The organism is Streptomyces cucumeris, assembly GCF_024295805.1.
GTDB classification, from domain to species: domain Bacteria; phylum Actinomycetota; class Actinomycetes; order Streptomycetales; family Streptomycetaceae; genus Streptomyces; species Streptomyces cucumeris.
Map to the genome: position 1 here is coordinate 1 of NZ_JANCLX010000045.1, position 57,671 is coordinate 57,671.

Annotated in this window: 48 protein-coding genes, 2 tRNA genes and 1 pseudogene (1 of these 51 running past the window's edge); 30 read left to right on the forward strand and 21 right to left on the reverse strand. The window is 69.1% G+C overall.

Annotation, left to right across the window (positions count from 1 at the left end; genetic code table 11):
• Positions 1-138 precede the first annotated feature (138 nt).
• Positions 139-1,635, reverse strand: coding sequence for a replicative DNA helicase (gene dnaB, locus NMK44_RS37760; RefSeq protein WP_254751993.1), 1,497 nt, complete (start codon positions 1,633-1,635; stop codon positions 139-141).
• A 459-nt stretch (positions 1,636-2,094) separates the two neighbouring features.
• Here dnaB and NMK44_RS37765 point away from each other — a divergent pair, with 459 nt between their 5' ends.
• Positions 2,095-3,456 (forward strand): MATE family efflux transporter, encoded by a 1,362-nt coding sequence (locus tag NMK44_RS37765; protein ID WP_254751995.1) that lies wholly within the window; start codon positions 2,095-2,097, stop codon positions 3,454-3,456.
• A gap of 158 nt (positions 3,457-3,614) precedes the next feature.
• Here the strand turns inward: NMK44_RS37765 and rplI are convergent, their stop codons facing one another.
• From rplI to rpsF, 4 genes are all read right to left on the reverse strand, one after another.
• Positions 3,615-4,061, reverse strand: coding sequence for a 50S ribosomal protein L9 (gene rplI / locus NMK44_RS37770; protein WP_254751997.1), 447 nt, complete (start codon positions 4,059-4,061; stop codon positions 3,615-3,617).
• A gap of 18 nt (positions 4,062-4,079) precedes the next feature.
• Positions 4,080-4,316 carry a 30S ribosomal protein S18 gene (rpsR, locus tag NMK44_RS37775; RefSeq protein WP_003978893.1) on the reverse strand — a complete coding sequence of 79 codons (237 nt, stop codon included), beginning with the start codon at positions 4,314-4,316 and terminating at the stop codon, positions 4,080-4,082.
• 96 nt (positions 4,317-4,412) lie between these two features.
• Positions 4,413-5,006 (reverse strand): single-stranded DNA-binding protein, encoded by a 594-nt coding sequence (locus tag NMK44_RS37780; protein WP_254751999.1) that lies wholly within the window; start codon positions 5,004-5,006, stop codon positions 4,413-4,415.
• 79 nt (positions 5,007-5,085) lie between these two features.
• A complete protein-coding gene (rpsF, locus tag NMK44_RS37785) occupies positions 5,086-5,376 on the reverse strand; it encodes a 30S ribosomal protein S6 (RefSeq protein ID WP_123106135.1) in 291 nt (96 codons plus the stop codon).
• Positions 5,377-5,605: 229 nt separating this feature from the next.
• Between rpsF and NMK44_RS37790 the strand changes: the two genes are divergently transcribed.
• The 3 genes from NMK44_RS37790 (at position 5,606) to NMK44_RS37800 (ending at position 8,270) form a co-directional block, all read left to right on the forward strand.
• Positions 5,606-5,923 (forward strand): hypothetical protein, encoded by a 318-nt coding sequence (locus NMK44_RS37790; protein WP_254752001.1) that lies wholly within the window; start codon positions 5,606-5,608, stop codon positions 5,921-5,923.
• Between the two features lie 118 nt (positions 5,924-6,041).
• Complete coding sequence (locus NMK44_RS37795; protein ID WP_254752003.1) at positions 6,042-7,160, forward strand: lipid II:glycine glycyltransferase FemX; 1,119 nt, start codon at positions 6,042-6,044, stop codon at positions 7,158-7,160.
• 78 nt (positions 7,161-7,238) lie between these two features.
• Positions 7,239-8,270 (forward strand): alanine racemase, encoded by a 1,032-nt coding sequence (locus tag NMK44_RS37800; protein ID WP_254752004.1) that lies wholly within the window; start codon positions 7,239-7,241, stop codon positions 8,268-8,270.
• Positions 8,271-8,383: 113 nt separating this feature from the next.
• Here the strand turns inward: NMK44_RS37800 and NMK44_RS37805 are convergent, their stop codons facing one another.
• Both NMK44_RS37805 and NMK44_RS37810 read right to left on the reverse strand, forming a co-directional pair.
• Positions 8,384-9,883 (reverse strand): glycosyltransferase family 87 protein, encoded by a 1,500-nt coding sequence (locus NMK44_RS37805; RefSeq protein WP_254752006.1) that lies wholly within the window; start codon positions 9,881-9,883, stop codon positions 8,384-8,386.
• A 331-nt stretch (positions 9,884-10,214) separates the two neighbouring features.
• Positions 10,215-12,860, reverse strand: coding sequence for a transglycosylase domain-containing protein (locus NMK44_RS37810; RefSeq protein WP_254752007.1), 2,646 nt, complete (start codon positions 12,858-12,860; stop codon positions 10,215-10,217).
• A gap of 356 nt (positions 12,861-13,216) precedes the next feature.
• On the opposite strand from NMK44_RS37810, the gene NMK44_RS37815 reads away from it, so the two are divergent.
• The 3 genes from NMK44_RS37815 (at position 13,217) to NMK44_RS37825 (ending at position 16,477) form a co-directional block, all read left to right on the forward strand.
• The gene (locus NMK44_RS37815) at positions 13,217-13,927 is read left to right on the forward strand and encodes a PadR family transcriptional regulator (protein WP_254752008.1); all 711 of its coding nucleotides are present in this window, start codon (positions 13,217-13,219) and stop codon (positions 13,925-13,927) included.
• A gap of 51 nt (positions 13,928-13,978) precedes the next feature.
• Positions 13,979-15,061: an inositol-3-phosphate synthase gene (locus NMK44_RS37820; protein WP_254752010.1), complete on the forward strand. Its 1,083-nt coding sequence runs from the start codon at positions 13,979-13,981 to the stop codon at positions 15,059-15,061.
• Between the two features lie 75 nt (positions 15,062-15,136).
• Positions 15,137-16,477 (forward strand): MFS transporter, encoded by a 1,341-nt coding sequence (locus NMK44_RS37825; protein ID WP_254752012.1) that lies wholly within the window; start codon positions 15,137-15,139, stop codon positions 16,475-16,477.
• A 20-nt stretch (positions 16,478-16,497) separates the two neighbouring features.
• Here NMK44_RS37825 and NMK44_RS37830 read toward each other — a convergent pair whose 3' ends face one another.
• Positions 16,498-17,982 (reverse strand): CCA tRNA nucleotidyltransferase, encoded by a 1,485-nt coding sequence (locus NMK44_RS37830; protein ID WP_254752014.1) that lies wholly within the window; start codon positions 17,980-17,982, stop codon positions 16,498-16,500.
• Between the two features lie 180 nt (positions 17,983-18,162).
• On the opposite strand from NMK44_RS37830, the gene NMK44_RS37835 reads away from it, so the two are divergent.
• From NMK44_RS37835 to trxA, 7 genes are all read left to right on the forward strand, one after another.
• On the forward strand, positions 18,163-20,589 hold the full coding sequence (locus NMK44_RS37835; RefSeq protein WP_254752016.1) for a DUF6049 family protein: 2,427 nt from the start codon (positions 18,163-18,165) through the stop codon (positions 20,587-20,589).
• Between the two features lie 48 nt (positions 20,590-20,637).
• Positions 20,638-22,998 carry a murein biosynthesis integral membrane protein MurJ gene (gene murJ / locus NMK44_RS37840; protein ID WP_254752018.1) on the forward strand — a complete coding sequence of 787 codons (2,361 nt, stop codon included), beginning with the start codon at positions 20,638-20,640 and terminating at the stop codon, positions 22,996-22,998.
• Positions 22,999-23,108: 110 nt separating this feature from the next.
• A complete protein-coding gene (locus NMK44_RS37845) occupies positions 23,109-24,815 on the forward strand; it encodes a protein kinase family protein (RefSeq protein WP_254752020.1) in 1,707 nt (568 codons plus the stop codon).
• A gap of 16 nt (positions 24,816-24,831) precedes the next feature.
• Positions 24,832-25,542: an RNA polymerase sigma factor SigM gene (sigM, locus tag NMK44_RS37850; protein ID WP_254752022.1), complete on the forward strand. Its 711-nt coding sequence runs from the start codon at positions 24,832-24,834 to the stop codon at positions 25,540-25,542.
• Positions 25,539-26,507, forward strand: a complete 969-nt coding sequence (locus NMK44_RS37855) for an RsmA family anti-sigma factor (protein WP_254752024.1) — start codon at positions 25,539-25,541, stop codon at positions 26,505-26,507. Before sigM ends, NMK44_RS37855 begins: the two co-directional genes overlap by 4 nt.
• Positions 26,508-26,652: 145 nt before the next feature.
• A complete protein-coding gene (gene trxB, locus NMK44_RS37860; RefSeq protein ID WP_254752026.1) occupies positions 26,653-27,603 on the forward strand; it encodes a thioredoxin-disulfide reductase in 951 nt (316 codons plus the stop codon).
• A gap of 43 nt (positions 27,604-27,646) precedes the next feature.
• Positions 27,647-27,976, forward strand: coding sequence for a thioredoxin (gene trxA / locus NMK44_RS37865; protein WP_254752028.1), 330 nt, complete (start codon positions 27,647-27,649; stop codon positions 27,974-27,976).
• 65 nt (positions 27,977-28,041) lie between these two features.
• Here trxA and NMK44_RS37870 read toward each other — a convergent pair whose 3' ends face one another.
• From NMK44_RS37870 to rpmH, 9 genes are all read right to left on the reverse strand, one after another.
• Positions 28,042-28,659: a GNAT family N-acetyltransferase gene (locus NMK44_RS37870; RefSeq protein WP_254752030.1), complete on the reverse strand. Its 618-nt coding sequence runs from the start codon at positions 28,657-28,659 to the stop codon at positions 28,042-28,044.
• A 325-nt stretch (positions 28,660-28,984) separates the two neighbouring features.
• Complete coding sequence (locus tag NMK44_RS37875; protein ID WP_254752032.1) at positions 28,985-30,115, reverse strand: ParB/RepB/Spo0J family partition protein; 1,131 nt, start codon at positions 30,113-30,115, stop codon at positions 28,985-28,987.
• The gene (locus NMK44_RS37880; RefSeq protein ID WP_302889096.1) at positions 30,112-31,197 is read right to left on the reverse strand and encodes a ParA family protein; all 1,086 of its coding nucleotides are present in this window, start codon (positions 31,195-31,197) and stop codon (positions 30,112-30,114) included. The genes NMK44_RS37875 and NMK44_RS37880 overlap by 4 nt, the downstream gene beginning before the upstream one ends.
• Positions 31,198-31,478: 281 nt before the next feature.
• Positions 31,479-32,192: a 16S rRNA (guanine(527)-N(7))-methyltransferase RsmG gene (gene rsmG / locus NMK44_RS37885; protein ID WP_254752034.1), complete on the reverse strand. Its 714-nt coding sequence runs from the start codon at positions 32,190-32,192 to the stop codon at positions 31,479-31,481.
• A 127-nt stretch (positions 32,193-32,319) separates the two neighbouring features.
• Positions 32,320-32,829 carry a Jag family protein gene (locus tag NMK44_RS37890; protein ID WP_254752036.1) on the reverse strand — a complete coding sequence of 170 codons (510 nt, stop codon included), beginning with the start codon at positions 32,827-32,829 and terminating at the stop codon, positions 32,320-32,322.
• 15 nt (positions 32,830-32,844) lie between these two features.
• A complete protein-coding gene (yidC, locus tag NMK44_RS37895; protein WP_254752038.1) occupies positions 32,845-33,978 on the reverse strand; it encodes a membrane protein insertase YidC in 1,134 nt (377 codons plus the stop codon).
• Between the two features lie 3 nt (positions 33,979-33,981).
• Positions 33,982-34,299, reverse strand: coding sequence for a membrane protein insertion efficiency factor YidD (gene yidD / locus NMK44_RS37900; protein ID WP_030827780.1), 318 nt, complete (start codon positions 34,297-34,299; stop codon positions 33,982-33,984).
• Positions 34,296-34,679, reverse strand: a complete 384-nt coding sequence (gene rnpA / locus NMK44_RS37905; RefSeq protein WP_254752040.1) for a ribonuclease P protein component — start codon at positions 34,677-34,679, stop codon at positions 34,296-34,298. The genes yidD and rnpA overlap by 4 nt, the downstream gene beginning before the upstream one ends.
• Positions 34,680-34,704: 25 nt before the next feature.
• Positions 34,705-34,842, reverse strand: a complete 138-nt coding sequence (gene rpmH, locus NMK44_RS37910) for a 50S ribosomal protein L34 (protein ID WP_003956500.1) — start codon at positions 34,840-34,842, stop codon at positions 34,705-34,707.
• Between the two features lie 439 nt (positions 34,843-35,281).
• Here rpmH and dnaA point away from each other — a divergent pair, with 439 nt between their 5' ends.
• The 11 genes from dnaA (at position 35,282) to NMK44_RS37965 (ending at position 49,776) form a co-directional block, all read left to right on the forward strand.
• Complete coding sequence (dnaA, locus tag NMK44_RS37915; protein ID WP_308358757.1) at positions 35,282-37,204, forward strand: chromosomal replication initiator protein DnaA; 1,923 nt, start codon at positions 35,282-35,284, stop codon at positions 37,202-37,204.
• Between the two features lie 828 nt (positions 37,205-38,032).
• Complete coding sequence (dnaN, locus tag NMK44_RS37920) at positions 38,033-39,163, forward strand: DNA polymerase III subunit beta (protein WP_254752042.1); 1,131 nt, start codon at positions 38,033-38,035, stop codon at positions 39,161-39,163.
• Positions 39,164-39,267: 104 nt separating this feature from the next.
• Positions 39,268-40,146, forward strand: coding sequence for a phosphogluconate dehydrogenase (NAD(+)-dependent, decarboxylating) (gnd, locus tag NMK44_RS37925; RefSeq protein ID WP_254752044.1), 879 nt, complete (start codon positions 39,268-39,270; stop codon positions 40,144-40,146).
• Between the two features lie 51 nt (positions 40,147-40,197).
• Positions 40,198-41,337 (forward strand): DNA replication/repair protein RecF, encoded by a 1,140-nt coding sequence (gene recF / locus NMK44_RS37930; RefSeq protein WP_254752046.1) that lies wholly within the window; start codon positions 40,198-40,200, stop codon positions 41,335-41,337.
• Positions 41,334-41,864: a DciA family protein gene (locus tag NMK44_RS37935; RefSeq protein ID WP_254752048.1), complete on the forward strand. Its 531-nt coding sequence runs from the start codon at positions 41,334-41,336 to the stop codon at positions 41,862-41,864. The genes recF and NMK44_RS37935 overlap by 4 nt, the downstream gene beginning before the upstream one ends.
• A gap of 296 nt (positions 41,865-42,160) precedes the next feature.
• On the forward strand, positions 42,161-44,188 hold the full coding sequence (gene gyrB / locus NMK44_RS37940) for a DNA topoisomerase (ATP-hydrolyzing) subunit B (RefSeq protein WP_308358759.1): 2,028 nt from the start codon (positions 42,161-42,163) through the stop codon (positions 44,186-44,188).
• Positions 44,189-44,229: 41 nt separating this feature from the next.
• Positions 44,230-46,842, forward strand: coding sequence for a DNA gyrase subunit A (gene gyrA, locus NMK44_RS37945; protein WP_254752050.1), 2,613 nt, complete (start codon positions 44,230-44,232; stop codon positions 46,840-46,842).
• Between the two features lie 3 nt (positions 46,843-46,845).
• Complete coding sequence (locus NMK44_RS37950; RefSeq protein ID WP_374215399.1) at positions 46,846-47,610, forward strand: DUF3566 domain-containing protein; 765 nt, start codon at positions 46,846-46,848, stop codon at positions 47,608-47,610.
• A gap of 61 nt (positions 47,611-47,671) precedes the next feature.
• Positions 47,672-47,745: transfer RNA gene (locus tag NMK44_RS37955), tRNA-Ile, on the forward strand.
• Positions 47,746-47,925: 180 nt separating this feature from the next.
• A complete protein-coding gene (locus tag NMK44_RS37960) occupies positions 47,926-48,060 on the forward strand; it encodes a DLW-39 family protein (protein ID WP_003958712.1) in 135 nt (44 codons plus the stop codon).
• 210 nt (positions 48,061-48,270) lie between these two features.
• The gene (locus tag NMK44_RS37965) at positions 48,271-49,776 is read left to right on the forward strand and encodes a hypothetical protein (RefSeq protein WP_254752052.1); all 1,506 of its coding nucleotides are present in this window, start codon (positions 48,271-48,273) and stop codon (positions 49,774-49,776) included.
• Between the two features lie 204 nt (positions 49,777-49,980).
• Here NMK44_RS37965 and NMK44_RS37970 read toward each other — a convergent pair whose 3' ends face one another.
• Complete coding sequence (locus NMK44_RS37970; protein WP_254752054.1) at positions 49,981-51,570, reverse strand: serine/threonine-protein kinase; 1,590 nt, start codon at positions 51,568-51,570, stop codon at positions 49,981-49,983.
• A 48-nt stretch (positions 51,571-51,618) separates the two neighbouring features.
• Positions 51,619-52,164 carry a helix-turn-helix domain-containing protein gene (locus NMK44_RS37975; RefSeq protein WP_176181801.1) on the reverse strand — a complete coding sequence of 182 codons (546 nt, stop codon included), beginning with the start codon at positions 52,162-52,164 and terminating at the stop codon, positions 51,619-51,621.
• 118 nt (positions 52,165-52,282) lie between these two features.
• Between NMK44_RS37975 and NMK44_RS37980 the strand changes: the two genes are divergently transcribed.
• Positions 52,283-52,355, forward strand: a tRNA-Ala gene (locus tag NMK44_RS37980).
• Positions 52,356-52,550: 195 nt separating this feature from the next.
• Positions 52,551-53,698 (forward strand): annotated as a pseudogene (locus NMK44_RS37985) (response regulator).
• Positions 53,699-53,805: 107 nt separating this feature from the next.
• Here NMK44_RS37985 and NMK44_RS37995 read toward each other — a convergent pair.
• Positions 53,806-54,531 carry a DUF5324 family protein gene (locus NMK44_RS37995; RefSeq protein WP_254752060.1) on the reverse strand — a complete coding sequence of 242 codons (726 nt, stop codon included), beginning with the start codon at positions 54,529-54,531 and terminating at the stop codon, positions 53,806-53,808.
• 285 nt (positions 54,532-54,816) lie between these two features.
• Here NMK44_RS37995 and NMK44_RS38000 point away from each other — a divergent pair, with 285 nt between their 5' ends.
• A complete protein-coding gene (locus tag NMK44_RS38000) occupies positions 54,817-55,350 on the forward strand; it encodes a peptidylprolyl isomerase (protein WP_254752062.1) in 534 nt (177 codons plus the stop codon).
• 95 nt (positions 55,351-55,445) lie between these two features.
• Positions 55,446-56,330 carry a rhomboid family intramembrane serine protease gene (locus tag NMK44_RS38005; RefSeq protein WP_254752080.1) on the forward strand — a complete coding sequence of 295 codons (885 nt, stop codon included), beginning with the start codon at positions 55,446-55,448 and terminating at the stop codon, positions 56,328-56,330.
• Between the two features lie 382 nt (positions 56,331-56,712).
• On the opposite strand, the gene crgA is transcribed toward NMK44_RS38005, so the two are convergent.
• The gene (gene crgA, locus NMK44_RS38010) at positions 56,713-56,970 is read right to left on the reverse strand and encodes a cell division protein CrgA (RefSeq protein WP_254752064.1); all 258 of its coding nucleotides are present in this window, start codon (positions 56,968-56,970) and stop codon (positions 56,713-56,715) included.
• Between the two features lie 145 nt (positions 56,971-57,115).
• Between crgA and NMK44_RS38015 the strand changes: the two genes are divergently transcribed.
• Positions 57,116-57,671, forward strand: partial view of a DUF881 domain-containing protein gene (locus NMK44_RS38015; RefSeq protein ID WP_254752066.1) — the 5' portion only. Its footprint extends 215 nt past the window's final position; only the first 556 of its 771 coding nucleotides appear in the window; it begins with the start codon at positions 57,116-57,118; its stop codon lies off the right edge, out of view.

The window sequence follows — 57,671 nt, forward strand, 5'->3', positions numbered from 1 at the left end:
GGAGCGGGCGGAATCCCCGTCACCCAAAAGGGTGAACGCTCCGACCAGCGAGTCTCACGAAGACGGCATAAGTGTCGCCGATGTGCCATCGGAGATGAGATTGTGCCGCGAAATTTGAGACCCTACACGAGCGTCGCGTCAGGTCTGGGCCATGTCGACGAAGCGGGAGTAGTGGCCCTGGAAGGCGACGGTGATGGTGGCCGTCGGACCGTTACGGTGCTTGGCCACGATCAGGTCGGCCTCGCCCGCGCGCGGGGACTCCTTCTCATAGGCGTCCTCACGGTGCAGCAGGATGACCATGTCGGCGTCCTGCTCGATGGATCCACTCTCACGGAGGTCCGAGACCATCGGCTTCTTGTCGGTGCGCTGTTCGGGGCCACGGTTCAGCTGGGAGAGCGCGATGACCGGCACTTCCAGCTCCTTGGCCAGCAGCTTCAGGTTTCGCGACATGTCCGAGACCTCTTGCTGACGGCTCTCGGGGCGGCGGGCACCGCCGGACTGCATGAGCTGGAGGTAGTCGATGACCACCAGTTGGAGGTCACTGCGCTGCTTCAGCCGACGGCACTTGGCGCGGATCTCCATCATCGACAGGTTCGGGGAGTCGTCGATGTAGAGCGGCGCCTGGGAGACATCGGGCATCCGGCGGGCCAGCCGCGTCCAGTCCTCGTCGGTCATGCTGCCGGAGCGCATATGGTGCAGGGCCACCCGGGCCTCGGCGGACAGCAGACGCATCGCGATCTCGTTGCGCCCCATCTCCAGCGAGAAGATGACGCTGGGCATGTTGTTCTTGATGGAGCAGGCGCGCGCGAAGTCCAGGGCCAGGGTGGACTTACCCATGGCGGGACGGGCGGCGATGACGATCATCTGGCCCGGGTGCAGACCGTTGGTCAGCGAGTCGAGATCGGTGAACCCGGTGGGCACTCCGGACATCTGACCGCTGCGCGAACCGATCGCCTCGATCTCGTCGAGCGCGCCCTCCATGATGTCGCCGAGCGGCAGGTAGTCCTCGCTGGTGCGCTGCTCGGTGACGGCGTAGATCTCCGCCTGGGCGTTGTTGACGATCTCGTCGACGTCGCCGTCGGCCGCGTATCCCATCTGGGTGATGCGGGTGCCGGCCTCGACCAGACGGCGCAGCACGGCGCGTTCGTGGACGATCTCCGCGTAGTACTCGGCGTTGGCGGCGGTGGGGACCGACTGGACGAGGGTGTGGAGATAGGAGGCGCCGCCCACGCGGGTGATCTCACCGCGCTTGGTGAGCTCCGCCGCGACCGTGATGGGGTCGGCCGGTTCGCCCTTCGCGTACAGATCCAGGATCGCCTGGTAGACGGTCTCGTGGGCGGGGCGGTAGAAGTCATGGCCCTTGAGGACCTCCACCACGTCGGCGATGGCGTCCTTGGAGAGCAGCATGCCGCCGAGCACGGACTGTTCGGCGTCGAGGTCCTGCGGCGGGACGCGCTCGAAGCCGGCGCCCTCCCAGGCACCTCCCCCGTCTCCGTCCCGTCCGTCACGTCCGCGCTCGTGCTGGTCGTCACGGCCCCGGCCGCCGCCTTCACCGCGGCGGAACCGGGGGGAGGGGAACCGCTCGGCCGGACCGGACTCCGCCCACGGGTCGTCCATGGGCTCGGGCACGCTCACCCCGCCACCTCCTCCCGTCCGCGGTAAGGAACCTCGCCATGGCTCTTTCATAGAGCACGGCTACGACATAACTGAGCGGCCGGCTTCCGGTCACGACGCGTCGAGTTCCGGTGGATTCGAGGGACGGATGCGGTGGCGGGCGCCGGACCACGGTAGGCCCGTGGGGGCCGCCAGCCAACTTGGTTATCCACAGGCCATGTGGATGATGTGAGCCATCCTGTGGAGAACTCCCGCGAACCTGTGCACGGGCCGGGGGACAGTGCTGTGGACAAACACACAATCACCCTGAGGTCACCCGCCTGACCTGGCGTTTCTCTATCCAGGGGCTGTGCAGAAGAAAAACTTCCACCCCCGGGGCAAGATCACGACAAAGGGCGCAGAGAAGATCGCCGCGCGCGCCGTCATGTAAGGACTCCTTGCGTCTTGCATCTCTTACCTGTGGAAGATTACATTGCCGTCATGACACAGGCCCCCGCGAGCTCCTCGCGCACCCCGCGCACCTCGCGGAGCGATGTCCGGCGCCATGACCGCGAGATCCTCGCGCTCGCCGTACCCGCCTTCGGCGCGCTCGTGGCGGAGCCCCTCTTCCTCATGGTGGACAGCGCCGTGATCGGCCATCTGGGCACGGCCCAGCTCGCCGGGTTCGGGGTGGCCGCCGCCCTGCTGTCCACCGCGGTCAACGTCTTCGTCTTCCTCGCCTATGCCACCACCGCCGCCGTGGCCCGCCGGATCGGCGCGGGCGACCCGGCCGGAGCGATCCGCCAGGGTATGGACGGCATCTGGCTCGCCCTGCTGCTGGGCGCCCTGGTGGTCGCCGTCGCGATCCCGGCCGCTCCCGCGCTGGCGGATCTCTTCGGCGCCTCGGAGACCGCCGCCCCGCACGCCACCACCTATCTGCGGATCAGCACACTCGGCATACCCGCGATGCTGGTGGTGCTCGCGGCCACCGGGGTGCTCCGCGGCCTGCAGAACACCCGCACCCCGCTCTACGTGGCCGTCGGAGGCTTCGCCGCCAACGCCGCGCTGAACGCCACCCTGGTCTATGTCGCCGGACTCGGTATCGCGGGCTCCGCCTGGGGCACCGTGATCGCCCAGAACGCCATGGCCGGCGTCTACCTCCTGGTGGTCGTCCGGGGCGCCCGGCGGCACGGCGCCTCGCTGCGGCCCGACGCCGCCGGGATCAGGGCCTGTGCCCACGCCGGGACGCCGCTGCTGATCCGCACCCTCTCGCTGCGTGCCGTGATGCTCATCGCCACGGCGGTGGCCGCGCGCCTCGGTGACACCGATATCGCCGCCCACCAGATCGTGCTCGGCCTCTGGAGCCTGCTGGCCTTCGCGCTCGACGCGATCGCCATCGCGGGCCAGGCGATCATCGGACGCTATCTGGGTGCGAGCGACGCCGAGGGAGCCCGCGCCGCCTGCCGCCGGATGGTGCTGTGGGGCGTGGTCTGCGGCGTGGTCCTCGGACTTCTGGTGATCGTCTCCCGGCCGCTGTTCATCCCGCTGTTCACCACCGATCCCGCGGTACGGGACGCCCTGCTGCCCGCCCTGCTGGTCGCGGCCGTCACCCAGCCGATCTCGGGCGTGGTGATGGTGCTCGACGGGGTGCTGATGGGTGCGGGCGACGGAACGTATCTGGCCGGGGCGATGCTGATCACGCTCGCGGTCTTCGCCCCGGTGGCGCTGCTGGTCCCCCCGCTCGGCGGCGGGCTCACCGCGCTGTGGTGGACCATGACGCTGATGATGGTGGCCCGGCTGGTCACGCTGTGGCTGCGGGCCCGCTCCGGCCGCTGGATCGTCACCGGCGCCGTCCGCACCTGACCGGACCGGCCCTGCCACGCCGACGGCACCCGCGGTGACACGGGGCCACCGTGACACGAGGCCACCGCGACGCGGAAGGCCATGAAGGGCCGAGGAACGGCGGAGGGCCGCACCCCACAGGGGTACGGCCCTCTCTCACGCTCTGCGGAGCGCCAGGGTCAGCCGGCGACGACCTCGACGCCAACCTTGGCGGCAACCTCGGCGTGCAGACGCACGGACACCTGGTGGGCACCCAGGGTCTTGATCGGCGTCGGCACCTCGATGCGGCGCTTGTCCACGTCCGGGCCACCCGCGTCCTTGATCGCCGAGGCGATGTCGGCCGGGGTGACGGAGCCGAACAGACGGCCGGCGTCGCCGGCGCGGGTCTTCAGCTGCACCTTGACGCCCTCGAGCTGAGCCTTGACCTCGTTGGCCTGCTCGATCGTGGCGATCTCGCGGATGCGACGACCGCGGCGGATCTGCTCGACGTCCTTCTCGCCACCCTTGGTCCAGCGGATCGCGAGACCGCGCGGAACCAGGTAGTTGCGGGCGTAACCGTCCTTGACGTCCACGACGTCACCGGCGGTGCCGAGGCCAGAGACCTCGTTGGTGAGGATGATCTTCATGAATCGGTCACCCTTCCCTTATCGCGCGGTGGAGGTGTAGGGCAGCAGCGCCATCTCACGGCTGTTCTTCACGGCCGTGGCGACGTCACGCTGGTGCTGGGTGCAGTTGCCGGTGACCCGGCGGGCACGGATCTTGCCGCGGTCGGAAATGAACTTCCGCAGCAGGTTCGTGTCCTTGTAGTCGACGTAGGAGATCTTCTCCTTGCAGAACACGCAAACCTTCTTCTTAGGCTTGCGAGCAGGCGGCTTCGCCATTGTCTCTCTCCAGTGTGATCAAGAAGTTTGTGCTGGTCGCCCGGACCAGGCCGCGCGTTGTTTCACGTGAAACCGCGTGAAACAACGCCCATGGGCCTAGAAGGGCGGCTCGTCCGAGTAGCCGCCGCCGGAGTTGCCGGAGCCGCCGCCCCAGCCACCACCGCCGCCGCCCTGGCCGCCGCCACCGGCAGGGGCTCCGGTCGCCCAGGGGTCATCGGCGGGAGCGCCGCCACCCTGCTGCTGACCGCCGCCGGGGCCACCGCCCCAGCCGCCACCGCCGCCGCCCTGGCCGCCACCGCCGCCGTAGCCACCCTGTCCACCGCGTCCGGTGGTCTTGGTGACCTTGGCTGTGGCATTGCGCAGGCTGGCGCCGACCTCATCGACATCCAGCTCGTAGACCGTGCGCTTGATCCCCTCACGGTCCTCGTACGACCGCTGCTTCAGACGGCCCTGCACGATCACGCGCATACCGCGCTGAAGCGACTCGGCCACGTTCTCCGCGGCCTGCCGCCACACCGAGCAGGTGAGGAAGAGGCTCTCGCCGTCCTTCCACTCATTGGTCTGACGGTCGAACGTACGGGGAGTGGACGCGACGCGGAACTTCGCGACCGCCGCACCGGAGGGGGTGAAACGCAGCTCGGGGTCGTCGACGAGATTGCCGACGACCGTGATGACGGTCTCGCCTGCCATAGGGGTACCTCTCGGCGTACTGCTGGGCTGCTTGCTACTCGTTGCGATACGGCCCGGAGACCGGTGAACGCCTAGGCGCTCAGTGGGTCTCGGGGCGGAGGACCTTGGTCCGGAGGACCGACTCGTTCAGGTTCAGCTGGCGGTCGAGCTCCTTGACGACCGCAGGCTCAGCCTGGAGGTCGATGACCGAGTAGATGCCCTCGGGCTTCTTCTTGATCTCGTACGAGAGACGACGACGGCCCCAGGTGTCGACCTTCTCAACCTTGCCGTTGCCCTCACGGATCACGGAAAGGAAGTTCTCGATCAGCGGGGAGACAGCGCGCTCCTCGAGATCGGGGTCGAGGATGACCATCACCTCGTAGTGACGCATGTGGAACCCACCTCCTCTGGACTCAGCGGCCACGGTCGTTCCGTGGCAGGAGGGTCGTAATGCGTTCTGTGACGGTGCCTGTGCAGACACCACCGCAGACGGTACACACTACCCGGCCACCGCCTTCCGCTTGAAATCCGGGCCACTCGCCCCGCAATCTGTACACATCGGGTGTGAGCGGCGTTACAGTTCGCCGCCCTGCCTATATGGGTCTACCTGGAGGTGCCCCATGGCTCAGGCAGCACAATCGCAGCACGGCTTGCTCTCCTTCCTGGACACCGACGGCAAGTCGCACCCCATTCAGAACACCCTCGCCGTGAGCACTCTGGTGATCGGTGTGATCGCCTTTGTGACGGCACAGTTCACCGGCCTCCACCTGCTCAGTTCATGGGCCGGACTGATCGGCATGATCACCGGAGCCTGGGGCCAGCTGATCTCCGCGACCACCGCTGAGCGCTTCCTGCTGATCATCGGACTCGGCGCCTCCGCGGTGGGCTTCTATCTCGGTATGGCGCACGGCGGGCTGTTCGGCGGCCTCCTCGGCTGATCCCGACCGGGCCCGGGTTGGCCCCGGGCCCAAACGGGGCGCGTCCCGGTCGCAGTAGGCTTCGGCGCGAGAGCCGGAGCCCCGACCATGGGGACACACCTGCTGAGGAGCGCCCCGCATGAGCCTGACCCTGAGGACGATCAGTCGAGAGCAGCATCTGGCGTACATCCAGAGCCTGCCTTCGGCCAGCCACATGCAGGTACCGGCATGGGCCGACGTCAAGGCGGAATGGCGCTCGGAGAACCTCGGCTGGTTCGACGCCTCCGGTCAGCTCGTCGGCGTGGGTCTCGTCCTCTACCGCCAACTCCCCAAGATCAAGCGGTATCTCGCCTACCTCCCCGAGGGCCCGGTCATCAACTGGTACGCGCCCAACCTCGAGGACTGGCTGCGCCCGATGCTCGCCCACCTCAAGCAGCAGGGTGCGTTCTCGGTGAAGATGGGCCCGCCGGTGATCATCCGCCGCTGGGACGCCACCGCGATCAAGTCCGGTATCCAGAGCCCCGATGTGAAGCGGCTGCGCGATGTCGAGGCCACCCACATCGAGCCCCGCGCCTTCGAGGTCTCCGACAAGCTGCGGCGGATGGGCTGGCAGCAGGGTGAGGACGGCGGAGCGGGCTTCGGTGACGTCCAGCCGCGCTATGTCTTCCAGGTGCCGCTGGAGAACCGCTCGCTGGAGGACGTCCACAAGAGCTTCAACCAGCTCTGGCGACGCAACATCAAGAAGGCCGAGAAGGCCGGTGTCGAGGTCGTCCAGGGCCGCTACGAGCACCTGGGCGAGTGGCAGCGGCTCTACGAGATCACCGCTGAGCGCGACCACTTCCGGCCGCGCCCGCTGAGCTACTTCCAGCGCATGTGGACGACCCTCAACGCCGAGGACCCCAACCGCATGCGGCTGTACTTCGCGATGCACGAGGGCGAGGCCGTGGCCGCCGCCACCATGCTGATCGTCGGCGGCCACGTCTGGTACTCCTACGGCGCCTCCGCCAACCACAAGCGCGAGGTCCGGCCCTCGAACGCGATGCAGTGGCGGATGCTCCGCGACGCCTACGCACTCGGGGCGACCGTCTACGACCTGCGCGGCATCAGCGACTCGCTCGACGAGTCCGACCACCTTTTCGGACTGATCCAGTTCAAGGTCGGCACCGGCGGGCAGGCTGCCGAGTACCTCGGCGAGTGGGACTTCCCCCTCAACAAGCTGCTCCACAAGGCGCTTGACATCTACATGTCCCGCCGCTGACCCCGCTCTGCTGCTTCCCCACAAACGCTGCATATCTCCAATACACCGCGGCAACGAGAAAGGTTCCGGGACCGGCCAATGGCGCTCACCCTGTACGTCGACACCGCGCGCTGGCGAGCGCACCAGCACTCTGTGCTTCAGCAGTTCCCGGGGATCGTCCCCGTGTGCAAGGGCAACGGCTACGGCTTCGGCCACGAGCGGCTGGCCGAGGAGGCCGCCCGCATCGGCGCCGACGTCCTCGCGGTCGGGACCACCTACGAGGCCGCCCGCATGAAGGACTTCTTCAGCGGTGACCTCCTGGTGCTCACCCCGTTCCGCCGCGGCGAGGAGCCGGTCCCGCTGCCGGACCGGGTGATCCGGTCGGTCTCCTCCGTCGACGGTGTCTACGGCCTGGTGAACGCGCGCGTGGTCATCGAGGTCATGAGCAGCATGAAGCGGCACGGCATCACCGAGCAGGATCTGCCCCAGCTCCACGCCGCGATAGAGAACGTCCGGCTGGAGGGGTTCGCCATACACCTCCCGCTCGACCGCACCGACGGCATCGACGCGGTCGAGGAGGTCATCGGCTGGATGGACCGGCTGCGCGCCGCACGGCTGCCGCTGCACACCATGTTCGTCAGCCACCTCAAGGCCGATGAACTCGCCCGGCTCCAGCAGCAGTTCCCGCAGACCCGGTTCCGGGCGCGCATCGGCACCCGGCTGTGGCTGGGCGACCACGACTCGACCGAGTACCGCGGCTCCGTCCTCGACGTGACCCGCGTCGCCAAGGGGGACCGGTTCGGTTACCGCCAGCAGAAGGCGACCTCGGACGGCTACCTGGTGGTCGTCGCGGGCGGCACCTCGCACGGCGTCGGTCTGGAGGCTCCCAAGGCCCTGCACGGGGTGATGCCCCGCGCCAAGGGGGTGGCGCGGGCCGGTCTGGCGACCGTCAACCGGAACCTGTCGCCGTTCGTCTGGGCCGGCAAGCAGCGCTGGTTCGCCGAGCCGCCGCATATGCAGGTGTCGATCCTGTTCGTGCCGGGCGACGTCCCGGCGCCGCAGGTGGGGGACGAGCTGGTGGCCCATCTGCGGCACACCACGACCCAGTTCGACCGGCTGCTCGACCGCTGAACCGCCGGTGCCGGGACGGGCTCCTCAGGGAGCCCGGAACCGGTCGGCGGGAACGGCCCCGCCCGTAACGGCGGTCCGGCCAGGAGGGGTGGCCCCCGGCGCGCGCGGGGGCATCAGCCCCGTTCCGTGCCCCAGCCGCTCATCGCCGCACCCTCGTAGCGCGCCCGGCGCCGGGCCTCCCCCAGTACGAAGACGTCGGGCGCCCCGTCCAGCACGCCTCCCGAGGGGTCGTCCGACCCGTCCTGGCGCACCGGGTCCCGTTCGGGCATCAGAGCGTCCCGCACCACCAGCGCGCACAGGTACAGCGTCCCCAGCACATGCAGGACGATCGCCAGTTGGTACCCCTCGGGCGGCAGCCCGCGGTGCTGATCACCGCTGCCGGTGTACGCGAGGTACATCCAGATCCCGAGGAAATACATCACCTCGCACGCCTGCCAGACCAGGAAGTCGCGCCAGCGCGGCCGGGCCAGCGCCGCCAGCGGGATCAGCCACAGCACGTACTGCGGTGAGTAGACCTTGTTGGTGACGACGAACGCCGCGACGATCAGGAAGGCAAGCTGGGCCAGCCGCGGCCGTCGCGGGGCGCACAGCGCGAGGGCCGCCACTCCGATGCAGGCCAGCACCATCATCGCGGTGGCATAGGTGTTGACGTCGTCCATGGGGGTGTCGGCGCGCTGCGAGACGATCAGCCACACCGAGCCGAAGTCGACGGGCCGCTCCTGGCTGAAGGTGTAGAACATCTTCCAGCCCTCGCGCACATGGGGCCCGCCGCCCCGCCAGTCGATCATCACCGGCACGTTCACCACGAGCCAGGCCGCCACGGCACCGCCGGTCGCCGACCAGAAGGCCCACCAGCGCCCCGTGCGCAGGCACAGCAGGAACAGCGGCCCGAGCAGCAGCAGCGGGTAGAACTTCGCGGCGGTCGCCAGTCCGAGCAGGATCCCGGCCGTCAGCGGGCGGCCGCGCGACCACATGAGCAGCGCCGCGGCCGTGAGGGCGACCGCGAACAGGTCCCAGTTGATGGTGGCGGTCAGCGCGAAGGCGGGGGCCAGCGCGACGAACATGCCGTCCCAGGGACGCCGCCGGTGGGTCCGGGTCACGCAGACCGCCATGACCGCGGCGCAGACCATCAGCATGCCCGCGTTGACCATCCAGTAGATCTGCTCACGGTGCTGCATGGCGCTCTGGCTCGTGCCGTCATGCGGGGTGAGCCAGGAGGCCACCTCCATGAAGAGCCCGGTGAGCACCGGGTACTCCAGGTACTCCATCCCGCCCGAGACCTTCTGCGGAATGCGGTGGAAGTACGGCACGAGGTCGTCGGCGAAGCCACGGCCGCTGTAGAGGTGCGGGATGTCGGAGTAGCAGGCGTGGGTGTACTGGGCGGTGTTGCCGAAGAACCAGCCCCCGTCGTAGCAGGGCATCTTCTGCGCCATGCCCAGGGCGAACATCCCGATGGCCACGAGCGCGATGATCCGCACCGGTGTCCACCAACTGGTGCCGAGCAGCGCACGGCGCCCGACGGGGCCACCGATCACCTCGCTGGCCGCCCTGGCGACCGGATCCTCGTCGGTCGGCCGTACGGGCTGGGCCTGTGGGTCCTCGCGCACGCTCATGGGGGCCATCCTGCCGTACCGGCCCCAGGGGTGCCGCAAGGACCGTGCGGACGCCTCTGAGCGCCCCCAGGAGGCCGTGGGAACCCTTCGGAAGGCTTCCTCCGCACCGAACCGCACCGAACGCCGCACCGGCCGGGAGAAGGGGCTCTCAGCCGCGCGGACGCCGTGGCGGGCCGGGAACGGCGGCGGGGGGGGCGGGGGGGGGGGGGCGGGGGGGGGGGGCGCGGGGGCGGGGGGGGGGGGGGGGGGGGGGGGGACCACGGCGGGGGCCCCCGCGGGCGGGGGACGCGCCCCGGCGCGGCCGCCGGTTCAGGGGTGTTGGCGCGGGAGGCTATTCCTCCCTGCGGTAGCCGGTCGGGCCACCGAAGATGCCGCCGCTGTCGTCCCCTGGTGGTTCCGTGGTCGGCGTGTCCGTGGGATCGCCGCCCGGGCCGCCGCCCGGGCCTCCGCCCGGACCGCCGTTGTTCCCGCCGTTGCCGTTGCCCCCGCTGTCCTCGGTGCACCGGGGGTCCAGCGGATCACAGGTCTCGGTGGGCGACGGTGACTCCGAGGGCGTCTCGGACGGCTTCTCCGAGGGCGTCTCGGACGGCTTCTCCGAAGGTGTCTCGGAGGGCGTCGGAGGCGGCGGGCTCGGGCTCGCGTCGTTGCCGAAGACCTTCTGCCCGATCGGCCCGGGCTCCGGGAAGCTCTTGGCCTTCTTGCCCTTCATCGCCTCGCGCATGTAGTCGGCCCAGATCTCGGCGGGATAGGAGGCGCCGTGGATCGACTCCTGACCGCCCACACCGCGCATGGACAGGAACTTCTGGTTCTTGGCCTTGTCGTTCACCCGCCACATGCCGATGGAGGTGGACAGCTGCGGGGTGTAGCCGGAGAACCACGCCGACTTGTTCTCGTCGGTGGTACCGGTCTTGCCGGCCACGGGACGGCCGATCTGCGCCGAGGTGCCGGTGCCCTTCTGGACGACGTTCTCCAGGACGTCGGTGACGTTGTTCGCCACGTTCGCGTCGAAGGCCTGGGTGACCTTGACGTGGTCCTTGTGGTTGTAGACCTCGCCCTTCTTGTTTTCGATCCGCTCGACCGAGTACGGATCGACCTGCTTGCCGCTGGCCGCGAAGGTGGCGTACGACCCGGCGAGCCGGATGGCGCTGGGCGCGGAGGTGCCCAGGGAGAAGCTGGGTGTGATCTCGGCGAGCTGCTCCTTGCTGAGCCCCGCCTGGAGTGCCGCGTTCCGCACCTTGTCGGTGCCGACGTCCATGCCCAGCTGGATGAAGGGGGTGTTCACCGAGAACTGCATCGCGGTGCGCAGGGTGATGGGCCCCTTGCTCTGGTCACCGTCGTTTCTCTGGTGCCATTCCTTGTTGTGCTTGTCCAGCCAGACTTCCCCGTTGTAATCACGCAGGGTCAGTTTGTTGTCACCGTTGTACACACTGCTCGGTGAGACCTGGGTCCGCTCGGTGGCGGTCTGATCCCTTCCGCCCGCCGGATCCCGCTTTCCGTCGGTCATCGCGGCGGCCAGGACGAAGGGCTTGAAGGTCGACCCCACCTGGACACCGGTGTAGTCGGCGTTGTTGCGGTAGTGCTCCAGCGCGTCCTTGCCACCGTAGATCGCCATGATCTTGCCCGTTTTGGGCTCCACCGAGGCACCGCCGAACTGCACGTAGTTGTCGACGTCGCGCTGCTTCGGGTTGAGGTTCTCCTTGGAGACCTTCTGGACTGCCTTCTTGAGCTGGCCCACCTTCTTGCGGTCGAAGGTGGTGTGGATCTGATAGCCGCCCCGGTGCAACTGCTTACTGCTGATCCCGGTGTTGGCGACGATGTAGTTGTCGGCGAGTTCGGTCAGATACCCGATCTGACCCTGCTTGTTCGTCGCGATCTGCGGATCACGCGGGGTGGGGAACTTCTTGGCGATGATCCCCTCGGCCTCGCTCTTCGAGATCTTGCCCACCTGGGCCTCACGCCGGAGGATCCAGGCCCAGCGTGCCTTGGCACGCTTGGTGTTGCTGGCCTTGTCGGCGTTGGGGCCATAGCCGCCGTTCGGGTCGTACAGGTTCGGACCGTTCAGCGTGGCGGCGAGGAAGGCGGACTCACTGGGCGTGAGCTTCACACAGTCCTTGTCGTAGTACGCGCGGGCCGCGGCCTGACAGCCGTAGGCACCGCGTCCGTAGTACGCGGTGTTGAGGTAGCCGGCGAGGATTTCGTCCTTGTCCTCGGTGGCTCCCACCTTTATGGAGATGAACAGCTCCCTGACCTTGCGGGTCAGCGTCTGCGACTGGTCCAGGTAGGTGTTCTTGACGAACTGCTGCGTGATCGTCGAACCACTCTGGGTCTCTCCGCCGCGCGCCATGTTCACCACGGCGCGCGCGATGCCCATGGGGTCGACGCCGGAGTCGTCGTAGAAGCTGGCGTTCTCCGCGGAGATCACCGCGTTCTGCATGGACTTGGGGATCTGGTCCAGCGGAACGATCTGACGGTTGAGGTCACCACCGCCCGAGACCACCATCTGCGAGCCGTCGGCCCAGTAGTACACGTTCTTCTGGGTCTGGGACGCGGCCTGCGCGGTGGGTACCTCCACCAACCACAGTCCGATGCCCGCGGCGCCGATGAGCGCCGCGAAGAAGAAGAGGAAGGTGCCCGTCACCAGCTTCCAGGACGGGACCCAGCGCCGGAACCCCGACTTGCCCGCCCGGGGGTAGTCGATGAAGCGCTTCTTGGGGGGCTGGCCGGTGTCACGACCGCGGCCCACGCGGCCCGCACCCGGATCGGGTGCTCGTCTGCGGCCGCCACCACGCTGGGCGGCTCGCCGGGCCTCGGCCCGGCTACCAGTGGGGCGCTCTTCACCGTGCGGGCCGGACCCCGACCCGCTTGCGGCATTGTGCGCCGGTGCTGCGCGACGGCCGGACGACTGCTGTCCGGCTCGCCGGGCCGCTGCTCGTCCGCCGCCCTGGGGCTGCGGCGGCTTGCGACGGTGCTCGCTCATGGAACGACTACTCCTCGGGCAGGCTCTATCGCCTGAAAGCGGCAGGTGGCTTCCGGTCCCCCCGACGTGCGATCCAGCCACGCCAGGCAACCGGACGCACAGCATCCGGGACGAGGACGCATCTCGGCGTCGCATGGTTCCCGTAAGTCTGCATGGCGAACAGAGTACGCACGGTCAAAACCCGCCCACCCGCCATCTTCACTCCATAACCGTCAGATTGAATCTCACGAATTGATGATGTGACGCCGTTCACCGTGGTCGCTCTTGTCCCACCAGGATCGTGGTTCTATCGTCTGGATGTATCGAGCCGATACATCAGCTCGGCATAGCGACTCAGGAGACAGGGGAGGCAGCACATGAGCAGACGCTCCGGCGTGCTCGAGTTCGCTGTCCTCGGCCTGCTCCGCGAGTCCCCGATGCACGGATACGAGCTGCGGAAACGCCTCAACACCTCGCTCGGGGTGTTCCGTGCGTTCAGCTACGGCAGCCTCTACCCCTGCCTCAAGACTCTGGTCGCCAACGGCTGGTTGATCGAAGAGCCCGGCAGCGCCCCTGACGAAGCCCTCGCGGCGACCCTCGCCGGGCGCAGAGCGAAGATCGTCTACAGGCTCACGGCGGAGGGCAAGGAGCGCTTCGAAGAGCTGCTGGCCCACACCGGGCCGGACGCCTGGGAGGACGAGCACTTCGGTGTTCGCTTCGCCTTCTTCGGCCAGACGTCGCGTGAGGTGCGGATGCGGGTGCTGGAAGGACGGCGCAGCCGTCTGGAGGAGCGTCTGGAGAAGATGCGTGCCTCCCTCTCCCGTACCCGTGAGCGCCTGGACGACTACACCCTCGAGCTGCAACGGCACGGGATGGAGTCGGTGGAGCGCGAGGTCCGCTGGCTGAACGAGCTGATCGAGAGCGAGCGGGCCGGGCGTGAACAGCGCAGCGGTACCGCCGGGCAGGACCGGACCCCGGAGCAGGAGCCGGGCCGGGCGCCACATCAGGACCAGTCACCAGATACGGGCGGCCTGCCCCGGCACCGGGGTGGTTCCCGGCCGGATCCGTCCGATGACACCGCCATATGAGGTCCCGCAATCCGCAGGGCTTCATCCAGTACCACACAGGGAGCAACCGGAATGGGTTCGGTTCGTGTAGCCATCGTCGGCGTGGGCAACTGCGCCGCCTCGCTGGTGCAGGGCGTCGAGTACTACAAGGACGCCGACCCGGACGCCCGCGTGCCGGGTCTGATGCACGTGCAGTTCGGCGACTACCACGTCCGTGACGTGGAGTTCGTGGCCGCGTTCGACGTGGACGCGAAGAAGGTCGGCCTCGACGTCGCCGACGCCATCGGCGCCAGCGAGAACAACACCATCAAGATCTGCGACGTGCCGTCCACCGGCGTCACCGTCCAGCGCGGTCACACCCTCGACGGTCTGGGCAAGTACTACCGCCAGACCATCGACGAGTCCGACGAGACCCCCGTCGACGTCGTCCAGGTCCTCAAGGACAAGCAGGTCGACGTTCTGGTCTGCTACCTGCCCGTGGGCTCCGAGGACGCCGCGAAGTTCTACGCGCAGTGCGCCATCGACGCCAAGGTCGGCTTCGTCAACGCGCTCCCGGTCTTCATCGCCGGCACCAAGGAGTGGGCGGACAAGTTCACCGAGGCCGGTGTGCCGATCGTCGGTGACGACATCAAGTCGCAGGTCGGCGCGACCATCACGCACCGCGTGATGGCCAAGCTGTTCGAGGACCGGGGCGTCATCCTGGACCGCACCATGCAGCTGAACGTCGGCGGCAACATGGACTTCAAGAACATGCTCGAGCGCGAGCGCCTGGAGTCCAAGAAGATCTCCAAGACCCAGGCCGTCACCTCCCAGATCCCCGACCGGGACCTGGGCGAGGACAACGTGCACATCGGCCCGTCCGACTACGTGGCCTGGCTGGACGACCGCAAGTGGGCGTACGTCCGCCTCGAGGGCCGCGCCTTCGGTGATGTCCCGCTGAACCTGGAGTACAAGCTCGAGGTCTGGGACTCCCCGAACTCCGCCGGTGTCATCATCGACGCCCTGCGCGCCGCGAAGATCGCCAAGGACCGGGGCATCGGCGGCCCGATCCTCTCCGCCTCCTCGTACTTCATGAAGTCGCCGCCCGTGCAGTACTTCGACGACGAGGCCCGCGCCAACGTCGAGAAGTTCATCAAGGGTGAGGTCGAGCGCTAAGACCGTGCTCGCCGCATGATCACTGGCCTCCGGGTAATACACCCGGAGGCCAGTGTCGTGTGTGAAGGTGGCGTCATGCCTGTTGTGCGTGATCTCCGCGTACTGCTGCAACTCCGCGACTTCCGCCACCTCCTGGCCGTCCGTCTGCTGTCCCAGTCGGCCGACGGCGTCTACCAGATCGCGCTGGCCACCTATGTGGTCTTCTCCCCCGAGAAGGAGACCTCCGCCACCGCCATCGCCTCCGCCATGGCGGTGCTGCTGCTCCCCTACTCCCTCCTCGGCCCGTTCGCCGGTGTGCTGCTGGACCGCTGGCGCCGTCGGCAGGTCCTGCTCTACGGCAATCTGCTGCGCTCCGGACTGGCCGCCGGAACCGCCGTTCTGGTGCTCGCCCAGGTGCCGGACTCGGTCTTCTACGTCTCCGCCCTCTCCGTGACGGCGGTGAACCGCTTCGTCCTGGCGGGGCTCTCGGCCGCGCTGCCGCGGGTGGTGGACACACCGGAGCGACTGGTGATGGCCAACTCCTTGTCACCGACCGCGGGCACCCTGGCCGCCACCCTGGGCGGCATGGTGGCGCTCGTCCTCCGCCTGTCGGGCCCGGGAGGCTCCTCCTCGGACGCACTGGTCGTCCTGCTGGGCGCCGCGCTCTACCTCGCCGCTGGGCTCACGGCCCTGGTGATGCCGCTGGATCTGCTCGGCCCCGACCCGGCGGTGCTCCAGCCACGTCTGCGCGCCGCGCTGCTGAGCACGGCACAGGGTCTGGTCGCGGGGGTGCGGCATCTGCTCAAGCGCCGGGATCCGACCCTGGCGCTGACCGCGATGACGCTGATGCGCTTCTGCTACGGCGCGCTCACGGTGATGGTGCTGATGCTCTGCCGCTATGAGTGGGCCGGCACCGAGGCCGACGGACTGGCCCTGCTCGGTCTGGCGGTCGCGGTCTCCGGAGCGGGCTTCTTCGCGGCCGCGCTGATCACTCCCTGGGCGGTGGGCCGCCTCAGCAGCGTCGGCGCTCACTCCCGCACGGATGGCCAGCTTTCCTGGATCATGGTGTGCGCGGCGGCCGCCGCCCTGCTGGAACCCGGACTGGGACTGCCCTTCGAGCCCGCCCCGATGCTCGTCGCCGCCTTCGTCCTCGGACTCACCACCCAGGGAGCGAAGATCGCCACCGACACCGTGGTGCAGTCATCCATCGACGATGACTTCCGTGGCCGGATCTTCTCCCTCTATGACGTCCTGTTCAACGTCGCCTTCGTGGGCGCCGCGGGAGTCGCCGCCGTCATGCTGCCGCCCGACGGGGTCTCGTCGCTCCTGGTGATCTGCGTGGCGCTGCTCTACGCGACCACCGCGGCCCTGGTCCTGTTTCACGTGAAACAGGACCAGGAGGAGGCGAAGCGGCGCGATGTTTCACGTGAAACGTAGCCGCGCCATCGACGCCGACCCTACGACTGGGCCGCCCACCACTCCTTGAGTGCCGCGACGGCGTCATCCCGCTCCATGGGGCCGTTCTCCAGCCGGAGCTCCAGCAGGTGCTTGTACGCCTTGCCGACCTCCGGACCCGGGGCAACACCGAGGACCTTCATGATCTCGTTGCCGTCCAGGTCCGGGCGGATGGCATCCAGCTCCTCCTGCTCCTGGAGCCGTGCGATGCGCTCCTCGAGCCCGTCGTACGCACGCGAAAGCGCCGATGCCTTGCGCTTGTTGCGCGTGGTGCAGTCCGAGCGGGTGAGCTTGTGCAGCCGGTCCAGCAGCGGCCCCGCGTCGCGCACATAGCGACGCACCGCGGAGTCGGTCCACTCGCCCGTGCCATAGCCGTGGAAGCGCAGATGAAGTTCCACCAGACGCGAGACGTCCTTCACCATCTCGTTGGAGTACTTCAGCTTGATCATCCGCGACTTGGTCATCTTGGCGCCCACCACCTCGTGGTGGTGGAAGGAGACGCGGCCGTCCTTCTCGAACCGGCGCGTCCGCGGCTTGCCGATGTCATGCAGCAGGGCCGCCAGCCGCAGCACCAGGTCCGGTCCGCTCTCCTCCAGATCGATGGCCTGCTCCAGCACGGTCAGCGAGTGCTCGTAGACGTCCTTGTGCCGGTGATGCTCATCACGCTCCAGCCGCAGCGCCGGGATCTCCGGCACAACGCAGTCGGCGAGCCCGGTGTCGACGAGCAGCCGCAGCCCCTGGCGGGGGTGAGCGCCGAGGATCAGCTTGTTGAGCTCCTCACGCACCCGCTCGGCCGAGACGATCTCGATACGGCCCGCCATGGAGGTCATGGCGGCGATGACGTCGGGGGCGACCTCGAAGCCCAGCTGGGCTGCGAACCGAGCGGCACGCATCATCCGCAGCGGATCGTCGGAGAAGGACTCCTCGGGCGTCCCCGGCGTGCGCAGCACCCGGGCCGCCAGGTCCTCCAGACCGTTGTGCGGGTCGATGAACTCCTTCTGCGGAAGGGCCACCGCCATCGCGTTCACGGTGAAGTCCCGGCGGACCAGATCGTCCTCGATGGAGTCGCCGTAGGACACCTCGGGCTTCCGGGATGTCCGGTCATAGGCTTCTGACCGATACGTTGTGATTTCAATCTGGAAGCTTTGCTGTGTCCCGTTTTCGGCAGGACCCTCCTTACGGCAGCCGACGGTGCCGAAGGCGATGCCGACCTCCCAGAGGGCATCCGCCCAGGGACGGACGATCTTCAGTACGTCATCGGGCCGGGCATCCGTCGTGAAGTCCAGGTCATTGCCGAGGCGGCCGAGCAGCGCGTCCCGTACCGAGCCCCCGACGAGGGCCAGCCGGAAACCGGCCTGCTCGAACCGGCGGGCGAGATCGTCGGCGACGGGAGAAACCCTCAGCAATTCGGCCACGGCACGGCGCTGCACCTGGCTGAGCTCATTGGTCGACTGCGGGGATCGGCTGTCATTGTTGGCGTTCGGCACAACAGCACAGGGTACGTGGCCGCACGCCACGGGGCCTCCACGTTGATCGGCGCAACCGATCCCGTAACGATCTTGTGGAGCTCTCCACCGCACTTCGCCACAGCGGGCATCGTTACCATTCCGTGGACGCACATTGCGACGACCACTGACGACCACTGACGAAGAGGGACGGGCAAGCGCGTGGCCGATGCGGCTGACCTCCGGGGGAACACTTCCGCTCGTGCCCGTCGATGGCTGCGGCACACGGCGGCATGGCTCGCGGCCGTGCCGGTGCTCGCGGGCGGAACACAGCTCCCCGCGGCGCCCACCGCCTACGCGGCCCCGGCGGAGCACACGGCCCGGACGACCCAGGCGGTCTCCGCGGCGCCATCCGAGAGCAAAGTCACCCGCTCACGCTCCGTGGACGTCGCCATCACGTCGATGACGCCCACGGCGCCGAAGAAGGGCGACACGATCACGGTCGATGGAACCGTGACAAATGGCACCAAAACGGCCATCTCCGGTGCGCATGTCGGCCTGAGGACCGGTTCGCCGCTCAACGGCCGCAACGCGATCGACAGCGCCGCCAGAAGCACCAGCTACTCCCCGGCCACGGACGGCGCCGAGATCGGCGGCAAGTACACCAAGAAGATCGGCAAGCTGGCGGCCGGTGCCAGCCGTGACTTCTCGCTCTCCATACCGGTGGACAAGCTCAACCTCGGCCAGGACGGCGTCTACCCGCTCGGAGTCTCCCTCAGCGGACAGACCCAGAACCGGCCCTGGCCGCAGGTGCTGGGGATCCAGCGCACCTTCCTCCCCTGGCAGACCAGCCCGGCGGACAAGAAGTCCCAGCTCACCTTTCTGTGGCCGCTCATCTCCTCCACCCATATGACTCCTCGTACGGAGAACGACGAGGACCGCACCCCCATCTTCCGCGATGACAGCCTCGTCAAGGAGCTCTCTCCGGGCGGCCGGCTGCAGCAGATGGTGACGCTGGGGAAGAGTCTCCCCGTCACCTGGGTGATCGACCCCGATCTGATCGCCACGGTCGAGTCGATGACCAAGGGGTACGAGGTACAGGGCCCCAAGGGCGCGGACGACGACACGACCCCGGGCCGCGGAGAGGCCGTCGCCAAGCAGTGGCTCAACGACCTCCAGAAGGCCGTGGAGAACCACCAGGTGGTCGCGCTCCCCTTCGCCGACCCCGACCTCGCCTCCGTCGCCCACCGCGGCAAGAACTACGGCGCGCTCCGCCACCTCCAGGACGCCACCGAGCTCGCCTCCAGCACCCTGCAGACCGTGCTCGAGGTGAAGCCCCGCACCGACTTCGCCTGGCCGGTGGACGGAGCGGTCGACTCCTCCGTCGTGGATGTCGCCACCTCCGCGGGCGCGCACAACGTGATCGCCCGCAGCGACAGCTTCCGGGAGACCGGCGGTCTCTCCTACACCCCGACCGCGGCCCGGCAGATCGGCGGCGGCAACACCGCGGTGGTCGCCGACGCACGGCTCTCCACCGCGTTCAGCGGCGACATGTCCACGCCGGAGAACTCCACACTCGCCATCCAGCGGTTCCTGGCCCAGAGCCAGATGATCAACCTCCAGGATCCGGACAAGCAGCGCAGCATCGTCGTCGCACCGCAGCGGATGCCCACCGCCAGCCAGGCGCAGGCCATGGCGGCGGCCCTGAAGGGCCTTCCCGGGCAGTGGAGCGAGCCGCTGGACCTGGGCCGGGCCGCCAAGGCCAAGCCCGACCCGAACGCCACCCAGCGGGTGCCCGGCGCCGGCGCGTACCCCCAGGCGCTACGCAAGCAGGAACTGCCCGTCGAGGCGTTCAAGGGCATCCGGGACACCCAGGCGACCCTCGACAGGTTCGAGCGGATCCTCACCGCGAAGAACCGGGTGGCCCCGCCGTTCGGCAATGCGATCCGGCGCGACATGTCCACTTCGTGGCGGGGCGAGGCACAGAAGGCGGCCGGTTTCCGCCATGGTGTCGCGAGCTATCTGCAAGGGCTCACCAAGAAGGTGCGGCTGGTCCCGAAGTCGAACATGACGCTGTCCGGGCGGAGCGCCACCATCCCGGTGACCGTGCAGAACAACCTGCTGCAGGGGGTCGAGCTGCGGCTGGTCCTCACCTCGCAGCAGGAAAACCGGATGGAGATCAGCGAACCGCAGGTCGTCACCGTGGAAGGCGGCCACAGCCAGTCCGTGAAGTTCGGCACCACGGCGAACGCGAACGGACCGGTGTGGGTCACGGCACAGCTCCAGACCCCGGACGGCCAGCCTTACGGCAAGGCGAGGACGTTCCAGGTGAACGTCACCGAGATCACCTCGACCGTCATCCTCGTGATCGCGGGCGGTGTACTGCTGCTGGTCCTCGCCGGCATCCGGATCTACCTCCAGCGCAAGCGGTCCGCAGCGGGCGATGAGGACGAGACGGACACGGAGCCGGGCGCCGAGGACGCGGACGACACCGATGACGCCGAGAGCGCCGCGGAGTCCGGGAGCGAAGAGACCGAAAAATGTGACGCGTTCCACGCTCTGGTGCCCGAGCAGCCGAGTGACCCGGCGGCGGACACCGGATCGCAAAGCGCTGACCCGTCCGGCTCGGGTGAGAAAGTGGAGCATTGAGCAATGCCCGGGCCGGCCGGCCGCAGCGGACGATGAGGTGGGGTAGCGATGAACGCGCCATATGACGGTGATGGCCAGGGGCCGCCACCGCCACAGCCGTCCCCGCACACTCCCCACGACCCGTACGGACCGGAGCCGCACCAGAGCGATCCGTATCTGGGCGACGCCCAGGCACCCGCGGCCGACCCCCGCCAGGCGTACGGGCAGCCGCACTACACACAGGATCCGTACCTCCAGGACCCGTACGTCACCGGCACCTACACGCCCTACCCCTACGCGTCGGCACCGCAGGACGGCTACGGCCATGATCCGCTGACGGATCCGCTGTACGACCGGGCCGCGCCCCCGCAGGGCGGCCATTCGCAGCAGTCCTACCCCCAGCAGGCCGCCGCGCCGCAGGGCCACGCCCCGCATGCCTGGCCGCCGGCCGCCGGGCAGGCACCCGCCGGCCCCCCGCAGGCGCAGTACGCCGACCCCGCCGCCCAGGGATACCCGGGCGCGGGCGGCGGCTACGGGCCGGGGGAGCAGCCCCAGCAGGACGCCTTCGCGCATCTCTACCGCGATCAGCAGCCATACGAGCCGCGCCGCTCCCCGGGCGGTCCACAGAGCCCCCAGGGCTATCCGCAGCCGCCTTCCCAGGGTCAGGCCCCGGTGCCCGGCCCCGCGCGGCCCGAGCCCCCCTCCGGGCCCGCCTCGGCCGCCGCACCGACGGTGGCCGCACCGGTGATCACCGAGCCGCCCGCCGAGGAGCCCCCCGCCAGGCGCTCCGGCGGCCGCGCGGCGAGCCTGCTCCAGTCCAGCGCGCTGATGGCCGCCGGAACCCTGGTCTCCCGGCTGACCGGCTTCGTCCGGCAGATGGTGATCATCGCGGCGCTCGGCGCCGCGACCCTGGGTGACACCTACGCCGTCGCCTACACCCTGCCGACGATGATCTACATCCTCACCATCGGCGGCGGTCTGAACTCGGTGTTCGTCCCGCAGCTCGTCCGTGCCATGAAGGAGGACGACGACGGCGGCATCGCCTACGCCAACCGACTGCTCACCCTGGTGATGGTGGTCCTCGGCGTCCTCGTCGCCGTGGCCGTGTTCGCCGCCCCGCTGCTGGTGCGCATGATGTCGGCGGACATCGCCGGGAACCCCCCGGCCAACGAGGTCGCGGTCACCTTCGCCCGCTACTGCCTGCCCACGATCTTCTTCATGGGCGTCCATGTGGTCGTCGGGCAGATCCTCAACGCCCGTGGCCGCTTCGGCGCGATGATGTGGACCCCGGTCCTGAACAACATCGTCATAATCTTCACCTTCGGCCTGTTCATCTACGTGTTCGGCACGGCCAGCAGCTCGAAGATGGAGGTCAGGACGATCACGCCGGAGGGCATCCAGCTGCTCGGCGTCGGCACCCTCCTCGGACTGGTCGTCCAGTCGCTCGCGATGTTCCCCTATCTGCGCGCCTCGGGCTTCCGGTTCCGGCCGCGCTTCGACTGGCGGGGACACGGCCTCGGCAAGGCCGCCAAACTGGCCAAGTGGACCGTCATGTTCGTCCTCGCCAACCAGGTGGGCGTCGTCGTGGTGACCCAGCTGGCCACCTGGGCCGGGTCCAAGGCCGACAACCAGGGCTTCCCCGGTACCGGCTACCTCGGCTACTCCAGCGCGCAGCTCATCTGGGGCATGCCCCAGGCGATCATCACCGTCTCGGTGATGGCCGCCCTGCTGCCCCGGATCTCCCGCGCGGCCGCCGACGGCGACGCGGGCGCGGTCCGCGACGACATCTCGCAGGGCCTGCGCACCTCCGCCGTCGCCATCGTGCCCATCGCCTTCGCGTTCGTGGCGCTCGGCATCCCCATGTGCACGCTGCTGTTCGGCGCCTCCGGCACCGAGGCGGCCCAGTCCATGGGCTACATGCTGATGGCCTTCGGCCTCGGCCTGATCCCCTTCTCGGTGCAGTACGTGGTCCTCCGCGGCTTCTACGCCTACGAGGACACCCGCACCCCCTTCTACAACACGGTGATCATCGCCGCCGTGAACGCCGCCGCCTCCGCGCTATGTTTCCTGGTGCTGCCCGCCCGCTGGGCCGTCGTCGGAATGGCCGCCGCCTATGGGCTGGCCTACACGATCGGCGTAGGCGTGGCGTGGAAGCGTCTGCGTGTCCGTCTGGGCGGTGATCTCAACGGTCGCCACGTGGTGCGCACCTACACCCGTCTCGTGGGCGCCAGCGTCCCCGCCGCCCTTCTCGGCGGCGGGGCGGCCTACACCATCACCCAGTCGCTCGGCTCCGGCCTCATGGGCTCCCTAGCGTCCCTGACGGGCGGCGGTCTCGTTCTTATCGCGGTCTTCTACATTGCGGCGAAACGGATGCGGATCGAAGAGCTGACGGCCATGGTCGGTATGGTGCGCGGACGACTCGGTCGCTGATCATTGAGCACAACCATCGTCCGCCATCGCGTGTCGTGCATAGCGGCGGACTGTGGGCACAATTGTCTTGGCTCGGAGCAGGCGCAACGGATGGGGAGGCAGGAACGACGGTGGCGGAACGGAGCACGGCTGCCGTCGACGTGGCCGACAGCGGTGATGAGGAGCCGCTGACCGCCGAGGCGGGTAAGGCCACGGCCGACGGGGCGGGGACGGAAGAGAAGGCCGGCAGGGACACAGAGGCCGCGGGATCGGCCCGGGAGACGGGCACCGCGGCCGACGCGAACCCGCCCGAATTGCACAGCGGTCACAAACTCGCCAGACGCTACCGTCTGGAGGAGTGCGTCACCCGTCTGGACGGATTCAGCAGTTGGCGTGCCGTGGACGAAAAACTGCGCCGCGCCGTCGGCGTACACGTCCTCCCGGCCGACCATCCGCGGGCCCGCCCGGTCCTCGCCGCCGCGCGTTCGGCGGCGCTCCTGGGCGACCCCCGATTCGTCCAGGTCCTCGACGCCGTCGAGGAGAACGACCTGGTCTACGTCGTCCACGAATGGCTACCCGACGCCACCGAGCTCACCGCCGTGCTGGCGTCCGGGCCGCTGGAGCCGCATGACGCCTACCAGTTGGTCAGCCAGGTCTCGCAGGCGATGGCCGCCGCCCACCGCGAGGGGCTGGCCCATCTGCGCCTCAACCCCGGCTCTGTGCTGCGCACGGAATCCGGCCAGTACCGGATCCGCGGCCTGGCCGTACTGGCCGCCCTGCGCGGTATCAGCACCGAACACCCCCAGCGCACCGACACCGAGGCCATCGGCGCACTGCTGTACGCGGGGCTCACCCAGCGCTGGCCCTACGAGCGGGACGCCCACGGACTCTCCGGGCTGCCCAAGGGCATGGGGCTCATCGCCCCCGACCAGGTCCGCGCCGGAGTCCACCGCGGGCTCTCCGAGCTCGCGATGCGCGCACTGGTCAACGACGGTGCCACCGCGTCCCGTCAGGACCAGCCCTGCACCACCCCCGAGGAGTTGGCGAAGGCCGTCTCGGCGATGCCGCGCATCCGGCCGCCCGAGCCCGCCTTCACCCCCACTCCGGCCTATCAGCGCACCACGTACCAGCAAGGCGGCTACGGCCAGCCGACGCCGCGTGGCGGTGCCGCACGCACCACAGCGCCCGCTCCCATGCCTCCACCGCCCCCGCTGCAGACCCGCACCGGCAAGGCGCTCAAGTGGGCCGTTTCCGCGCTGCTCATCGCGGCCCTGGGCCTGGGCAGCTGGCAGCTCGCCGACACCCTCCTGAAGGACGAGAACAAGTCCGACCCGGGCAAGTCCACCAGTGAGAAGGACGACGAGAAACCCCCGAAGGTTGCCACCAAGCCGATCACCATTCAGAAGGCGACGGAGTTCGGCCCCTCGATGAAGCCCGACACGGCGAGACTGGCCGCGGACGGCGATACCAGCACCGCCTGGGTGACCTTGGGGTTCTTGGGCTATCCGAACTTCGGCAATCTGGGCAACTACGCGGACGGAAGCGGCATCGTCGTGGACCTCGGCAGCGTCAAGAAGGTCTCCGATGTCGATGTCACCTTCCGCGGATCCGGCCATGAGGTCGAGATCCTGGCCGCGGCCAAGGACGCGTCGGACGTGAGCACCCTCAGCGCCTTCTCCCAGAAAATCACGTCTCCGAAGAACGCGGGCGGTCAGCTTTCCGTCTCACTCGACAAGCCCGTGGAGACGCGATACGTACTGGTCCACATCAAGAAGCTGCCGGCGACCAGTCCGGATCGCTACCGTGGCGGGATCTCGGAGATCAAGCTCAAGGGCTGACCCCGGTCGGTCCGTCATGAGGGGAGGAGGCTCGACGTTGGACGACGCCACCACCGGCGAGGCGAGCGACGCCGAGCTCCTCGCCCGGCATGTGAAGGGCGATCCGGACGCCTTCGGCGAGATAGTGCGGCGCCACCGCGACAGACTCTGGGCGGTGGCGCTGCGCACGCTCGGCGACCGTGAGGAAGCCGCCGACGCGGTCCAGGACGCGCTCGTCTCCGCCTACCGTGCCGCCCATACCTTCCGCGGCCAGTCCGCCGTGACGACCTGGCTCCACCGCATCACGGTCAACGCCTGTCTGGACCGGGCCCGTAAGGCGGCCTCCCGCCGCACCTCCCCGGTCGCCGAGACCGACCGGCTGGAGCAACTCCTCGAGCCGCATGAGTCGGCCGCCGCCCCCGCCGAGCGCGGCGATCTCCACCGAGAACTCCTCCAGGCACTGCGCACCCTCCCCGCCGAGCAGCGCGCCGCGCTCGTACTCGTCGATATGCAGGGATATCCCGTCGCGGAGGCGGCGGCGGTCCTGGAAGTCCCCACCGGTACGGTGAAAAGCCGCTGCGCCCGGGGACGTGCCCGACTCCTCCCCCTCCTGTCGCATCTCCACCCCAATGGGCGGGGTAGTACCTCTTCGGGCGGGGGAAGGAACCGGACGCAGGGGACGTCCGTCCCACCGACGGCAGGACCGAATGACACAGATGCCGTGAAGGGCGGAGGTGGGCGAGCGTGACATCCTCGACGGACACGGACGAGCACCCGGACGTCGCGGAGATCTCCGCGCTCACCGAGGGACAGCTCTCCCCGACCCGGACCGTCGATGTGCGCACTCATCTCGCGAGCTGTGCGCTGTGCGCCGATGTACGGTCCTCGCTCGACGAGATCCGCTCACTGCTCGGCACCCTCCCGGGCCCCGTGCAGATGCCCGCCGATATCGCGGGCCGTATCGATGCGGCTCTCGCCGCCGAAGCACTTCTGGACGCGACCACGCCTGAGGCCACGGATCCTGAGACCTCGAAGAGCCGCGCCGGAGTTTCACGTGAAACTCCGGGGCCCTCGACCGATCGCGTTTCACGTGAAACGGCCGAGGAGACCGATCACATGGCAGGTGCGGCCAAGCCTTCCGTGACCGCGGACCGGCCCGCCGGGCGGGCTCGGGGTACCACCGGTCCGGGCCGCGGGTCCTCCCGTCCCGGCACTCGCTCCGGTCGCGCCCGCCGCTGGCCGAGGGTTCTCCTCGGCTCCGCTTGTGCCGCCGCCGTCATCGGCCTGGGCACGTTCTTCGTCCAGGAAGTCACCTCGGGCGGCGACAGCGACACTCCCAGCGCCTCACAGAACTCCACCGAGGGCCGGGACACCGTGTCGGCCGGGACTCTCAAGGACCGAGTCCACGAGATGCTCACCGACCGTAAGGCCACCGCCTCGCCCGGTGTCGCCTCCAAGGACACACCCGACGTACCGCTCCGCGCACAGGATCCGAAGGTCCCTTCCTGCGTCCAGAAGGGCATCGGCCGCACGGAACCGGCGCTTGCCGCCCAGCAGGACACCTACGACGGCAAGGCCGCCTATATCGTCGTGCTGCCGCACCCCTCCGACAGCTCGCGGGTCGACGCCTTCGTGATCGATGCGTCCTGTGTCTCCTCCGCCCCATCCTCCACCGGGAAGCTCCTGGAGACGCGCACCTACCCTCGGGGCTGAGGTACGGCGCACACAGGCCCCGCCTGACGCCATCCGGGAATGCCGGACCCGTAGGATCCGTTGGGTGGGGTGGCAGCGTTTTCCGGGGAATCCGGGGCCGCCGCCCAGTCAGCAGTGGCAGTCGGCAGAGACAAGGAAGACATCCGTGAGCGACGTCCGCAACGTGATCATCATCGGTTCCGGGCCCGCCGGCTATACGGCCGCGCTCTACACCGCCCGCGCTTCCTTGAAGCCGCTGGTCTTCGAAGGCTCCGTGACCGCCGGTGGTGCTCTCATGAACACCACCGACGTGGAGAACTTCCCCGGTTTCCGCGAGGGGATCATGGGCCCGGACCTCATGGACAACATGCGGGCCCAGGCCGAGCGCTTCGGCGCCGAGCTCATCCCGGACGACGTGGCCGCGGTCGACCTCAGCGAGGACATCAAGACCGTCACCGACTCGGCGGGTACCATCCACCGCGCCAAGGCGGTCATCGTGACCACCGGCTCCCAGCACCGCAAGCTGGGTCTGCCCCGTGAGGACGAGCTCTCCGGCCGTGGTGTCTCGTGGTGCGCCACCTGTGACGGCTTCTTCTTCAAGGACCAGGACATCGCCGTGATCGGCGGCGGCGACACCGCGATGGAGGAGGCGACCTTCCTGTCGCGCTTCGCCAAGTCGGTCACCGTCGTCCACCGCCGGGACAGCCTCCGTGCCAGCAAGGCGATGCAGGAGCGCGCCTTCGCCGACCCGAAGATCTCGTTCATCTGGGACAGCGCGGTCACCGAGCTCCACGGTGACGGCAAGCTCTCCGGTCTGACCCTCCAGGACGTCAAGACCGGTGAGACCTCCCAGCTGCCGATGACCGGGCTGTTCATCGCGATCGGCCACGACCCGCGCACCGAGCTGTTCAAGGGCCAGCTGAACCTGGACGACGAGGGCTACCTCAAGGTGGAGTCCCCCTCGACCCGGACGAACCTCACCGGGGTCTTCGCCGCGGGCGATGTCGTGGACCACACCTACCGCCAGGCGATCACCGCGGCGGGCACCGGCTGTGCCGCCGCTCTGGACGCCGAGCGGTACCTCGCCGCCCTGGGCGACGGCGACGCCACCGTCTGACTCCGCTTCCCACCCCCTGCACCAACCCACTAAGGAGATAGCCATGGCCGGTGCCACGGTCACCGTGACGGACGCCAACTTCGAGGAGACCGTCCTCAAGAGCGACAAGCCGGTACTCGTCGACTTCTGGGCCGCCTGGTGCGGTCCGTGCCGTCAGATCGCCCCGTCCCTGGAGGCGATCGCGGCCGAGCACGCCGACAAGATCGTCATTGCCAAGCTGAACATTGACGAGAACCCGGCCACCGCCGCCAAGTACGGCGTGATGTCGATCCCGACGCTCAATGTCTACCAGGGCGGCGAGGTCGCCAAGACCATCGTCGGCGCCAAGCCGAAGGCCGCCATCGAGCGCGACCTGGCTGACTTCATCGGCTGAGCGCACAGCCACCATGCGAAGGGGCCGCCCCGGAGGGCGGCCCCTTCGTGTTTCACGTGGAACTCTCAGAGCGGACGGAGCGCCGGCTCCTTCTGGACCGCACCGAGCAGCCGGTCCAGGGCGAGCTCGACATCTTCCTTCCAGGAAATCGTCGTTCTCAGCTCAAGTCTCAGCCGGGGGTACCGATGGTGGGGACGGACGGTCTTGAAGCCCACGGCCAGCAGGTGGTCGGCGGGCAGGACACACGCCGGTTCCTTCCAGGTGGCGTCCCCGAACGCCTCGATCGCCCGGAAGCCCCTGCGGATCAGATCCTTGGCGACCGTCTGCACCATCACCCGGCCCAGCCCCTGCCCCTGATAGCCGGGCATCAGCCAGGCCGTCATCAGCTGTACGGCATCGGCACCGACCGGGCTCGTGGGAAAGGCCGTGGACCGCGGCACATAGGCGGGGGGCGCGTAGAGCACGAAGCCGACCGGCACCTCATCGACATAGACCACCCGGCCGCAGGAGCCCCACTCCAGCAGGACCGCGGAGATCCACGCTTCCTTCTCCAGCTCCGGACGTCCGGCCCTTACCGCGGCTTCACCGCTGACGGGGTCGAGCTCCCAGAAGACACAGGCGCGACAGCGCTTGGGGATGTCCGGGAGGTTGTCCAGCGTGAGCGGTACGAGCCGACGCCCCATGAAGCCAGTCCTTCACTTCCATGGCCAGCCGCGGCACGGGCGGCTGACAGAGCACTACGCTCCCTGATCAGACTGCCGACGAAACCGCCGACAGCTCCCAGGCCCAGTCCTGTGGCCAACAGTCCGGTGCGGCTCACCGATCGCATGGCCCTGCCCTCCGCATGAGGAGCCTCCACATGGATCCGCCCAACCTGGTCGCATCGTATCCGTGCGGCGAAAGCACCGATACCGCCCTTGGGAAAAGAACAGGTCGTGTTCCGACCTGATCGGAACACGACCCGCCCCACACTGCCAGTCCGTACGACACGACCGTACGGCCACTGGCCTACTCGTCCTCGTCGTCCGCCTCCGCGAGCGACTGCTCCATCACCGGTCCCGCACCGGGGGCGAGGGTGCCGAGAATACGCTCAAGATCCTCTATCGAAGCGAACTCGACGACGATCTTTCCCTTCTTCTGGCCCAGGTCGACCTTCACCCGGGTCTCGAAGCGGTCGGAGAGCCGCGACGCCAGATCCGTGAGCGCGGGGGACACCCGGGTACCGGCGCGCGGACCCTTGGCCTTCGCTGTACCACCCGAACGGGACCCCATCAGGGTGACGATCTCCTCGACCGCGCGCACCGACAGCCCCTCGGCGACGATGCGGTGCGCCAGCCGGTCCTGCTCCTCCGCGTCATCCACGGAGAGCAGGGCTCGTGCGTGTCCGGCGGAGAGCACCCCGGCGGCGACCCGGCGCTGAACGGCGGGGGAGAGCTTCAGCAGCCGCAGCGTGTTGGAGACCTGGGGACGCGAACGCCCGATGCGGTCCGCCAACTCGTCATGGGTGCAGCTGAAGTCCTTGAGCAACTGGTCGTAGGCGGCCGCCTCTTCCAACGGGTTCAGCTGGGCCCGGTGCAGGTTCTCCAGCAGCGCGTCGAGAAGGAGCTTCTCGTCCTCGGTGGCCCGGACGATCGCCGGAATCTTCTCCAGCCCAGCCTCACGGCAGGCCCGCCACCGGCGCTCGCCCATGATGAGCTCATAGCGCTCGGGCGCCAGCTGCCGCACCACGACGGGCTGGAGGAGACCGACTTCCTGGATCGAGGTGACCAGTTCGGCGAGAGCGTCCTCGTCGAAGACCTCACGCGGCTGACGGGGGTTGGGGGTGATGAAGTCCAGCGGCAGTTCCGCGAAATGGGCTCCGGCCACCTCCTCCGCCGGCGCCGGCGGAGCGGCTTCGGGCTCCGGCTCCCGCGGTGCTTCGGTTTCCTGTGAAACACCGTTGGAGGCCAGTGCGGCCACCTTGGCGGCCGCGACTCCACGCTCCTGGGTGAGCACCGGGACCGCGGTCGGTGAGGTGGTGCCTCCGGACGTGGTGACCGTTCCCGCCCCCGCCCGGGGTCCGGAGTTGTCCGCCCCCTTCGGCGCGGGAGGGATCAAGGCACCGAGCCCACGGCCCAGCCCTCTGCGTCGCTCACTCACTGAATCCCCTCCTGCATGCTGTGCTGGTCGTGCTGGCTGATCTCGGGCAGGGCATGAGCGTGCTGGGCGTCGTACTGCACGTCCACTCCCCTGAGCGCGATCTCTCTCGCCGCCTCGAGGTAGGAGAGCGCCCCGCTGGATCCCGGGTCATAGGTGAGGACCGTCTGCCCGTAACTGGGGGCTTCGGAGATCCGCACCGACCTCGGGATGCTGGTTCTGAGGACCTCTCCACCGAAGTGGCTGCGGACCTCGTCCGCCACCTGCGAGGCCAGCCGGGTACGGCCGTCGTACATCGTGAGCAGGATGGTCGAGACATGGAGCTTGGGGTTGAGATGGCCGCGGACGAGATCCACGTTCCGCAGCAGCTGGCCGAGTCCCTCGAGCGCGTAGTACTCACACTGGATGGGGATCAGCACTTCGGCGCCCGCGACCAGCGCATTGACCGTCAGCAGTCCGAGCGAGGGCGGGCAGTCGATGAGGATGTAGTCCAGCGGTTGCTCATAGGACTGGATGGCCCGCTCCAGTCGGCTCTCGCGTGCGACCAGCGAGACCAGCTCGATCTCGGCGCCGGCGAGATCGATGGTCGCCGGAGCGCAGAACAGTCCCTCCACATCGGGGACCGGCTGCACCACATCGGACAGGGGCCTGCTGTCGACCAGCACGTCGTAGATCGATGGAACCTCGGCATGGTGGTCGATCCCCAGCGCCGTCGAGGCATTGCCCTGCGGGTCGAGGTCGATCACCAGCACACGACCGCCGTGCAGAGCGAGTGAGGCAGCCAGATTGACCGTGGTCGTGGTCTTGCCGACCCCGCCCTTCTGGTTGGCCACCACGATCACCCGGGTCTGTTCCGGTCGCGGCAGCCCCTCGCCGGCCCGGCCCAGAGCTTCCACCGCCAGCTGGGCGGCGCGGCCAATGGGGGTGTCGTCCATCGGGGGCGGCGTTTCACGTGAAACATCCTCCCCCGCCGATTCGGTACGGGGGCCGGGGACCGGGTCGGTCATCGGCCCCGCGATGTTGGCGTCGGACCGCAAGGATTCACTCTCCTCGACATCAGGCTCGCGATGAGGAGAGCCTGCCATGCTTTTGGGGTCGTGAACCAGCGAGGCCCGTTCTCCTGTGGATGAATCCACGTCCTGACGGGGTCGGCGGTCGCGGGGCAAGGCCGCCGCACGACCGCGACTGATGATTCCATGCAGCAGGGAGCGACGTTTCACGTGAAACACGATGCATGGATAGGCCTGGCGTTCTGCCGCGACACTCCGGATTGCGTAGTTTAGCCAGCTTGTATGGAGCACGTCCGCCCTCCATACGGAGGGCACTTCACATACGAATCAGACCGGTATCCGCGTCACGGCCGCACTCACGGCCTGCGCCGCGGGCTCCGTCGTGCCGCCTTGGCCCGCTTGGCCGCGAACCGCACTCCTCCGGGACTCTCCCCGACCTCCACCCGCACCACGGTGGACAGCGGATCGACCACACCCTCACCGACGTGCAGTACGGAGGTGTCCACCACGCCCAGCTTGCCCAGCGCCGCACGGGCCTGCTTGAGCTCCTCCTCGGCGGTGTCGCCCTTCAGCAGGAGCATCTCTCCGTAGGGCTTCAGCAGCGGAACCCCCCAGCCCGCCAGCCGGTCCAGCGGGGCCACCGCCCGGGCCGTCACCACATGGACCGGAGGCAGCTTGCCCAGGACCTCCTCGGCACGGCCCCGGACCACCGTCACATGGTCGAGCCCGAGCAGCTCCACGACCTCCTGGAGGAAGTTGGTACGGCGCAGCAGCGGCTCCAGCAGCGTGATCCGCAGATCCGGCCGGGTCAGTGCGAGCGGGATACCCGGCAGCCCCGCGCCCGAGCCCACATCGCAGACGGTGACCCCCTCCGGGACCACCTCGGAGAGCACGGCGCAGTTCAGCAGATGCCGCTCCCACAGCCGCGGCACCTCACGCGGACCGATCAGCCCGCGGGTCACCCCGATATCGGCCAGCAGCTCTCCGTAGCGGACGGCCTCCGGGAAGCGCTCACCGAATACCTCCCTCGCCTCGTCGGGCGCCGGGGGGAGCTCCGCTGCTTCCGTCACGGGGACCGTCCTTCCGTACCGCACTCTGTGGCTGAACGCTGGTGCAAGGCTGACTGATGCAAGGCTGACAAGATTCGGCCCCGTCTGCGCGCAGACGGGGCCGTGTGCAAGATGAAGCCGGACCGGGTCAGGCCGGGAGCACGACCACGCAGCGCTGGGGCTCCTCGCCCTCGGACTCACTGCGCAGCCCCGCCGCGGCCACCGCGTCGTGGACGACCTTCCGCTCGAAGGGCGTCATCGCCTTGAGCTTCACCGGCTGGCCGGTGCCCTTCGCCTCTTCCGCGGCCTTGGCGCCGAGCGCCGTGAGCTCGGTCCGCTTACGGGCCCGGAATCCGCTGATGTCGAGCATCAGCCGACTGCGGTCGCCGGTCTCCCGGTGGACGGCGAGCCGGGTCAGCTCCTGAAGGGCTTCCAGCACCTCGCCATCGCGTCCGACCAGCTTCTGGAGGTCACGGCTGGTCGAGTCACTGATGATCGACACCGCAGCGCGATCGGCCTCGACGTCCATGTCGATGTCGCCGTCGAGGTCCGCGATGTCCAGCAGCCCCTCGAGGTAGTCGGCCGCGATCTCCCCTTCCTGCTCCAGGCGGGTCAGGGTGTCGACGCCCTCGGCGGCCGGGGTGGTGCCTTCCGTCACGGATGGACTCCTTCGTTACTTCTTGGAGGGGTGCTTGGGGCGCTGCTGGCCCTTGCGCTGCCCGGACTTCGTGGTGCGGGAGGAGCCGCCGGCCGGCTTGCCGCCCTGTGCCGCCTTCTTCTCCGGCTTCTGTGCCTCGTCCTTGCCGGATTCCTTGGCGAGCGAGGTCTTGGCGGTGCCACCGGACTCCGCCCTGGCGCGGCCCTGGCCCTGAGTGCTGCCCGAGGTGCGCTGCGACTTGCTCTGCCGCTTGGGCTGCTGACGGTTGGCGCGCGCCGTCTCGGCGGCCTCCTTGGCGGCGACCTCGGCGGGCTCTTCCTTCAGCTTGCCCTGGGCGCGCAGGCGCTCCTGGCGGGCCTGGAAGGCGACGCTGCCCGGGGTGGGGTTCCGGCGGATGATGAACATCTGCTGGCCCATGGTCCAGACGTTGGTGGTCAGCCAGTAGACGAGGACACCGACCGGAAAGTTGATGCCGAAGACGGCGAACATGATCGGGAAGACGTACATCAGCATCTTCTGCTGCTGCATGAACGGCGTCTTCACCGTGAGGTCGACGTTCTTGGTCATCAGCTGGCGCTGGGTGAAGAACTGCGAGGCCGACATCAGGACGATCATGGTGACCGTCACGACCCGGACATCGGTCAGCGAGGCGCCGAGCTGCTCGACCTGGGAGGCGGACGACATGAACTTCACGGACAGCGGGGCGCCGAAGATATGGGCGTTACGGGCGCTGTCCAGCAGTCCCTGGTCGATGAAGCCGACCGTCTTGTTGTTCGCGATGTGGTTGAGCACCTGGTAGAGCGCGATGAAGAACGGCGACTGCGCCAGGATCGGGAGACAGCTCGAGAGCGGGTTGGTGCCCGTCTCCTTGTAGAGCTTCATCATCTCTTCGGACTGACGCTGCCGGTCGCTCTTGTAGCGCTCCTGGATCGCCTTCATCTTCGGCTGGAGCGCCTGCATGTTCCGGGTCGCCTTGATCTGCTTCACGAAAAGCGGGATCAGACAGATCCGGATCAGGACCACCAGGGAAACGATCGACAGACCCCACGCCCAGCCACTGTCCCGGTCGAACATGAGGCTGTAGAACGAGTGGAACTGGACGATGATCCAGGAAACTACGTCATAAAGAGGACCGAGGATCGTGTCCACGAATCAGGCTCCTTGGGCGTTGGGCTGGGTCTCGGGCTGTGCGGCAGGCTCCACAGCCGGATGCCCGCCGAGGCGGTTCCGCAGCCGCTGGTGCCACACCGGACGCTTCCGGGGCGGAACGTGGTCGACGCCACCGAGCGACCACGGGTTGCAGCGCAAGATGCGCCAGGCCGTCAGCGCCGTTCCTTTCACCGCACCGTGCCGGTCAATGGCCGTGTAGCCATAGTGCGAGCACGACGGGTAGTACTTGCAGACCGGGCCCAGCATCGGGCTGATGGTCCACTGGTACAGCTTGATCAACCACAGCAGCGGGTACTTCATCGCGGCACCCCTCCCAGTAGCCGCTGCACCGCCGTGTCGAGATCGCGGGCCAGCTGGTCGTGACCCGCCTCACCCGCACCGGGCAGTGCCCGTACGACCACAAGGCTACCTGCGGGAAAACGATCGAGCCGGTCCCGCATGAGATGGCGCAGCCTCCGCTTCACCAGATTGCGGACGACGGCACCGCCGACCGCCTTGCTCACGACGAAACCCGCACGCGCCGGGGGAGCACTCCCCCCGGATGCGTGCGGGTCCCTGTCACCGCTGGTGAGGCCGCTGCGAAAGTGCACGACAAGGAGCGGGCGACCGGCCCTGCGTCCTCGGCGTACCGCGGCCGCAAAGTCCTCGCGCCGCCTCAGCCGATGCTCGGTAGGCAGCACGTCATGGACCTTGAGGTCAGGCTGCTCAGGCCGACAGGCGGGCGCGACCCTTGCTGCGGCGGGACGCGAGAATCGCGCGGCCGGCACGGGTGCGCATACGCAGCCGGAAGCCGTGGGTCTTCGCGCGGCGGCGGTTGTTCGGCTGGAAGGTGCGCTTGCTCACTCGGGGGCTCCAGAAATGAATCGGGTGGTGGCGGGAGATCGCCTGGCTGTCACCGTGCGCCCACGAGAAGCTCGCAATACGCCCGAGTGCACCGCTTCACGATCGTGGATCATGATGTCCGCGATCATTGCCCATCGGAGGCAGGCGGCAGCAGCCATCGACAACTCGACCTGGTTACGGTACGCGCGGTTACGCCATCCGGTCAAACCGGTGGATGCCACGGCCACACTACCCGCTCCGCCCGCGCCGGACGGGGGCAGGGGAACGCCCGGCGACATCGCATGGCACATTTGTACACACCCTGTGGACAACGACTTGAACCGCGCACCCCGGCCTGACTACCGTGGCCGGGCTCCGATTCCTTCACGCCCGTCCCGAGAACCACACATTCGTGGGACCCGTCGGCGTCCCCCACCCAGCGAGTGAGAGAGCGTGCCCTGTGGCTGACGTACCCGCCGATCTTGCCGCAGTGTGGCCACGCGTACTCGAGCGGCTGCTCGGAGAGGGCGCGGCGGGACAGGGCGGACAGGGCGTCGAGGCCAAGGACGAGCACTGGATCAAGCGGTGCCAGCCGCTCGCGCTCGTCGCCGACACCGCGCTGCTGGCCGTCCCCAATGAATTCGCCAAGGGCGTACTCGAGGGCAGGCTCGCCCCGGTGGTCAGCGAGACGCTGAGCCGGGAGTGCGGCCGCCCCATCCGCATCGCGATCACCGTCGACGACTCTGCCGGAGAGCCGGTCGTCCCGCAGCAGACCCAGCGCGATCAGCGCGAGACATATGAGAGCCGGGAGCAGCGGGAGACGTACGACGGCTACGACGGCCGGGAGAACTACGGCCGTCCGCAAGCCTCCGACGAGCTGCCCACGGCCCGCCCCGCCTATCCCGGCTATCAGCCGCCGCGTCCCGAGCCCGGCGCCTGGCCGCGCCCGCGGGACGACTACGGCTGGCAGCAGCAGCGGCTCGGCGGCTTCACCGAGTCCGATCCCTATGCTTCACAGCCCTCCTCCACCGGCTACGACCAGCAGCCGTACGACCCGCAGCGGCAGCGCGGCGACTACCGGAACCCGGCGGCGGAGCGCCCCGGCCCCGGCGCCAACGGCGGGCACCACGGTCACAGCGGTCACAGCGGTCACGACAATTCCGGTGGCCCGGGCGGCCCGGGCGGACGCCCTGCGTCCGCCCCGGAGCGTCCGCCGTACGAGCAGCAGCGCCACGATCTTCCCGATCCGCTGGAGCGCGGCCGCGGCGGACCGCCGGTACTGCCCTCTCAGACCGGCGCGCCCGGTCCGCTGGCCGCACAGCCCGCGCCGGCGTCCGGTCCCGGTGAGCCGACCGCCCGGCTGAACCCCAAGTACCTCTTCGACACCTTCGTCATCGGCGCCTCCAACCGCTTCGCCCACGCCGCCGCGGTCGCGGTGGCCGAAGCACCGGCCAAGGCGTACAACCCGCTGTTCATCTACGGGGAGTCGGGGCTCGGCAAGACCCATCTGCTGCACGCGATCGGGCACTATGCCCGCAGCCTCTACCCCGGCACCCGGGTGCGCTACGTGAGCTCGGAGGAGTTCACCAACGAGTTCATCAACTCCATCCGCGACGGCAAGGCGGACGCGTTCCGCAGGCGCTACCGCGACATGGACATCCTGCTGGTCGACGACATCCAGTTCCTGGCGAGCAAGGAGTCGACGCAGGAGGAGTTCTTCCACACCTTCAACACCCTCCACAACGCCAACAAGCAGATCGTGCTGTCCTCGGACCGGCCGCCCAAGCAGCTGGTGACCCTGGAGGACCGGCTCCGCAACCGCTTCGAGTGGGGTCTGATCACGGATGTGCAGCCGCCCGAGCTGGAGACGCGTATCGCGATCCTCCGGAAGAAGGCGGTGCAGGAGCAGCTGAACGCGCCGCCGGAGGTGCTGGAGTTCATCGCCTCCCGGATCTCCCGCAACATCCGGGAGCTGGAGGGCGCGCTGATCCGGGTGACGGCCTTCGCGAGCCTGAACCGGCAGCCGGTGGACCTCGGTCTCACCGAGATCGTCCTGAAGGACCTGATCCCCGGCGGCGAGGACGCGGCCCCGGAGATCACCGCCACCGCGATCATGGCCGCGACCGCCGACTACTTCGGACACACGGTGGACGACCTGTGCGGCGCCTCGCGCAGCCGGGTTCTGGTGACCGCGCGGCAGATCGCGATGTACCTGTGCCGGGAGCTCACCGATCTGTCGCTGCCCAAGATCGGCGCCCAGTTCGGCGGGCGCGACCACACGACCGTCATGCACGCCGACCGCAAGATCCGGGCGCTGATGGCCGAGCGGCGCTCCATCTACAACCAGGTGACCGAGCTGACGAACCGCATCAAGAACGGCTGACAGCGGGGCACGGACGGCTGCCACGAGCCACTCCGAGGGCGCTCCGGGAGGACAACTCCCGGGGCGCCCTTCGTCGTTCGACGGCCGCGCTGTTCGAATCCGCGTCGGGGCGAAGCGATTCTCCACAGATCGGCGGCAAATCCCCCATCCACACCCTGGGGACGTGTGAGTTGTCCAGATCCCATCCACAGGCCGGGTCACCAGGATCGCATCACCCGAGGTCAGCCGGTTGTGGAATTGTGGCTATCCGGAGTCCACAGACTGTGGACGACGGCTTTGCCCACAGGGCCCGGATCGAGTTGTCCACCGCCCGCCCACAGGAGGAAGGCGGTTGCCCACAGCTTTTCCCCATCGTCGTCCACTGTTCGGCAACGAAACGGGCACGGTCACCGGGTCGAGTGAAAGGCGTCACACCAAGGAGGCGGGTTGGGCTGTGGGGAAGCCGGGTAAACCTGGGGACAGCGCTGGGGAGAACCGGGGTTTGTCTGTGCATCGCATGTGCAGAACTTTCCGGCATCCACAGATCGCCTCGGTTTTCCACGGGCGCCGCCCACAGGCGCAGTGGATAAAAAACCGCTCCTGGCCTGGGAAGACGGAGTTATCCACGGTATCCACAGGCCCTACTACTACGACCACAGAGTTGTAGCCGGGAAATCGCTTCGAAGTGGGGCCTGTGCACAACCTCGGGCCGAGCCGCCCGACACCCCGGGCGCCGACTTGACCCCGAGCCGCACCGACTGTCGGCGGCGTACGTCAGACTGGTCTCCGGCGACTCAGCCGACGACGAAGGCCAGCAGGGCGAGCCAGCAACAGCAGGAGGCGGTTCCGGTGAAGATCCGGGTGGAGCGCGATGTACTCGCGGAGGCAGTGGCCTGGACGGCCCGCAGCCTTCCGGCCCGTCCGCCGGTGCCCGTCCTCGCGGGCATCCTGCTGAAGGCCGAGGAAGGCGCGCTCAGCCTCTCCGGCTTCGACTACGAGGTCTCGGCCCGTGTCTCGGTGGAAGCCGACGTGGAGGACGACGGCACGGTCCTGGTCTCCGGCCGTCTGCTCGCCGACATCTGCCGCGCTCTCCCCAACCGCCCTGTGGAGATCTCCAGCGACGGTGTACGCGTCACCGTCGTCTGCGGCTCGTCGCGATTCACACTCCACACACTGCCTGTGGAGGAGTACCCGGCGCTGCCGCAGATGCCCACCGCGACCGGCACCGTTCCCGGTGACGTCTTCGCCGCCGCCGCCGCCCAGGTCGCCATCGCGGCCGGCCGTGACGACACCCTCCCGGTGCTCACCGGCGTCCGGATCGAGATCGAGGGCGACACCGTCACCCTGGCCTCCACCGACCGCTACCGCTTCGCCGTCCGCGAGTTCCTGTGGAAGCCCGAGACCCCGGACATCTCCGCGGTCGCCCTGGTGCCCGCCAAGACGCTCCTGGACACCGCCAAGTCGCTGACCAGCGGTGACACCGTTTCGCTCGCGCTGTCCGGCTCCGGTGCCGGTGAGGGCCTGATCGGTTTCGAGGGCGCCGGCCGCCGTACCACCACCCGGCTGCTCGAAGGTGACCTGCCGAAGTACCGCACGCTTTTCCCGACCGAGTTCAACTCCGTCGCGGTGATCGAGACCGCCCCGTTCGTCGAGGCCGTCAAGCGCGTGGCCCTGGTCGCCGAGCGCAACACCCCGGTGCGGCTCAGCTTCGAGCAAGGCGTGCTGATCCTCGAGGCCGGTTCCAGCGACGACGCACAGGCTGTGGAAAGGGTCGACGCCCAGCTCGACGGCGACGACATCTCGATCGCCTTCAACCCGACCTTCCTGCTGGACGGCCTGAGCGCGATCGACTCCCCGGTCGCCCAGCTCTCCTTCACCACGTCCACCAAGCCCGCCCTGCTGAGCGGCAAGCCCGCCGTGGACGCCGAGGCGGACGAGGCGTACAAGTACCTGATCATGCCGGTCCGGCTGAGCGGATGAGTCCGAGCGAATGAGCGGGTGTAGCCCACAACTGTGCGGCAACCCTCGGGCGTAGGCTCGGCCTCAGGTGCGTCACGCAATGTCTACGGCATAAGGATCAACTGATGGAGCTCGGTCTCGTCGGCCTCGGCAAGATGGGCGGCAATATGCGCGAGCGCATTCGCCGCGCAGGCCACACCGTGATCGGATACGACCGCAACCCGGACGTCGCGGATGTCCACAGCCTCGACGAGCTTGTGGGCAAGCTCAAGGGGCCGCGCGTGGTGTGGGTCATGGTCCCGGCGGGTGTTCCCACCCAGATCACCATCGACGAGCTGGCCGAGCTCCTGTCACCGGGTGACATCGTCGTCGACGGCGGAAACTCCCGCTGGACCGACGACGAGAAGCACGCCGAGCAGCTCAACGCCCGGGGCATCGGCTTCGTCGACTGCGGTGTCTCCGGCGGTGTCTGGGGCCTGGAGAACGGCTACGCGCTGATGTACGGCGGCGCGTCCGAGCATGTCGCCAAGGTCCAGCCGATCTTCGACGCGCTCAAGCCCGAGGGTGAGTACGGCTCGGTCCACGCGGGCAAGGTCGGCGCGGGCCACTTCGCCAAGATGGTCCACAACGGCATCGAGTACGCCATGATGCAGGCCTTCGCCGAGGGCTGGGAGCTGCTGGAGGCCGTGGACTCCGTCACCGACGTCCGCGAGGTCTTCCGCTCCTGGCAGGAGGGCACGGTCATCCGCTCCTGGCTGCTGGACCTGGCGGTCCGCGCCCTGGACGACGACGAGCACCTGGCCGAGCTGAAGGGCTATGCGGCGGACTCCGGCGAGGGCCGCTGGACGGTAGAGGCCGCGATCGACAACGCGGTGCCGCTGCCCGCGATCACCGCATCGCTGTTCGCCCGCTTCGCCTCGCGCCAGGACGACTCCCCGCAGATGAAGATGATCGCCGCGCTGCGCAACCAGTTCGGCGGCCACGCGGTGGAGAACTCCAAGTAATCCGCCCCCACGGGGGCACAGCACTGCCGGGGGAGGTCGGCGCAGCCCATCATGCACGTCACGCATCTCTCGCTCGCCGACTTCCGCTCGTACACCCGGGCCGAGGTCGAACTCGGCCCGGGTGTCACCGCTTTCGTCGGTCCCAACGGGCAGGGGAAGACCAACCTCGTCGAGGCCGTCGGCTATCTCGCCACCCTCGGCAGCCACCGGGTCTCCTCCGACGCCCCGCTGGTGCGGATGGGCGCCGAGCGGGCGGTCGTCCGGGCCGCGGTGGTCCAGGGCGACCGGCAGCAGCTGGTGGAGCTGGAGCTCAATCCCGGCAAGGCCAACCGCGCGAGGATCAACCGCTCCTCGCAGGTCAGACCGCGTGATGTGCTGGGGATCCTGCGCACGGTGCTGTTCGCGCCCGAGGACCTCGCTCTGGTCAAGGGCGATCCGGGCGAGCGCCGCCGCTTCCTGGACGAGCTGATCACCGCCCGCGCCCCGCGGATGGCGGGAGTCCGCTCCGACTACGACCGGGTGCTCAAACAGCGCAACACCCTGCTCAAGACCGCCGCGATGGCCCGGCGGCACGGCTCGCGCGGCGGCGGTGACGGGGCGCTGTCCACCCTGGACGTCTGGGACCAGCATCTGGCCCGCGCCGGTGCCGAGCTGCTCGCCCAGCGCCTTGAGCTGATCTCCGTCCTCCAGCCGCTCGCCGAGAAGGCGTACGAGCAGCTCGCCCCCGGTGGTGGACCGGTCCTGCTGGAGTACCGCTGCTCGGCGGGCGAGGACCTGGCCGCGGCCACCGGCCGGGAGGAGCTCTACCAGCGGCTGATCGCCGCACTCACCGAGGCCCGCAAGCAGGAGATCGAGCGCGGTGTCACCCTGGTCGGCCCGCACCGCGACGACCTGGTGCTGAAGCTGGGGCGGCTCCCCGCGAAGGGGTACGCCAGCCATGGCGAGTCCTGGTCGTACGCGCTGGCGCTGCGGCTGGCCTCCTATGAGCTGCTGCGCACCGAGGCCGGTGAGCCGGTCCTGATCCTGGACGATGTCTTCGCCGAACTGGACGAGCGGCGCCGCGAGCGGCTGGCCGAGCTGGTCGCCCCCGGTGAGCAGGTGCTGGTCACGGCGGCGGTGGAGGACGACGTCCCGCGGCTGCTGACGGGCACGCGCTACGCGGTGTCCGACGGCGAGGTCCGGCGCGTATGACGGACGCCCCACAGCAGCCGACACCGCCCGAGCCCTCGGGCGTCGATCTGGCCCGGGTCGCGCTGCGCGCCGCCAAGGAGCAGGCGCGGGCCCGCGGTGCCGCGGCCCAGCAGAAGAAGCAGGCGCGCCGCGGGGGCCTGCGCTCCGGCGCGCGCGCCGACGGCCGTGATCCGCTCCCCCTCGGTGCCGCGATCAACCGGCTGATCACCGAGCGCGGCTGGGAGGCCCCGGCCGCCGTCGGCGGGGTGATGGGCCGCTGGCCGCAGATGGTCGGCCCGGAAGTGGCCCAGCACTGTGAGCCGCAGCGGTACGACGAGGACGCCCGGGTGCTGACCGTGCGCTGCGACTCCACGGCGTGGGCGACCCAGCTGCGGCTGCTCGCCCCGCAGCTCGTCGCCCGGCTGAACGCCGATCTCGGCCAGGGCACGGTGAAGTTGATCAAGGTGTTGGGGCCCGGCGGTCCGTCGCGCCGCTACGGTCCGCTGCGCTCTCCGGGGTCCACCGGACCGGGCGACACCTACGGTTGATCACACCTGGTGAACGGGTGAGCACAGGGTGATGTATGAGACCCCGGTCACCGTAGCCGGTGGTTGACAGCCCGAAGCGCTGAGTGGCGGCGTGAGCCTCTTGGAGCCCTTCCCCAGATATGGGGAGTCGGTGGCGACCGGTTCAGGGCGGCACATGCGGACTCAGGCGCCAGCAAGCCCCCATTCTTGTCGGCGCTACCGGTAGACTGAGCGGGTACACCGTCGCTTGCGCGTCGAAGCGCACGCGGACACATGTTGAACGACGCAGCCGCTCCCGCCTGCCCCGGAGACGGCTTGTGCTGTGCCAGAAAGGGCGCTTCGTGGCCGATTCCGGCAACCCCATCGAAAACATTTCGTCCGATGACGGCGAGGGCCTGGCCCCGCCGTCGTACGACGCCAGTGCGATCACCGTCCTGGAAGGTCTGGACGCGGTCCGCAAGCGACCCGGTATGTACATCGGATCCACCGGCGAACGCGGTCTGCACCACCTCGTCCAGGAAGTCGTCGACAACTCCGTCGATGAGGCCATGGCCGGTCACGCGGACACCATCGACGTCACGATCCTGGCCGACGGCGGCGTTCGCGTCGTCGACAACGGCCGCGGCATCCCGGTGGGCATCGTCCCGTCCGAGAACAAGCCCGCCGTGGAGGTCGTGCTGACCGTGCTGCACGCGGGCGGCAAGTTCGGGGGCGGCGGCTACGCCGTCTCCGGTGGTCTGCACGGCGTCGGTGTCTCCGTGGTCAACGCGCTGTCGACCAAGGTCGCGGTCGAGGTCAAGACGGACGGCTACCGCTGGACGCAGGACTACAAGACCGGCGTTCCGACGGCCCCCCTCGCGCGCAACGAGGCCACGGACGAGACGGGTACGACGGTCACCTTCTGGGCCGACGGTGAGATCTTCGAGACGACCGACTACTCGTTCGAGACGCTCGCGCGTCGCTTCCAGGAGATGGCGTTCCTCAACAAGGGGCTGACCATCTCGCTGACCGATGAGCGCGAAGCCCATGTGGACGAGGAGGGCAAGCCGCTCGCGGTCAGGTACTACTACGAGGGCGGCATCGTCGACTTCGTGAAGTACCTGAACTCCCGCAAGGGCGAGCTCGTCCACCCCTCGGTCGTCGACATCGAGGCCGAGGACAAGGAGCGGATGCTCTCGGTCGAGATCGCGATGCAGTGGAACACCCAGTACACCGAGGGTGTCTACAGCTTCGCCAACACCATCCACACCCATGAGGGCGGCACCCACGAGGAGGGCTTCCGGGCCGCGCTGACGTACCTGATCAACAAGTACGCGCGCGACAAGAAGCTGCTCCGCGAGAAGGACGACAACCTCACCGGTGAGGACATCCGCGAGGGTCTGACCGCGATCATCTCGATCAAGCTGGGCGAGCCGCAGTTCGAGGGTCAGACGAAGACCAAGCTGGGCAACACGGAGGCCAAGACCTTCGTCCAGAAGATCGTCAACGAGCACCTCGCGGACTGGCTGGACCGCAACCCCAACGAGGCGGCCGACATCGTCCGCAAGGGGATCCAGGCGGCGACCGCCCGGGTCGCGGCCCGCAAGGCGCGCGATCTGACCCGCCGCAAGGGGCTGCTGGAGACGGCGTCGCTGCCGGGCAAGCTCAGCGACTGCCAGTCCAACGACCCCGAGAAGTGCGAGATCTTCATCGTCGAGGGTGACTCCGCCGGCGGCTCGGCCAAATCCGGCCGTGACCCGCAGTACCAGGCGATCCTCCCGATCCGAGGCAAGATCCTCAACGTCGAGAAGGCCCGTGTCGACAAGATCCTGCACAACAACGAGGTGCAGGCGCTGATCTCGGCGTTCGGCACCGGTGTGCACGAGGACTTCGACATCGGCAAGCTCCGCTATCACAAGATCATCCTGATGGCGGACGCCGACGTCGACGGCCAGCACATCAACACTCTGCTGCTGACCTTCCTCTTCCGCTTCATGCGGCCGCTGGTCGAGGCCGGGCACGTCTTCCTGTCCCGTCCGCCGCTCTACAAGATCAAGTGGGGTCGGGACGAGGTCCAGTACGCGTACTCCGACCGCGAGCGGGACGTTCTCATCCAGGCCGGCCGCGAGCAGGGCAAGCGCATCAGGGACGACTCGATCCAGCGCTTCAAGGGTCTGGGCGAGATGAACGCCGAAGAGCTGCGCGTGACCACCATGGACATCGACCACCGCGTGCTCGGCCAGGTCACCCTGGACGACGCGGCGCAGGCCGACGACCTGTTCTCGGTCCTCATGGGCGAGGACGTCGAGGCACGGCGCTCGTTCATCCAGCGCAACGCCAAGGATGTCCGCTTCCTCGACATCTGAGTCGGCCCCCAGCCGCAGACGACAGAAGGACTTGACCAGCAATGGCCGACGAGAACACCCCGAACACGCCTGAAGACCCCGCCGAGGGCGCCGGACTCCGCGTGGAGCCGGTGGGCCTCGAGACGGAGATGCAGCGCTCCTACCTCGACTACGCGATGAGCGTGATCGTGAGCCGTGCGCTGCCCGACGTCCGGGACGGCCTCAAGCCGGTGCACCGGCGCGTGCTCTACGCGATGTACGACGGCGGGTACCGCCCCGAGAAGGGCTTCTACAAGTGCGCCCGCGTCGTCGGCGATGTCATGGGCACGTACCACCCGCACGGCGACTCGTCCATCTACGACGCCCTGGTGCGACTGGCCCAGCCGTGGTCGATGCGCATGCCGCTGGTGGACTCCAACGGCAACTTCGGCTCCCCGGGCAACGACCCGGCGGCGGCCATGCGGTACACCGAGTGCAAGATGGCCCCGCTGGCCATGGAGATGCTCCGGGACATCGACGAGGACACCGTCGACTTCCAGGACAACTACGACGGCCGTAACCAGGAGCCCACGGTCCTGCCGGCCCGCATCCCCAACCTGCTGGTCAACGGCTCGGCGGGGATCGCGGTCGGTATGGCCACCAACATCCCGCCGCACAATCTGCGCGAGGTGGCCGAGGGTGCCCAGTGGTTCCTGGCGAACCCGGAGGCCACCTCGGAGGAGCTGCTCGACGCCCTGATCGACCGGATCAAGGGCCCGGACTTCCCCACCGGGGCGCTGGTCGTCGGCCGCAAGGGCATCGAGGAGGCGTACCGCACCGGCCGTGGCTCGATCACCATGCGCGCGGTCGTCGAGGTCGAGGAGATCCAGGGCCGTCAGTGCCTGGTCGTCACCGAGCTGCCGTACCAGGTCAACCCGGACAACCTGGCGCAGAAGATCGCCGACCTGGTGAAGGACGCCAGGATCGGCGGCATCGCCGACGTCCGTGACGAGACCTCTTCGCGCACCGGCCAGCGGCTGGTCATCGTGCTCAAGCGGGACGCGGTCGCCAAGGTCGTCCTCAACAACCTCTACAAGCACACCGATCTGCAGACCAACTTCGGCGCCAACATGCTGGCGCTGGTCGACGGGGTGCCGCGCACGCTCTCGCTCGACGCGTTCATCCGCAACTGGGTCACCCACCAGATCGAGGTCATCGTCCGCCGGACCCGCTTCCGGCTGCGCAAGGCCGAGGAGCGGGCGCACATCCTGCGCGGTCTGCTCAAGGCGCTGGACGCCATCGACGAGGTCATCGCGCTGATCCGGCGCAGCGACACGGTCGAGATCGCGCGCGGGGGCCTGATGGGCCTGCTGGAGATCGACGAGATCCAGGCGAACGCGATCCTGGAGATGCAGCTGCGGCGGCTGGCCGCCCTGGAGCGCCAGAAGATCATCCAGGAGCACGACGAACTCCAGGCGAAGATCAACGAGTACAACGCGATCCTGGCCTCGCCCGAGCGGCAGCGGCAGATCATCAGCGAGGAGCTCACCGCGATCGTCGAGAAGTTCGGCGACGACCGGCGCTCCAAGCTGGTCCCCTTCGACGGCGACATGTCCATCGAGGACCTGATCGCCGAGGAGGACATCGTCGTCACGATCACGCGTGGCGGCTATGTGAAGCGCACCAAGACCGAGGACTACCGCTCCCAGAAGCGCGGCGGCAAGGGGGTGCGCGGTACGAAGCTGAAGCAGGACGACATCGTCGACCACTTCTTCGTCTCGACCACCCACCACTGGCTGCTGTTCTTCACCAACAAGGGCCGGGTCTACCGGGCCAAGGCGTATGAACTGCCGGACGCGGGCCGGGAGGCGCGCGGCCAGCACGTCGCCAACCTGCTGGCGTTCCAGCCGGACGAGCAGATCGCGCGGATCCTGGCGATCCGGGACTACGAGGCGGTGCCGTACCTGGTGCTCGCCACGAAGTCGGGTTTGGTGAAGAAAACTCCGCTAAAGGATTACGACTCGCCCCGCTCCGGCGGTGTGATCGCCATCAACCTCCGGGAGATGGAGGACGGCCGCGAGGACGAGCTGATCGGCGCGGAGCTGGTCTCCGCCGAGGACGATCTGCTCCTCATCAGCAAGAAGGCCCAGTCCATCCGGTTCACGGCCACGGACGACGCGCTGCGGCCGATGGGCCGGGCGACCTCCGGTGTGAAGGGCATGAGCTTCCGCGAGGGCGATGAACTCCTCTCGATGAATGTCGTGCGGCCGGGTACGTTCGTGTTCACCGCCACCGACGGTGGATACGCGAAGCGGTCGAATGTCGACGAATACCGCGTCCAGGGTCGCGGCGGCCTCGGAATCAAGGCCGCCAAGATCGTGGAGGACCGTGGATCCCTGGTCGGTGCGCTGGTGGTCGAGGAGACCGACGAGATCCTGGCCATCACGCTCGGCGGCGGTGTGATCCGTACGCGGGTCAACGAGGTCAGGGAGACGGGCCGTGACACCATGGGCGTCCAACTGATCAACCTGGGCAAGCGCGATGCCGTCGTGGGTATCGCCCGGAACGCCGAGGCCGGTCGTGAGGCTGAAGAGGTCGAGGAGGAAATCTCCGCGGCCGGGATCGAGGCAGCCGAGGGGGCCGCGCCCGAGGTGGCCGAGGGCACCGAGCCCCCGGCTGATGAGACCGAGGAGTAAGTCGTGAGTGGAGCCACGGGTGCCACGGGCGGCGGTGCGGGCGCCGGAAGGCGGTCCGGATCGGGAGCTCCGTCCTCAGCGGGCGGTGGTTCCGCCCAGAAAGGTGCCCGTGGCCCGGCGGCCGACTCCCAGCGGGGCACGGTGACCGACACCCGCGAGCTCCGGCCCCAGCGGTCGGGTGAGCCGCGGGAGAAGCGTTCCGGCAGCCCGCTGCCCAGCGAGCGCCCCGCCAGTGGGGCGCCCGCGCAGCCGTACCACCCGCCGCAGGCGTACGCGCCGCCGGCGGGCGGCGGTACGGCGGGCCGCGGGACCGCCGCGGCCCCGGCCCAGACCGGGGGCCAGGCCACCACGGGCATCCGGCGCCCCCGTACGGGCGCGGGAGCCCGGCCGGTGCCGCGCACCCGCAAGGCGCGGCTGCGGGTCTCCAGGGTGGATCCGTGGTCGGTCATGAAGGTCAGCTTCCTGCTCGCCATAGCGCTGGGGATCTGCACGGTGATCGCCACGGCGGTGTTGTGGATGGTCATGGACGCCATGGGCGTCTTCAGCGCCGTGGGCGGCACGATCAGCGAGGCGACGGAGTCCCAGAAGGGCAGCGGGTTCGACCTGGAATCGTTCCTGTCGCTGCCGCGTGTCCTGGGGTTCACCTCGATCATCGCCGTGATCAACGTGGTGCTGGCGACCGCCCTGGCCACCCTGGGCGCGTTCATCTACAACCTGTCCGCCGGGTTCGTGGGCGGCGTGGAGCTGACGCTCGCCGAGGACGAGTAGCGGCCCGGCGATACCGATTTTGGGACAGGGCTGGTGGTGCGCTAATCTTTCGGTGCAGCGCGGGGCTATAGCTCAGACGGTTAGAGCGCTTCCCTGATAAGGAAGAGGCCACAGGTTCAAGTCCTGTTAGCCCCACCGATGCGAACGGCCCGGCGGAGAATCTCTCCGCCGGGCCGATCTCGTATGGGCGTCCGTGCAGTTGATGTCCGGTAGTTGCCGCGTCAATGGCGGGCATAGGTCACCGAACGGTATCGGTCGGTGTGTATCATCGGGCGCCAGAGGTCCCCTACGTCAAGAAAGAGACGAGGTAGCGCGGTGAAGAAGCTCCTCCTGGTCGCACTGGCCGCCATCGGCGGGCTCCTCGTGTACCGCCAGATCCAGGCGGATCGCGCCGAGCAGGATCTGTGGACGGAGGCGACCGACTCCGTGCCCGCGGGTTCGGGCGTGTGACCCCCACGAGTCCCGGTACGGGGCCCCGACCGCTGGAGCGGTCGGGGCCCCGTCCGCTTTACTGGCGACCGTGGCGGGGTTGATGGTCGCGGGGGCCTCGGGGATCTGCTGATGGGGGCCGTCGCGTTCACTCTCGCAAACGAATTGCTTGCACACGCAAAGCCGGGTGGGGTCTGCGGCCACGGCCGGTACGACGAGGAGTGACGCGCGATGAGGGACCGCTGCAGGGTCAGGCCGGGCCTCGCCGCGGTGGCGGCGCTGTGTGCGGTGGTGACGACGCAGGGGCAGGCCCTGGCGGCGCCCGCCGACGTCAGCGGCGAACCCCGGGGGTACGAGACCCGGGGCACCCGGATACACGGCACCGGGGACGCCACCGGCGCCCCGGCCCTGGAATCCGGCCGGACCTACACCGACACCCTCGGTCCGGGCGAGAAGCGGCACTTCGCGGTCCGACTCGACGCCAAATCGGCCGCCTACGTCTCAGCGGTCGCCGCTCCCCAGCCGGGTTCGGGTGTGGCCTCGTTCCGCGACGGTGTCCGGATCACCCTCCAGAATCCGGACGGTGGCACCTGTGACACCGCGTCGCCCCGGTTCGAGGGCAGCGGTGCCGCCTATCCCCTGACCGATCACGTCGTCCGGCAGACCGGCGCCGGCTCGCTGGCGTCCTGCCGTACGGCGGGGCGCTATCTGGTCACGGTGGAGCGTCAGGCGGGGGCGCAGGACCCCGCCCGCTGGCCCCTGGAGCTGCGGCTGATGACGGAGCCCCCGGTGAAGGGCGGTGCCACGGGCGGTGCGCCGGAGGGGAGTTGGCGCACCGATCCGCCGCGGCTGCCGAGCGGATCCCCGCGGGAGCAGGCAGGGGGCATCGGACTCGGTGACGCGCCGACGGTCTCCACAGGGGTGTGGAGAGACGATTTCCGGCCGGGTGAGACGCACTTCTACCGGGTCCCGGTCGACTGGGGCCAACAGCTCTCCGCCGTCGCGGAACTGCCCGCGGACGCCCAGGGCAAGAGCTCCGCGGTCCTCGACAAGGCAGTGGCCCTGCGGGCGTACAGCCCGGCGCTCGGCCTCGCCAAGCGCGGCGCAGTCGGCGTCGGAGTCGGGGCCGGGGCCGGGAAGTCGACGGGGACGCAGGTGAGCACCGCTCCCGTGGCCTATGGGAACCGCTACGCCAAGGCCGACTACTCGGTCCGCGCGATGAGTCTGGCGGGCGGCTACTTCCTGGCGGTCACGCTCAGCCCGACCGACGCCGCCCCGCAGCTGAAGGGCACGGTTCCGGTCACCCTGCGGGTGCGGGTCGCCGGGGCCGCGCGCGGTGGGCCGGAGTACCAGGGGGACGCCCTGAAGCAGGGCTTCGGCCTCACCGCCGCCGAGAAGAAGCTGGCGCGGCAGGGCGCGCTGTCCGTGGGGGACGACGGGACGTCCGTGCCGGGGAAGGACGGCGGGACCAAGTCCACGCTCCGGCTGGTGGGCTGGACCGGGCTCGGGGCGGGCACGGTGCTGCTGGCCGGGCTCGGCACCTGGACCGTGACCGCACGGCGGCGGGCGGCGGGGGAGCGGGACGGGGGTCCGCGAACGGGAGCGCCTGGATCGGGTCCTGGGGCGGGAGCGCCTGGAGCTGGTGGTCCTGGATCGGGCCCTGGGGTGGGTGCTCCTGGGGCGGAGGAGCCGTCGACGGGACAGCAGCGGCCGTACGGGACACCGTCGGGCTGGTAGCGGGCCGCCGACGGACCGTACGCCGTGCGCCGCTGAGAGGCACCCGTACGCCCCGGGACGGCGGCGGCACCACCACATGCCCGGGGGCGGCGGTAGCGCGCTCTGACGGGCGGTGGACCGCCTTCCCGGGGCGGTTGCGGCGGTTGCGCGGCCGGTTGCGGCGTTTCCATGGTCGGTTGAGGCGGTTTCGCGGCGCGGCCGGGCTCAGCCCGCGACGATCAGTGCCCAGGCGCCGACGGCGAAGCACACGGCCGCGGCGATCAGGATCGAGACCGTCGCCTTCCGGGACGGGCCGGGACGCCGTGCGGCCCGGTGCGGAACCCGCGGCTGCTGAGCGGTGTATGGACGAGTAGGAGGGTGAGCGAGCGGCACCGAGGAGGGCGTCGCGTTCGGTACGGGGGTGGGCGTATGGAGATGAGGCGGGCCGGGCGGCTCGGAATGGTGCCCGTGCGGCGGCTGTACGGGGTGCTGCGGGGTGTGCGGCAGCGGGGTGCCCGGCAGCGGGGCGATGGTCGAGGGAGTCTGCGGAGTCTGTGGGGTGTGGGGATGGGACACCGAGGACTGGGGGACCGAGGGCCGCTGGACCGGCGGATGGGGCGTCAGGGGGTGCGGTGTCGGCGGGTGCTGTGGCGGCAGCGGCCCCTGGACGGGGGGATGAGCCGGAGTGGCGGGCTGCTCCCCCTGGTGCGAGGGGGTGTGCTGCTGGGACCGGGGCTGTGGCTGCGGCGGCGGGAGGGTGAAGCTGCCGGTGTCCGACATGGAGGGCCGCGGTGCGCCGGGGCCGGCCGGGTCGGCCGGGTCGGCCGGGTCTGCGGCGGGCCGGGGGCCCGGCTCCGTCTCGGCGGTCGAGGTGCTCCCGGCCGCCCCCGGGGTCTCGTCCGGAGAGTCGGACTTGGCGTGGCGGCGCCCCGGCCGGGTCGGCCCGGCGGAGCCGAATCCGGTGGGCAGCGGGCCGAGCTGATCGAAGATCTCGATCGCCTCGTCGTCGATGTCCGCCTCGGGCAGCGACTCGACAGCGGTCGCCAGCGCCTTGCGCGCCCCGATGGCCGTGCGGAAGCGGTCTTCCGGATCCGGTTGCAGCAGCCCCGCGATCACCTGCCAGAGCGGCTCCGGCACCTCCGCGGGCGGGTTCGGCACCCCCTGCTCGCTGAAGCGCTTCACCAGCGCCTCCGCGTCCGGCTTGTGCCCGCTCAGCAGATAGAGCGCCACCAGCCCGACGGCGAAGAGATCGGCCGGGAAGTCGGGTTCCTCCCCCATCATCTGCTCGGGCGCGAAGTAACCCGGCGTGCCCATCACATAGTTGGCCTCGGTGAGCCGGGGCTCGCCCTTGGTCAGCGCGATGCCGAAGTCGGACAGCCGCACATGGGGCCGTCCCGTCCCGGTGGCCTCCAGCAGGATGTTCGCGGGTTTGATGTCCCGGTGCACCACACCCTCGGCGTGCACCGCGGCCAGCCCGGAGAGCAACTGGTCCAGCAGGGTGCAGACATAGCGCGTCGGCAGCGGTCCGTAGTCACCGATGAGATGGGCGAACGAACCGCCGCCCACCAGATCCATGGTGAACAGCACCTTGTCGTCGTCCGCCGCCCAGCTCGCGGGCGCCAGCACATGCGGGTGGTCGATCCGCAGCGCCTGTTCCCGGACGAACCGCAGCAGCGTATGGGCGTCCCGTTGCTGGAGCACCTTCGCCGCCACGTACCGTCGGCGGCGGTGGTCCCAGACCCGCCAGACGGCTCCCACACCCCCGCGCCCGATCGGGTCCACCAGCTCGTACCGGCCCGCGAAGATCTCACCCATCGCGTCGTGCCCGCCCCGTCATCGACTCGTCAGCAGCCCATCAGTCCGTCAGCTCTGGTGCGCCTCGTAGTGCGCGACCGCCTCGGCGGTCCGCCCGGCGCCGTACACCCGGAGGAACTCCGCCAGCTCGGGATGGGTGGGGGCGAGGGAGTCCGCGGCGTCGATGATGTCCCCCGCGGCGGCCACGGACCGCAGCAGCGACTGGATCTCGCGGACCACGCGCCGCACGGTCGGGGCACCCGTGCTGGCCGCGGTCTGGGTGGAGTTGAGGACCGAGCCACCCGCGCTCTTCTTGATCTCCTCCATCCGCTCGGCGGCCTCCGCGGCGCTGACTCTGCCGTCCGCGGCCTGGCTGGAGAGCTCCTGGAGGGCCTGCACCCGCTGGACCACCGCGGGATTGCCGATCTTTGCCCGCTGACCGCTCATGAGCTGCGACAGCATGGGTGCGGAGAGGCCGAGCACGGCGGCCAGCCGGGCCTGATTGAGACCGAGATCATCGATGAGACGGCGAAAGAGCGCCCCCAGCGGTTCCCCGTACCAGCTGCGCTGCAGCTCCCGTGCACGCGCGGTGGCGTCCTGCTGTGTTGCGTCCATCCCGGTCTCCCCTTCGCTTCGCTGCCGCGAATCTTGCGTGGCATCCTACGGAGAGCGGTACGCGCGAGCGATACCCGGTCGGGAAAGGCGGCCGACACCGGGTATCCTGATCGGCGACGGGGCCTTAGCTCAGTTGGTAGAGCGCCGTCTTTGCATGGCGGATGTCAGGAGTTCGACTCTCCTAGGCTCCACCCCTGTCACCAGCCGGGACACCACTGCGGTGTCCCGGCTGGTTCGTTGTGCGGCCGTGTTCCGCGGCCCCGGTGTTGCCACTCCCGGCGTTGTCCGGCGCAACACCGGCGCGATCCTCCAGGCTGTCGCCCACAACTCGGGCAAGCCGCCCGGGAATCGTCTGATCGGCGTGAGTCGCCGTAGAGGGGGACGAGATGGGTGAGCTGCGTCCGCTGGGGGACAATCTGCCCGACGAGTGCCGGGCGTTCGCCATGGAGCTGAGAGGGCTCTTCGCCGGGCTGGAGGTCTCGGTACGCAGATACGCGGTGCGACGGCACCGGGATCCCAGTACGGTCTCGCGGTTCCTGAGCGGGACGCGCATCCCGCCGTGGGAGTTCGTCTTCGATCTCTTCACGGATCTCGCGGCGCGACGGGGCGCCGCCGTCACGCCGGCCGCCATCGAGCTGATGCGGGATCTGCACCGGGCCGCGGTGCGCACCAGCCGGTCCCCCGCGCACGCCATGGAGATCCTCCAGGTGCAGCTGGCGGACGCGGACCGGGAGGCGCGCTGTTCGCTCGCCCACCAGGACGCGCTGGGCGAGGTGCTGCTCGACCGCAAGCACCGCATCGCCGATCTGGAGGTGCGGCTGAACCAGGCCGAGGCGGCCTGGGCCATGGAGCGCGCGCGGGCGGACGCGCTGGAGCGCGGGTCACCGGACCGTGAGGAGCTGATCAAGGAGCGGGACAAGCTGGAGCGGGAGGTGCGCGGCTCGCCGAGGAGCTGGCCGAGGTGCGCCGACGCGGACGGCTGGCGGAGGACCGCTGTCTGGTGCTGGAGCGGCAGCTCGCCGTGGTGGAGGCCCAGGGGCCCGCCGCGGTCCCGCAGCCGGACGAGGAGCCGGGCGCCCCGGTGGGGCCGATGGCACGCCCCTGCGGCGGTCCTCGTCCCAAGATCCTGGTGGTCGACGACCAGCCCAACAACCTGCTGGCCATGGAGGCCGTGCTGGCCACCCTCGACCAGGAGCTGGTGACCGCGAGCTCCGGTCAGGAGGCCCTCAAGGCGCTGCTGGACCACGACGACTTCGCCGTGATCCTGCTCGATGTGCAGATGCCGGAGATGGACGGTTACGAGACGGCCGCCCACATCAAGCGGCGTTCCCGGAACCGGGACATCCCCATCATCTTCCTGACCGCGATGGGCGCCGACCCGGAGCACTCCTCGCGCGGATACGCGGCGGGCGCCGTCGACTACATGGCGAAGCCGTTCGATCCCTGGGCGCTGCGGGCCAAGGTGTCGGTCTTCACCGAGATCTTCCTGGAGCGGCGGCAGCGGCGCACCGCCGAGCGGGTACCGGAGGGCTGAGCCCAGGAGCCCAGGGCACCTGTGAACGGCGCCGGTGAACGGCCGAGGGGCGGAAGACCCCGGGTCTTCCGCCCCTCGGCGAACCTCACCTCACCGCGCCGGCGCCGTCAGCGCTGGTCGTCGTCCTTGCGCGCCTCGGCCTCGGCCTGCTTGGCCTGCACCTCCGGGTCCAGGGCGTCCTGGTCGCTGCCGTCCACCGTGGCCAGCCGCTCGCGGTCGCCCACCTCGGTCGCCGCCGGGGGCTCCACCAGCCAGTCGGGGTTGGCCTGCCGGTCCCACCACTTCCACGCGGCGAAGAGCCCCGCGCCGATCAGCCCGATGAAGGTGGCCCGCTTGGCCACCCTCCCGGCACGGGCCCGGCGGGCGCGCTTCCTGGCCAGCTTCTCGATGTCGGCGGCGGTCACATGGGTGCGCAGTGCGGCGACGGCCGCGGCCGTGCGGACCACCGCCTCCTCACGGGCGGGTCCGGCGGCCGCGCGCACTCCGGCCACCGCGTTCTCCACCCGGGGCGTCGTGTAGTCGGCGGCCTGGCGGGCGGCCTTGCGGGTGCGCTTGGCGGCACGGGTCGCGGCGGCGTCCACCTTGGGTGGCAGGTTCCCCCTGGCCTGGGTGAGCCTGGGCGCGATGTGGGCGTGGTACTGCGTACCGGCGCTGCACCGGGCCTGGTGTGCTGCGTGCGAGACCTTCGGCGCCAGCCGCACGCGCGCTTCGTGCGCATAGCGGGTGGCGGTGTCCTTGGCCGTACCGGCGTAGGGCGCCACCGCCTCCGCGGCGTGCATGACGCCGCTCTTGGCGGTGCCGGTCGCGGCTCGCACGCTGTCAATGCGGGTCACGGGATCCTCCTCCTCGGTGGCGTTGGTCATTGCTCCGGGGTTCAGAGTTCTGTGCTCAAGCTGCGCAGTTTCGTGTTTCCATCCCAAGAAAGATCATGCCTGTTTGTGGAGATCATGCCCGTTCGCAGCACGCGGAGCATGTGAGGCCGGGCATCTGGGTCATAGCGGAGATTCTTCCGGAAACACTAGGTATCGGCGCGCCGCCCACGGCCTTCACGGATATCCCCGGGCATCGGGTCCGTGCGAGGATCAGGAGACGGAAGTGAAAACGATGGAAGGTAGATCGTGGCCGAGCAGCTTTACGCCACTCTGAAGACGAACAACGGCGACATCGTGGTGCGGCTGCTGCCGAACCACGCGCCCAAGACGGTCAAGAACTTCGTGGAGCTCGCCGAGGGCAGCCGCGAGTGGACCCACCCGGCCACCGGCAAGAAGGCCAAGGAGAAGCTCTACGACGGCACGGTCTTCCACCGCGTCATCAGCGGCTTCATGATCCAGGGCGGGGACCCGCTGGGTAACGGCACCGGCGGCCCGGGCTACGAGTTCGGCGACGAGTTCCACCCGGACCTGGCCTTCAACAAGCCGTACCTGCTGGCCATGGCCAACGCCGGTCCGGGCACCAACGGCTCGCAGTTCTTCATCACCGTCGCCCCGACCACGTGGCTGACCGGCAAGCACAGCATCTTCGGTGAGGTCACCGACGAGGCCAGCAAGAAGGTCGTGGACACCATCGCGGCCGCCGCGACCAACCCGCGCACCGACCGTCCGCTCCAGGACGTCGTGATCGAGTCCGTCGTCGTGGAGACCCGCGAGGGCTGATCTCCCCGCCCGGGAACTCCATGCCCCGCTTGTCCGTGAGAACAAGCGGGGCGGAGGACGTGACCGAGCGTGTGGACAGGGGGCGAGAGGACACCATGGAGGACCAGGCGGTCTGCTGTTACCGGCATCCGCAGCGGGAGACCGGCATCACGTGCACCCGCTGTGAGCGCCCGATCTGTCCGGAGTGCATGATCAGTGCCTCCGTGGGGTTCCAGTGCCCGGAGTGCGTGGGCGGCAGGGCCTCCGCCGGGTCGGGACCGGCGGCGCCGGGCCCCTCGCCGCGCGCTTCCCAGCCGCGGACCCTGGCGGGCGGTGCGATCACTTCCGACCCACGGCTGCTCACCAAGATCCTGATCGTCCTCAACCTCGTCATATGGCTGGTGGCGCTGGGGGCGGGCGACCGCTTCGTGGATGACCTCGATCTGGTCGGCCGGGCCTACGACCCGGGCGCCGGTGACATCGTCGGGGTCGCCGAAGGCCAGTGGTACCGGCTGGTGACCTCGGTCTTCCTGCACCAGCAGGTGATGCACATCGCCTTCAACATGCTCTCGCTGTGGTGGATCGGCGGTCCGCTGGAGGCCGCGCTCGGCCGCGCCCGCTATCTCACGCTCTATCTGCTCTCCGGCCTCGGCGGCAGCGCGCTGTCCTACCTGCTGGCCGCGCAGAACCAGCCCTCGCTGGGCGCCTCCGGCGCGATCTTCGGTCTGCTGGGCGCCACCGCCGTGCTGATGCGGCGGCTCCAGTACGACATGCGGCCGGTCATCGCGCTGCTGGCGCTGAACCTGCTCTTCACCTTCACCTGGTCCGGGATCGCCTGGCAGGCCCATGTCGGCGGGCTGGTCGTGGGCACGGCGGTGGCGTACGGGATGGTGCACGCTCCGCGTCAGCGGCGGGCGCTGGTGCAGTGGGGGACCTGTGCGGTGGCCCTGCTGGCGATGATCGCGGTGATCTGGGTCCGTACGGTCGAGCTCACCGGCTGAGCCCCGCGGGGCCATCCGGCCCCGTGTTCACCGAGGGCTTCGAACGGGTCTGGCTCGGTCAGTTGTCCACAGCGTGTGGCGGATCTTATGCAACCTGTGGAGAACATCTGTACGTGCCTCCGCTGACCTGCGTTTTCGCAGGAAGGTGCAGGTGTGAAGGATCGAACTGGAATCCATCACCGGTCACACCGGCGTCAACGCGACAGAGGTTATCCACAGATCTTCTGAGTTTTCCCCGCCTGTGGATAACCCTGTGGACAGTGATCGGATGTCCCCGCCGTAGCGCATGACTCCGCCGCCCCCGCCGCACCGGACGATCCCGCCGCACCGGACGACCCTGCCGCAGGGCCCGCGGAGGGCCCTGCTCCCGTCGTGGACGGATCTACTTCCACTGGGTGGAGACGACGAACCCCGCGGCGATGAAGCCGAAGCCGACGACGATGTTCCAGTTGCCGAGCGACTCGATCGGCATGTCCCCCGTGGTCACGTAGAAGACGACGATCCACACCAGGCCGATCAGGAACATCGCCAGCATCAGCGGGGCCACCCAGCGGCGGCCGCTGTTCAGGTTGATGCTCGCCGCCTGCTTCGCCGGAGGCGGGGTGAAATCGTCCTTCTTGCGGATCCGTGACTTCGGCACGAGGAACTCTCCTGTCGATGCGCTGCGTGACCGCGCGGGGATATGAACGGACGGCGCCGGGGCGGGACAGCGACGGGGACCACTTCCCTCCCCCGCATGTCAGTTAGCGTAGTCCTTCCGCGGCGTCGTAAGGAGTAAGGGTACGTTGAGCAATTCCGCTGACTCCCCCACCCCGGGCTTCCGCCGCCCCGCCTTCCGCCCCGCCCGGCTGCTGACCGCCTCGGTCTTCGCGCTGGCCGGGCTGATCTTCTGGACCAGCTTCAACACGGCGCAGGGCACCAACATCCGTAGTGATGAATCGATGCTGCGGCTGTCGGACCTGATCCAGGAGCGCAGCCGCAAGAATCACACCCTCGACGACAGCACGGCCAAGATGCGCTCCGAGGTCGACGCCCTCGCCCGCCGTGACGACGGCAGCACCAGCGCCGAGCGCCGGGAGCTGGCCAAGTTGGAGGAGACGGCGGGCACCAAGAAGCTCACCGGCACCGGGGTCACCGTCACCCTCACCGATGCCCCGCCCAACGCCACTGCCCAGATCCCCGGCGTCCCCGAGCCGCAGCCCAACGACCTGGTGATCCACCAGCAGGACCTCCAGGCCGTGGTCAACGCGCTGTGGCAGGGCGGTGCCAAGGGGATCATGGTCATGGACCAGCGGCTGATCGCCACCAGCGCGGTGCGCTGCGTCGGCAACACCCTGATCC

Coding starts and splice junctions, on each gene's coding strand:
- gnd (WP_254752044.1), top strand. CDS start 39,268: ATGGAGCTCGGTCTCGTCGGCCTCGGCAAGATGGGCGGCAATATGCGC.
- NMK44_RS37780 (WP_254751999.1), bottom strand. CDS start 5,006: ATGGCAGGCGAGACCGTCATCACGGTCGTCGGCAATCTCGTCGACGAC.
- recF (WP_254752046.1), top strand. CDS start 40,198: ATGCACGTCACGCATCTCTCGCTCGCCGACTTCCGCTCGTACACCCGG.
- trxA (WP_254752028.1), top strand. CDS start 27,647: ATGGCCGGTGCCACGGTCACCGTGACGGACGCCAACTTCGAGGAGACC.
- NMK44_RS37805 (WP_254752006.1), bottom strand. CDS start 9,883: ATGAGCGTGCGCGAGGACCCACAGGCCCAGCCCGTACGGCCGACCGAC.
- NMK44_RS37975 (WP_176181801.1), bottom strand. CDS start 52,164: ATGGACGCAACACAGCAGGACGCCACCGCGCGTGCACGGGAGCTGCAG.
- rplI (WP_254751997.1), bottom strand. CDS start 4,061: ATGAAGATCATCCTCACCAACGAGGTCTCTGGCCTCGGCACCGCCGGT.
- yidD (WP_030827780.1), bottom strand. CDS start 34,299: ATGAAGTACCCGCTGCTGTGGTTGATCAAGCTGTACCAGTGGACCATC.
- NMK44_RS37870 (WP_254752030.1), bottom strand. CDS start 28,659: ATGGGGCGTCGGCTCGTACCGCTCACGCTGGACAACCTCCCGGACATC.
- NMK44_RS37965 (WP_254752052.1), top strand. CDS start 48,271: ATGAGGGACCGCTGCAGGGTCAGGCCGGGCCTCGCCGCGGTGGCGGCG.
- NMK44_RS37795 (WP_254752003.1), top strand. CDS start 6,042: ATGAGCCTGACCCTGAGGACGATCAGTCGAGAGCAGCATCTGGCGTAC.
- NMK44_RS37880 (WP_302889096.1), bottom strand. CDS start 31,197: ATGGCAGGCTCTCCTCATCGCGAGCCTGATGTCGAGGAGAGTGAATCC.
- rpsF (WP_123106135.1), bottom strand. CDS start 5,376: ATGCGTCACTACGAGGTGATGGTCATCCTCGACCCCGATCTCGAGGAG.
- NMK44_RS37820 (WP_254752010.1), top strand. CDS start 13,979: ATGGGTTCGGTTCGTGTAGCCATCGTCGGCGTGGGCAACTGCGCCGCC.
- NMK44_RS37815 (WP_254752008.1), top strand. CDS start 13,217: ATGAGCAGACGCTCCGGCGTGCTCGAGTTCGCTGTCCTCGGCCTGCTC.
- rpsR (WP_003978893.1), bottom strand. CDS start 4,316: ATGGCGAAGCCGCCTGCTCGCAAGCCTAAGAAGAAGGTTTGCGTGTTC.
- NMK44_RS37935 (WP_254752048.1), top strand. CDS start 41,334: ATGACGGACGCCCCACAGCAGCCGACACCGCCCGAGCCCTCGGGCGTC.
- NMK44_RS37970 (WP_254752054.1), bottom strand. CDS start 51,570: ATGGGTGAGATCTTCGCGGGCCGGTACGAGCTGGTGGACCCGATCGGG.
- murJ (WP_254752018.1), top strand. CDS start 20,638: ATGAACGCGCCATATGACGGTGATGGCCAGGGGCCGCCACCGCCACAG.
- gyrA (WP_254752050.1), top strand. CDS start 44,230: ATGGCCGACGAGAACACCCCGAACACGCCTGAAGACCCCGCCGAGGGC.
- NMK44_RS37810 (WP_254752007.1), bottom strand. CDS start 12,860: ATGAGCGAGCACCGTCGCAAGCCGCCGCAGCCCCAGGGCGGCGGACGA.
- sigM (WP_254752022.1), top strand. CDS start 24,832: ATGAGGGGAGGAGGCTCGACGTTGGACGACGCCACCACCGGCGAGGCG.
- NMK44_RS37765 (WP_254751995.1), top strand. CDS start 2,095: ATGACACAGGCCCCCGCGAGCTCCTCGCGCACCCCGCGCACCTCGCGG.
- NMK44_RS37790 (WP_254752001.1), top strand. CDS start 5,606: ATGGCTCAGGCAGCACAATCGCAGCACGGCTTGCTCTCCTTCCTGGAC.
- NMK44_RS37800 (WP_254752004.1), top strand. CDS start 7,239: ATGGCGCTCACCCTGTACGTCGACACCGCGCGCTGGCGAGCGCACCAG.
- NMK44_RS38005 (WP_254752080.1), top strand. CDS start 55,446: ATGGAGGACCAGGCGGTCTGCTGTTACCGGCATCCGCAGCGGGAGACC.
- NMK44_RS37825 (WP_254752012.1), top strand. CDS start 15,137: ATGCCTGTTGTGCGTGATCTCCGCGTACTGCTGCAACTCCGCGACTTC.